Source organism: Peribacillus tepidiphilus (genome assembly GCF_009466385.1).
Classification (GTDB): Bacteria; Bacillota; Bacilli; order Bacillales; family DSM-1321; genus Bacillus_BN; species Bacillus_BN tepidiphilus.
The window spans coordinates 1-57,671 of record NZ_WIAQ01000010.1 but is presented as its reverse complement, the minus strand read 5'-3'; the positions used below and the strand labels follow the sequence as shown (position 1 = coordinate 57,671).

Sequence of the window (57,671 nt, the reverse complement as noted above, 5' to 3'; positions counted from 1 at the left end):
ACAGAATCTGGATTTGTTTTGGAATATTCCCGTAATGCCCATCCAATTGCTTTTTGAATAAAGAATTCTTTGCTGTCCGCGTTTTTTTCAATATAGGTATAAAGACGATTTTCATCCGTTTTGTCCTTATATTTTAGCTGAAACAAAATCGCTGTCCGTCTTAGCCACATATTTTCATCAGTCGCCCATTTATCCAAATATTCCTCCTTTAAAAACTCGTACTTTGCTGCAATCCCACCTACGAGATAAGAAGCAATTAAATCAACCGTATCCCACCAGGATTTATTGATAATCATGAACTGTAGCAATTCAATATCCTGAGGCTCGAGCTTTTTTACAAACTTCATCCCATAATCAATGGCAGCATATTGTAATTCTCTTTCTGGGTAATACCAGAGCTCTTTTACAAAATCACGGTCAAATGATTGTTTTAAGATGCCTGTCTCGTTAAAGAATTGCCTGGTTAGCGCTTTTCGTTCAGGAGCTCTAATCCCGAAAAAAATGAAGTGATTTTTCATGTACTTACTCATAGGCTCAGCATTTTCAGGATTCGCGTGTTCTTTATAGAATGCATATAAAATTTGAGATTTTTCCATTTTTATTACACCTACTTTTTTGGTCTTTTTCTTGAGCCTTCTGTAAAACGATTATTTTTAGAAATAAATGATTAATAAACATTTTTCAAATACGAAAATTCCTAATAGATCTTTCATTAAATAAATCCAGGCTTATAATGATCACATTTTTCAATTTTAAGGAAACATAATGGTGAATATCGCGCTCATTTGTTGCTCTAAATATTATAAGGAAAGACGGCTTTAGCTATTGCTAAGGCCGTCTTAGGTTGTAGACAAAGTATATTTCACGCACAATCAGACCGCTTTTTATTTTGTAAGCTCTGCACCCAAAAATTTTGCAATTTCAAGCATTCCATATTTTCCAGCTTTTTCTTCGGCATCTCGGTTGTAATTCGTGTTTGTGTTCACATCGTACGTATAGATCGTTCCATTTTTGTCGCGTATGAACTCAATACCGGCAATGGCAATCTGGTTTTCCCTTAGAAATTCTTCATATTGTTGAATAATAGGGTCATGAAAATCCTCGATAATCTCAAATTTCGGTCTTGTTTCAGCTTCTTCCCCAACCGGGCAATAAAGGTCCCCGATTTGACAAGCATCAGCAGGACATAACTGAAAGCCTTCTGACGTATCGACACGCACAGCATATAAAAACTTCCCATTCACAAACTCACAGCGGGTAATAAAAGGTTCTGGAGCTTGAATATATTCTTGTATTAATGTTATACCGTCTATCGATTCTTCAAATTCCTCTCCCTCCAAAAATTCCTTAAGAGCCTTGATGGAATAAAATAATTGAACCCCAAGACCTTTACCTGCCCGGTTATGTTTGGTTATAAAGGGCTGCCCATCAAATGCTTCCGCTGCTTTGAGGATGCTGTCTTTTCCAACAGCAGCAACGGTCTTCGGAGTTTTTATTCCTTGTGCTTGCAGGGCCATGTATTGTGCTACTTTGCTGACTTCAAGAGAAATCGCTTTTGTTCCATTGAACACTTTTCGACCATGCCTCTCAAGCCATGCTAGAACAGAAGCTGTTAGTTCTGGGGCATAACGGTGTCCACGGGTATGTGAAGAGGCACTCATCCGGTTGTAGAAAACCCCTTCCGGAGGCTCTTCATCCAACTTGACCATTCCTTGATCTAAATGCCATTCTTCATAAGGCAGGTTAAGCTCGTCCAATCGCTTTGTCAAATGCTGTGTCCACTCACTGTTTTCATGAATGATGTATATTTTTTTATCCACTGCTGCTCTCCTCACATATAAAAACTATTATTCCAACTACTTTACTTAGATTTTACCTTACATACACTTAATTTTCACCTTCCTAAAATCATTCCATACTTGCTAAGCTAATCGTTTCAAGTAGTAACTCTCGTCTTTGGACTATTTCGGAGGAGAATTAGACATAAAAATGGGGCAATTCCCAACTGGGCTGCCCTTTTATAGGTATGAAGCTCTCTGCTAATTTGACTTTATTTCCTCTAACAAAGCGATTTTGTTCATGATTCCAGTCTGAATCTCTTCGATCTTTGTAAAATCTACCGCAGAAATATAGATTTGTTCCAGCTCATCGTGAAGCTCCTTTGCTTGAGCTAAAAAAACAATGGCTTCTTTCATTTTTGCTCCGTATTGTAATGAAATTTCTTTTATTTCTGCGGCATACTTTTCATCGGTCCCCTGTGCAATTGCAATTTCGTACACATCCACGATTTCGTCACCTTCTCGACTTGGAAAATATTCGTGAGGTGCGGTACTGTCGAATATAGCGAAACCGAGTTCTCGGACGATGATCATATCTAGACTGTTTGGATCAAACCCGCAATGATACACCTCGACATCAAATCCTCGTTCTTCTGCTGTGTTTGCTAATTTTTTCAGCATGGTAGACTTACCAGAGCCAGGTCTTCCTTTAATAAAATATCGTTTAGATATTCCTTCTGTGAGATTTGGGACAAAATCAACCGCACCCTTTGGCGTTGCTGCTCCTAAGAACCGATGACGGACCACAGACTCTCTTTCCTTTTTGTGATCGCCAAAAAGCTTTTGAATTAAATCTTCCGTTAAGTTATTAGCTTTTTCGAAATCCATGTTTTCGATATAGATTTTTTCCCAATCGTCATGAATTTTTAATGCATGGGAAAAAGTATTGTAAGCAGAGGCAAATAAAGCAGAAATAGACTTCGTTAAGTCTACGATTTTTTCTTTAGACTCTGTCAGCATCTTAGAGTTCCAAGCTTCCCCAAGGTTAACATACTCTTCTACGGCTCCTGGAGCTTTCGGCTCAATAACATGAGGCGCGGTTCCATCCACAATGCCGGCTTGAAGCTCTACAATAATCACCCCATCAATGGATTCATTGTCAGATGAGCAATGTAAGTACTCTATACTGTAGCCTTTTTCTTCGTAATGTTTTCCAACTTTTTTCATCAATGTGGACTTACCTGTTCCAGGTCCGCCCTTTAGAATAAATAACCGATTTAATCCTGCAAGATTAGATTCGTACAGACTATGAAAGCCCCGAGCTGTGTTGCCTCCAGCGAAATAATGTAATACATTTCCTCTCAAATGAAGCACTCCTTTTCCAACTTGAAGTGTAAATGCTTACCTTTTTCACTGTATGCAATCAGAGTGGGATAGGTGAATGCCTAGTAAAAAAGAGGCTACAAGTGAGCCCCCGAAACTGTACGAATTCATATTTTGTTCCTTTATTGTTTTCCAAATTTTGAAGATTAGTTGACCAACTACTTCGTTAATTCCATTAGTTCGGCCCCAGTCGCTTTCACTAAATCCTCTACTTTCAGCTCAATCTGAACGCCGATTTTTCCTCCGCTGACAATGATGGTATCAAGGCTCCTTGCAGCTTCATCAATAAAGGTTGGAAACTGCTTTTTCATGCCGACAGGGGAGCAGCCGCCACGAATGTATCCCGTTACTTTTTGAATGTCCTTCACCGGAATCATTTCTATCTTTTTTTCTCCAGCTGCTTTGGCGGCTTTCTTTAAATCAAGCTCTGCTTCAACGGGAATGACAAACACATAATACGATTTACTTGCCCCTTGTGCAACAAGCGTTTTATATACGATTCCAGCTTCCCGACCAATTTTCTGTGCTACGGAAACACCGTCAATTTTGCCATCATCGGGACTATATGTCATCATTTCATACGGAATTTTCTCACTGTCTAAAATTCTCATCGCATTTGTTTTCCCTTTTGCCATGATTTACTCCTTTACATGTTGAATGGTTTGCAATATTCCTTCTTTATAAGACGTTCTAGGCAATATGCCGATTTCCCTTTCATATTTACTACTATCTAATATTACCGGTTCTTCTGTTAAGTATAGCATTTCCACTACTTCTTTCATGCCTTTATTAAACAGGCCCAAAAACGATATGGCACGCTTGCCTATGGAGGATACTTTCTGATGATAACCGAGAGTAGTGCGGACCAGTTCTATTATTTCGTTTCCGGAAATCGTACCCGCCCCTGCAATATTCCAGTTTTGGCCATATGCAGCATCTGTTAAAGAAAGCTCAACAAGAGCTTTGGCTCCATCAGGGGTAAAAATATATTCTCTTTGAACGGAAAGATCTCCAACAAACATGGCTTTTTTATTTTTCGCGATATTTTTTAACGTATAATTTAGAATAGAATTCTCAGCATAGGGCCCATAAAAATCAGGGAAATGAGCATAAAGAATCGGGACTCCTGTTTCTTTTGCCCGCTTTTCTATTTCAAGGCGAATCTTTCCTTTTTTGGTGTGAGGATTTTTTGGAGCCGTTTCTGAATGCTTTTCAGCACTCTTTTTCCCGTAAGCATAAATATTATCCACCACTGCAAGCTTTGCACCTACTTGTTTAGCTGCTTCCCAAATGTTCTTGTTTAACTGCAGCAGCTTTTCTTCCCACTGTTCATATGGAATATTTACAGCATGGATTATGATGTCTACATCCTTTGCAGCTTCCAAAAGCTGTTCCAATTGAAAAACGTCACCTTGGAAAATTTCGACCTCAGAACCGAATAATTTCATCAATTTTTCTTTGTTTCTAGCAAAAACTCTTACGTCCTTGCCCCTCGCTAGCAATTCTTTCGTAATAGCGTAGCCCATACCACCTGAAGCCCCTAACACAAGAAACTTTTTCATAAAAATGCCTCCTTATTAATTAACCATCGGTCAATAATGTATAAAATTTTTTAGTCGAGCAAGCCTTTTACGATAAAACGAGCATGGACCATTGCGAGATCCTTTACATCATCGTACGTTTGCCCACTTCGACAATAGTGTGTAACAAATCCGTGAAGCGAGAGAAACACTGTCCATATTTGTCCGATACTCGCTTTGCCTTCACAAAGTCCATACACCGCGGAAGCAAAACGTTCATAGCTGACATTAGGAGACTGGTGCAAATAGCTTCTTACCTCTTCATCCTTGATTAAAAACATGATTTCATATTGACTTTGATGCTGGAGACCAAATTCGATATAGCCTAAGAAAATTTCCATCAGCTTTTCTCGCTTTGGCATTTCTTTGTCTAGGATGGTTTGTAACAGTTCATCGAGGGAGCGAAAATCTTCTTCAACAATCGTGTAAAAAAGCTCAGCTTTATTTTTAAAATGATAATAAATGGCTCCATGGCTGCATTGTAGTTCTTTTGCAATCTGTCTCATGGATACATGCTGATAGCCATTTTTCACAAAAAGCTCCCGAGCTGCATCCATAATCATTCCTCGTGTTAGTTCATTTTCTGCTTTTCTTGGAGACATTTACAAGCTCCTTCCATTGATCCCGTATGAACACAGGACGTTACACTTTAGTCTGCAGTCACGCCCCACTGATGTTTTTTTAAAACCAATCGGGCCTTTACGGGCATTTTCCTAATGAATTTAATTTTATTGACCACTGTTCAAATTAAGTATATGCTAAAACAGCTCTTTTGACTACTGTTTTTTCCATTTTATTAAAATAAAGGATTACAAAAAAAGCTGTCCCACCAAAGTTCATCAAGAACTTACGGGACAGCCTTTTTCATTGGGACACTCTAATTCAGTGCGAAATTTTTATTGATTCAGCTTCAGCTTGGCAAGCGCATCAGCCAGTGCTGTATTGATTGGCTCTTCTTTGTTTTGCTGTTTAAGGTACTTGGCAACATCTCTTTTATTAGCTGCTGCATTGCCGGATTTTTTCTTTCTTTCCTGAAAAGCGCTGAGCTTTTCACGGTGTCCGCAGGAGCAAACGAAAATTTGCCCTTCTCCTTCACCACGGAGCTCCAGCTTTTTATGGCAAACTGGACAGCGTGCGTTTGTTATTCTCGCAATGGTTTTACGGTATCCACACTCGCGATCCTGACATACGTGCATCTTGCCCTTTTTACCATTTACCTCAAGCAATAGTTTTCCGCACTCTGGGCAGTGTTTGCCTGTAACGTTATCGTGCTTGAATTTTTGCGAGCTATTTTTAATTTGGTTGACCACTTGCTTCGCATAAGTTTTCATTTCAGAAACAAAGAGGTCTTTTGACAGCTTGCCTTGGGCGATTTTTTGCAGCTTCAATTCCCATTCAGCAGTCAAGGCTGGTGATTTTAAATCCTCTGGCACGAGATCGAGAAGCTGTTTGCCCTTTGATGTGATATAGATGCTCTTGCCTCTTTTTTCAATGAGGAAGGTGTTAAAGAGCTTTTCTATAATATCAGCACGTGTGGCAACTGTCCCAAGCCCTCCTGTTTCACCAATGGTTTTGATGAGTTCCTTGCTTTCTCCGCTCATGAATTTCACTGGATTTTCCATCGCTGAAAGAAGCGTACCCTCATTAAAAGGCTCTGGTGGCTTAGTTTCTCCTTTGGTTAGCGTAATGGTAGCGATCGGAAGCTTGTCACCTTTTTTTATTGCAGGAAGATTTTGATCCTCCTCATTCTCATCCTCACGTTCTAATTGGAATAAATCCTTCCAGCCAAAGTTCAGGACACGTTTTCCTTTTGCGGTGAAGTGCTCTCCCCCGATATTTGCCGTAAGCGTTGTTTGCTCAAATTCATATGGAGGAAGGAAAACAGCTAAAAAGCGTTTAACAATTAAGTCGTAGATCTTTTGCTCTTTATCCGTTAGCTTTTGCAATAATGGAGTTTGTTCCGTCGGGATAAGCGCATGGTGATCCGATACCTTGCTGTTGTCAACAAAGGATTTATTGGTTTTAATAGGACTTCGTAAAATTTTTGTCGCCCATTGAGCATAAGGCTTGATGCTCACCGCTTCTAAACGCTCTTTTAACGTGTCGACAAGATCCGTTGAGAGATATTTGGAGTCTGTTCTCGGATAGGTGACAACCTTATGCTGTTCATACAGCTTTTGTGTGATGGATAGCGTTTCTTTTGCGGAGAAGCCGAAAATTCGGTTCGCATCGCGCTGTAATTCTGTTAGATCATATAATCCAGGAGCAAAATTCTTTTTCGTATTTTTATGAATTTCTATAATTTCTGCGCTTTTGTTTTGGACTTGCTTTAATAGACTTTCGGCTCTAGCCTGATCAAACATTCTGTTGTCCTTCGTTTTTCCATCTTGCCATGTGAGCTTCAGGCCATTTTCTGCAGTAGCCTTAAGACCAAAATAAGGCTTTGGTTTAAAGCTTTTTATTTCTTCCTCACGCTTTTCAATCATGGCTAATGTAGGGGTTTGAACACGACCGCAAGAGAGCTGTGCATTATATTTCGTTGTGAGCGCTCTTGTTGCATTGATCCCCACTAGCCAGTCTGCCTCAGCTCGCGCCTGGGCTGAAGCATATAGATTGTCATATTCTCTGCCATCCTTCAGGTTTTGGAAGCCTTGCTTGATGGCTTTATCGGTTACAGAGGAAATCCAAAGACGCTTGATTGGTTTTTTTACATGAGCTTTTTCAAGGATCCACCGTGCCACAAGCTCCCCTTCACGACCAGCGTCGGTTGCGATGACAATATCTTTTACATCCGGACGATTGAGTTGAGCTTTCACGGCTTGAAATTGCTTGCTCGTTTTTTTAATCACCACAAGCTTTAGCGATTTCGGAAGCATCGGCAAATCCTCAAGCCGCCATGCCTTGTATTTTTCGTCATAAGCCTCTGGGTCCGCCAGCGTCACAAGGTGACCAAGCGCCCATGTAACAATATATTGCTGGCCTTCAAAAAAGCCATTTCCTTTTTTATGACATCCTAATACGTTTGCTATATCTCTTCCAACAGAAGGCTTTTCTGCCAGTACAACGGTTTTCTTCAAATGTGTACATCCTTTCATACTTGCTATTTTCAGTATCTCACAAAATGAAGGGAGAAAGAAGTCAAGACTCGCATTCTGCGGGTTTAGTAATCGATTTCTACACTTTCTATTAAACTTGGAAACCAGTTAGGACTCATTTTCTGCGGTTTCATACTTGTTTTGAACATTTTAGTTAGAAAATCGGAAAGCACCAGCAATAAAATTCGCGGTCTTCCGAATAGTACAGCCTCAATTCACAATAATCCCGCCGGATTACATGGGAATCCCGCGAGGTTCCAGAATAATCCCCGCGGGTTTTGAGAATAATCCCGCTAGTTTTAATAATAATACCGCCAGTTTTCACATTATTCCCGCCAGATGTTATTTTTTATCATCTTCCAATCAAAAGGAATCCGGTCTTCGACAAGAGAATATGATAGATACATCTACATAAAAGGAGGACACTTTTCTTGAAAAAAATATTAGTCTTTGGCGGTACTCGATTTTTTGGAAAGAAACTCATCGATCGACTGATTGAACATGGCTGCGATGTAACCATCGCCACTAGGGGAAATACTGCAGATGATTTTGGTGATCGTGTAAAACGAGTACAGTTAGATCGCAGTGTTGATGATTTTCGATGGGATCAGTTGAGAGAACAAAAGTGGGATGTCGTATACGATAACATTTGTTATAACCATCGAGACGCAGAAATTGCTGTGAATAAACTTTCAGGAAAGACGGAGAAATACATTTTCACTTCAACATTATCTGTCTATGATTTTACAGAAAAAGCACTTGTAGAAGAGGATTTTTCCCCTTACGATTATGCCTTGCCGTCGAAGGATGCAGAGCTAAACTATGCGGAAGGCAAAAGGGCTGCAGAGGCTTATTTTTTCCAAAAGAGTGATTTGAATGTTACAGCAATGCGTATTCCCATTGTGCTTGGAGTCGATGATTATACGAAACGTCTGCATTGGCACATTGAGAAAATTGCAAAAGGAGAAGAGATTGGGTTTCCAAATATAGAAGCGAAAATGGGGTTCGTTTCATCAGATGAAGCTGCGGATGCTCTATTCTGGTTAAAAGATCAGCCGGCTCAGGGTCCGATCAATATTTGCTCAGAGGGGATCCTGTCGCTTAAGGAACTGATCGGCCAAATTGAAAAAGAGACAGGAAAATCAGTCATCCTAGCGAAGAATGTGACAGAGAAAAATCATTCTCCGTTTGGTGTTCCCAAGTCTTGGTATATGAGTCTCGATCAAGCGAAAGCGGCAGGCTATAAACCAAAAGAACTTCAAACTTGGCTGTTTCCGTTAATTAAAACCTTAGAATGGAGGTAGTTTTAACCAATGAAAGATCAATATTTAGTTGTTTCTGTTATTTCTTTTTTAATGTCATTATTTATGTTCTTTATTATTTTTATTGTCCGCCAAATACCTATAGGGATTAACAGACTATTAGAAAATGGAGAAGAAACTAATGAAATTGTTTTCAATGTTTTTACTTACTTCCCACCAATAGTTGCATTAATACTTTCAATTCTATTTTATTTTTTATTTAAAAAAAATAAATGAAGTTGAGAACCTATTGGGCAATACTAACTAACAAAATGCATTCTTCTGATTGGTAAAAATGGAGAAATCTATGGTATAGATACTATGGATGAATTTAGTATGATGAATTCATATGTAATTTTATAGGCAGCGGAGGAAAAAGAAAGATTATGAGTTTATTAGTGGTTGAAGGTTTGAGTCATAGCTTTGGCGATCGCATGTTGTTCAAGGATGTTTCGTTCCGTTTGAACAATGAGCACGTTGGGCTTGTAGGGGCAAATGGCGTTGGGAAATCAACGCTTATGAATATTATTACGAATCAGCTTGTCCATGATAAAGGAAAGGTCGAATGGACACCGGGTGTATCTTACGGTTATTTAGATCAGCATACCGTACTGACACCTGGGAAAACGATTCGTGACGTATTAAGAGATGCTTTTTTACCTCTTTTCAAGGAAGAAGAAAGACTGAATGAAATAACAAGCAAAATGGCCACGGCTTCACCTGAAGAGCTTGAAGAGCTGCTTGAACAAATGGCGGAGATTCAAGACAAGCTAGATGCCGGCGGCTTCTATACACTCGATATCAAAATTGAAGATGCAGCTCGAGGACTCGGCTTGGATGCTATTGGTCTTGATCGTGATGTGGCGGCCCTTAGCGGTGGACAGCGTACGAAGGTCTTGTTGGCGAAGCTCTTGTTAGAACAGCCTCAGGTTTTACTTTTAGACGAGCCGACCAACTATTTAGATGTTGAGCATATCAAATGGCTGACGAACTATTTGAAAGAATATCCAAATGCTTTCTTGCTCATTTCCCATGATACAGAATTCATGAATGCAGCAGTCGATGTTATTTTCCATTTGGAGTTTTCTAAGCTGACCCGATATACAGCAACGTACGAAAAGTTCTTAGAGCTGGCTGAAATCAATAAAAACCAGCATATTCAAGCGTATGAAAAGCAGCAGGAATTTATTAAAAAACAAGAAGAATTCATTGCGAAAAATAAAGCGCGCTACTCGACTACAGGCCGTGCGAAAAGCCGTCAAAAGCAGCTTGATCGTCTTGAACGAATTGATCGTCCAGAAACAGCTATGAAGCCTACCTTTGAATTTAAAGAAGCCCGTGGAAGCAGCCGCTGGGTGTTTGAAGGAAAAGACCTTGAAATCGGATACGACAGACCGCTGCTCCCAAAATTATCCATGACAATCGAGCGAGGAGAAAAAATCGCGATTGTCGGTTGTAACGGCGTTGGGAAGTCTACTCTGTTAAAAACAATCCTTGGCAAAATCAAGCCGTTAAGTGGAACGGCTATACAAGGAGACTTTTTATATCCTTCCTATTTCGAACAGGAAGTAAAAGCTGGAGACATTACTCCGATTGACGATGTGTGGAATGCTTTCCCGAATCTTGATCAGCACCAGGTCCGTGCTGCACTCGCTCGCTGTGGTCTGAAAAATGAGCACATTTCCCGCCCAATGAACCAACTGAGCGGTGGAGAACAGGCAAAGGTCCGCCTTTGCAAGCTCATGATGGAAGAGAGCAACTGGCTCCTATTTGACGAGCCAACCAACCATTTGGACGTAACAGCGAAAGAAGAGCTGAAACGCGCTATGAAGGCGTACAAAGGCACTATTGTTCTCGTTTGCCACGAACCGGATTTCTACGAAGATTGGGTTACAAAGGTATGGAACGTCGAAGAATGGGCAAATCAAAATAAACAAGGCTAAAAAGTCCATATCATTTATCAAAAAGTAAAGGATCAAATCAATCCCTCTTGGTTTCAATGGTTTATGCCTAATAAAACATTGTGAAACGAGGAGAAATTTGAAATGACCCAACTATAGTCTAACCAAAATATTGACCTTTTTAAACATTCGGTAATGAACTCTACCAAAAACCCTTTTGAATGAAAAAACCACGAAGAAAATATATTTTTCGTGGTTTTTTGCTTTTTTCATGGTTTCTTGCTGGTTGTTCTTATAAGTGTTATTTTTATATATCGATCAAAATCACAAAATATAAAATCGCCCTTGCTGACGTACCCTTCATCAGCCTTGTTTTCTCGCCACCAAAGTAAATGTTTTCGGAAGCCCGATATCATGGATCTTGTGATTCGGCTCTTCTTCCAGCACTTCGACAAACAATCCTGCACCAGCTACAGTCGTAACGAGCTCTCCTAGGGTCCACTTTCTTTGAACCGTTTGAGAAAGAGCTTCTTGAGCACCCTCTGGCATATGCTTCGAGAAAGCGACTGTACTATAATGGAGCGTCGGATCGAAGTAATTTCCTGTAACCTTATGCTTTTTGCCGGTAGACGTAATAAGCTTTGTTGAAATAGGATGAAATTCATGCAAAACGAATTTCCCTCCAGGTGTGAGCAATTGATTCACTAAATCCATCAAAGGCTGAAGGGCAATAAAATAATGAAGTACCCCTAGCTCCATTAATACGTAATCAAACTTGCCATGAAGCTTTTCCATCTCCAAGGACAAAACATCCGATACAATATAGTTGAAGGATACGCCTGCCGCCTCCGCAACTTTATGCGCGAAGCTTGCATTTTCCTTTGAAAAATCAACAACCGTTACCTCGGCACCCAATAAAGAAAGGGATGTCGCTTTCACTCCGTTTGAGCCGAGCAAATGCATAACCTTTTTTCCTTGCAAATCTTTCATGTACTTGTAAAAAGGATGTAAACGCCACTGTGGGTTTTGCCTGATTTTTTCTGCCACCTGCTCCGGCTCTCCATACCGATTAATCAAAGCCGTGTAGTTATTTTGATTCCACGCTTGCTCGTTTTGCCCTGTCAAGACTTGCTGCTCTTTCAATAAATGAGCGAGGATTGCCTCTTTAAAAGGTGAACCTTCTGTAAAATAAAGCTCACTATAAAGAGATCGGCTGAAAAGCTCCTGTCCATCCATTTTTACTGTGATACGGTATGGATCCGTTTTAATGGTCGTATTAAAAAAACAAGCAATTTCCGTTAAGAATCCTTCAAAATACAATTCAAATCTTGCGTTTCCAGGCTCTTTTTCAATTGGCGATGCTCCGTATATGTTAAAAAGCTCATGGACACTATCTAAAAGATCCCATTGAATAAGAAGATGGATCCTTTGAGGTTTAATAGGAACCCCTTGTATAAACAGCGCTGCTTCTTTTGTAAAACTATAAGGCACGTTCGCTTTCTCTAACATGGAAGCAAGCTCAAGCACTGCCTCTTTGTATGCTGTATGTTTCACAAATATCCTCCATCATTTCAAATTGTACATCCATTATAGCCTAGAAATAAACGATGTATATGACTAGCGCCAGTACGATCCGATAGATGGCAAACGGTACCAATTTGATTTTATTTATTAATTTTAAGAAAAAGCGAATAGAAAGTAAGGCAAAAACAAATGCACTGATAAATCCTACAATGAAAAACGGCAGGGCCTCCAGCGTGAAGTATTGCCAGTTTTTAAGCAGTGAAAGGAAGCTGGCACCAGCCATAATTGGAACAGCCATAATAAACGTAAAGTCCGCAGCGGCCCGGTGGCTCATTCCTAACAAGACTCCCCCTGATATCGTTGAACCAGAGCGTGAAAAACCTGGCCAAAGCGATAAGCACTGGATGAGTCCGACACCAAGCGCTTGTTTGTAAGTAATTTGGTCAACTGTTACGGCTGTTGGACGCTTTCCACCAAACAGATCGGCTATGATCATAAAGACAGCACCGAGGACTAGTCCAACCAAAACCGTTTCAGTGGAAAAAAGGTGCTCATCAATATAATCCTCAAACAGCACACCAAAAACACCGGCAGGAATTAATCCAACAATAACTTGCGTCAGCTTCAAACGGCTTTCATGAGTCTCTTTCTTTCCTAGTCCCAGAAAACCAATAAAACGATCCTTAAAAGCAACGACGACGGCTAAAATGGAACCGAGCTGAATGACAACTTTAAAGGTGTTCGCTACATATTTTGTTAAAAATTCCTCTGATTTCAGCCACATGTCATCCACTATAATCATATGACCGGTTGAGGATACAGGGGCAAATTCTGTCAAGCCTTCTACAATTCCAAGTATGATGGCTTTGATAATTGTTACTACATCCATAATTGTTTTGATTCTCCTTAGCTTATTTAATCAATGAGTGCTTAAATGCGTAGATTACAGCCTGCGTACGATCCTGTACACCTAGCTTACTTAGGATATTGCTTACATGCACCTTGACGGTTTTGAGAGCGATAAACAGTTCATCGGCAATTTCTTGATTGCTCTTACCTTCAGCCATCAGCAATAGAATTTCCATTTCACGGTTTGTCAGTTCATCATGTGGCTGACTGTTCTGAGGCTGCCGCATCTTTTTCATCATTTTTCCTGTTACCTCTGGCTCTAAAACCGATTGGCCCTTATAAGTAGAGCGAACTGCATTAGCAATCTCACTCGCCTTTGATGTTTTTAGCATATAGCTCGTTGCTCCAGCCTCCAGTGCAGGGTATACCTTTTCATCATCTAGGAAACTGGTAACGATGATAATTTTTGCCTCTGGCCACTCTGCAATGATTCTGCGGGTCGCTTCGATTCCGTCCATTTCATTCATGACCAGATCCATTAATATAATATCTGGTCTTAGCTTTAGTGCAAGCTCAACGCCTTTTTTCCCATTTTCTGCTTCTCCAACCACTTCTATATCCGGCTGCGCAGATAAATAAGAAGTAACGCCGATCCGAACCATTTCATGATCATCTACAAACAATACTCTAATCATTGCACCCATCCTTTTTTAACAAGGGAACTTTTACCTCCAGGCGAGTCCCTTTATTCATTACACTAACAACTTTTAATGTGCCGCCAATTTCTAAGGCCCGTTCGTGCATATTTTGTAGCCCGTAAGATCCGGTCTTGGAGGTGTCCACTTCAAAGCCTTGACCATCATCCGTCACGCGCATGATAATCATCCCTTCCCTGCAGATCAATAACACTTCAAGGGACGAAGCCTTTGCATGTCTCAACGTGTTAGAGACCGACTCCTGAAGGATCCGGAATAGATGATCCTCAACCCCTTTATCAAGAGAAATGTCCTCCACTTTCCAGGTGATTTTTAAAGGTACCTTCTGGGATAATTCTATCAGTAATTCCTTGATTCCTTCTTGCAATGTTTTGCCTTTTAGAGGGACCGGTCTTAAATGTAACAGCAAGGCTCTCATTTCAAGCTGGGATTGGTGAATCATTTGTTCGACCATTTTCAGCTGCTTTCCTTCAAAATCATCCTCTAGTTTTCTTTCCGTAATCGCAGACATCATCATGGATGCGGCAAACAGCTGCTGGCTCACAGAATCATGCAGCTCTCGTGCTAGCCGGTTACGTTCCTGGGAAACCATTTCCTGAACGCGTTTTTCTTGATCTTCTGCACGTTCATTTGCTAGCTTTTGTGTAAGAGCAATTTGTTCGGATACATGCTGCTTCAGCTTGTTCATTTTTTGATAAATAGATTCTATCTCAGGAATGCTTTTTTTGTCTTGGTTGGGAATTTCTCTTCTGTTTTCTACCTCTGTCAATGAATCTTCTATACTCTTCAATTGCTTCCGCCAATAATAGCCTGTCGTTCCTCCGACAATTAAACCTATAATCGTACTTAAAGTTGGCACAAACAAAAGAAAAGGAATGTCCATTACCTTTCTTTCCCAAAACTCTGCTAGATCCTCAACCGGAAATACAAAAAAATACAGAGCAGAGAATAACACAGCAAGGCAAAACGAATAGAGTATTCCCAACAAAAGCTGCCTTGGCACTATACTCATATTCGTTTCACCTCCAGACTTCCCACGACCATGCTTGTCACAATTTTAATCTTTTGATCTGCTGTTTCATAGCCAGCGGTTTCAAATTGGAGAGCTTGATTAAGGATTTGAGGCTCCTGCATTTGAAAGATAACAGCTGAACCAACCAGGGTAGAATGCACGACTCTGACCTCCAGATCATAAGGAACCAAAACCTGCACACTTCCCAGGATGTTCCGGACACAAATGACCGATTCACCCTTTGGCAGCATCGTATTGCTTAAGTCTACAATCGTATCCCCAACACCAACCTGTATATTCACATCTTGCCATTCGTACACTTCTTCTGGTGTTTTCTGCCGACCAAAAAGCATATTCCGAAATATCAATGGCTTTTTCAAAATTTGCTCACGAACGAAGGTGGTATCCTTCTCAAAGTCAGGCTGAAATAAAATCGGATTTTTTTTGGACTGAGAAAATTGAATGACAATAAAAATGAGGATGGCAATCAGAAAAAATTTGAATGTCATCATGTTCAGTACAGTTACCAATGCACTAATAATACCAATCCAAAAAAGAATCTTCCCAAACGTTTTACTCCATCTTTTTTTACCGAAATAGATGAGTACACCTGAAAAAAGCAAGGAAAAAATGAGGCCCCCATTAAAAAAAGTTACTTCAAGCAAAAGCAAAATAACGCCAATGATCAAGATCCAGCTCATCATATCTGTTTTTGATTTATACAATGGGAACCCCTCCTTCCAGCACGTATTAAAACACGTTTTAGAATCTATTAATCAATGAATGAACGACAATGACTCAAAAGGCGTAGATTGTACACCACGCCTTTTTAGGATACCATGTTTGTGTTACGAATTTGATACCATTTGTTTATTTTTCATTTCTTTTTCTATTTGGGCTATTTTCGCATCAATCGTGCTGCGGTAATAAGCTGAGTTTACTTGATGCTCCAAACGATCCATGTATTGTTCGATTTCATCAAATCTTGAGAATACTTTTTCTGAATAGCTCCCAGAATCTAGAACAGCATTTATTTTTTGATTGGCACGCGCAATATTCTCACGTCCCATAAGCTCCATACGTTTAATGTGCATGTTCTTTAGCTTATGCTTCATTTCTTCGTATTTTTGTTCAAGCTCCTCTAAAGATTTCGCTACTTGATTTAACAAATCCTTTAAACGAACCTCGCGTTCTTCAAATTGTTGCTTCTCCTTCAAAGCGAACTCATACAGGGTTTCTTCACCAGCTTGTAATGCAACCTCCGCTTGTCGAGAACGTTTTTGTGCCATAGCTTGAGCGTATTGGTATTCACGAGAAAATTCGGCTTTCAGACGGTATTGTCTCTCTACTAGCTTGCGGACTTTTTCCGCTTCTGCTTCACATTCGCGAAGGTATTGGTTTAAAAGCGCGATTGGATTTTTTTGTTCCTTTTGATCCAAAATTTCATGCAAATCAGCTGAAATAGTGTTTTTGATACGAGTGAATAAGTTTTTCACGGTTTATACTCTCCTTTGGATTAGTATTTGTTCATCTCTGCCCATTGCTTTTCAAAATTTCTGAATGGGTCGTGATCTTCTGAAACGATTTCCTTTGGTTCGTTCCATTTTTTATAGACTAGGTATAAAACATAAGCAGCAGCAATCCCAATTACGGAAGGGATGTTGGAAAGAGTGGCTGTAAGGGCAATGAATCCAATGATGCCCCACATGATTTTTTTCATGGTTGTTTCAGCTTTTAAAAATTCCCTGATTACGAAATACGTAACGACAAGGCTTATTGCTAACGCCACCATCGGTCCAAGGTTTGCCAAAAAAGCAATCGCTGCAATTCCTCCTAGTAAAAGCAATCCGAATTTTTTCATCTTGCGTTCCTCCTTTCATGTTTCTATCTTATCTAGATTTCCTCTCACTCATAATCGACCTCCGCTATATTTTAAGCTAAGTCTTGGGGCGTAATTTTTGATAGGACTTTCATTTTCTTACTATTGAATATATTTTGGGTGGTAGTTGAAGTCTCGCTTTCTTTATAATTTAGTTTTTGAGTTGGTATTTTATTAACAATGGAGAGGGGACTTTTATGTTTCACATAAAAGGAATGTCTTATTGATAAGATTAGGGGGCGATTCCATTTTGGATTCGCCCCCGTTTTTATGAACTGAACTTTTAGATAGATTACCAGGATATAAACAAACAAGTTAGAAAAAATATAGCCTTGAAACACTAACGGATTGGTATTTTTATATATTTAGCAGATCTTCCAAAGCAAAAGTCTTTTAAAGTGATCCGGACAACGTCGTTTAAGCAAAAAAACTCCGTGCTTCAACCGAAAGACTTACTGATTTAAGCGGAAACTCTTTCGATTTAAGCGAAAGTTCAATTGATTTAAGCAAAACTTCAATTGATTTAAGCGAAAACTCCTTTGATTTAAGCGAAAGTCCAGATACTGCGAAAATCTCTAAGCTGAGCGCATGATCTTAATCGCCTTCAAGAGCCAGCCGGATTGTTTCAGTGGCAATGTCTACAAGAGCATCATCTTTTACATCGGCTCCGAACAGAAGAAGAATAACGGTTGTAAACATGGCTTTAAAGCGTGCGAGCTTTTTCGTTTCTTTATCGATTTCACCGTAGATTTCATAGAAAATTTCTCTTCCTTCAGACGTGAGATAGTCGTATAAAATGGATAAATCGACTGAACGATGCCCCACATGCATATCGCCCCAATCGATGATTCCTGCTAGATGCCCGTCTTCGTCAACGAGCACATTTCGAAAGTGTAAATCTCCATGAGCAAAAACCTTTTCTTCCGGGCATGGGAAAGGTTCAACCTTGTTTAAGTAATCCTTAACAAGCTCATATTCCTCTTGAAATCCTAACGCCGGTAATTTCTCAATCAGCTCGTCAAGCATCGGCTTCCGATACGAGAGATCCATCTTTCTCATTTCATCATATTTCACACCTAGCTCCAGAGCTCTTTCTACCGGAAAGCTGTGCAACGATTTTAAAAAATACGCAAAAGGTTTTGCCGCACGTATTCTCTGTTCACGTGTCAAGTTAGAAGGAAGCTCACCTCTTACCATTACATACCCTAAGAATGGATACGGATACTCATTTGAAGGCTTTCCGAAAAATATAGGCTTGGGATATGGAATGGATATGAATCTAAAGAGCTCAGGTAAAACCCTTCCTTCCGTTTCGATCAGCCCGACAGCTAATGGTCTTCTTGGAAATCGAAACACATATGTATCATTTATTTGAAACACAGTATTATCAAAACCGTTTCCGAGAAGTTTTACATCTGCACCCTTCAATTCAGGAAACTGACTTTCAATCAATTGTTTAGCCAATTCCTCTGTCACAAGATATTCTGCATCCCATGGGTTCCCCATCATGATCACTCCCATCTTCTCTCATTGTAGCACCTTGACTGCAAAAATTAGGAATGAATTTGTTTATTTTGGAAATTTTATCTAAGAGAACGGTTTTTAGGAGGAATCATGATGACAGAACTAAATAAATTGCCTCGTAACCCGGAACCTTATTGGCGTGATTCGGTCACATTCTCGGACTTTCCACAGTTGAAAGAAGACTTAAAAGTAGAGGTACTCGTAGTAGGAGGCGGGATTACCGGGATTACAACAGCCTATTTTCTAGCAAAAGAAGGGGTAAAAACGGCAATTATTGATGCCGGGAAAATTTTACATGCTACAACCGGGCACACGACAGCCAAAATAACTGCCCAGCATGATGTGATTTATGATGAATATATTCAGCATTTCGGAGAGGAAAACGCTCGTCTTTATTACGAAGCCAATATGGAGGCTCTTACATGGATCCATAACACTGTTTCAACAAAACAAATAGAATGCGATTTTTCTTTTCAGGATGCCTATCTCTATTCAACCTCAGAAGTTGACATTCAAAAGCTTGAAAAAGAGGTACAAGCTTATAAACAACTGGGTATAAAAGGCGACCTGGTGACAAAGCCAAATCTTCCCTTTGAAGTGAAGGCTGCCTTAGTGATGGAAAAACAAGCGCAATTCCATCCTCTTCAATATTTAAAGTATCTGGTAGATGAATTCATTCGGCACGGCGGCGTTATTTTTGAAAACACAACGGCTTTAAAAGTAGAGGAAGCAGATCACCCGATCGTTACAACAAACCAAGGATTCCACATAACCTGTGACCATCTTGTCATCGCTTCTCACTTTCCTTTTTATGATGGAATGGGCTTTTATTTTACCCGCTTGTATGCAGAAAGGTCCTATGCTCTTGCCGTTAAAACGAAAAAGCCTTTCATAGGAGGAATGTATTTAAGCATTGATAAGCCAACGCGCTCCCTCCGTTCTGTAAAGGTGCATGGTGAGAATTATCTGCTTGTTGGTGGTGAGAGTCATAAAACCGGGCAAGGCATCCCTACGATCCAACATTATGAAGCGTTAGTGGCTTTTACCGAGGAGCATTATGGGATTGAGAAAATCGCGTACCGCTGGTCAACTCAAGACTTAATTACGCTAGACAAAATGCCTTACATTGGTCCAATCACATCCAAAAAGCAAAAGATTTACGTAGCTACCGGATTCAGAAAGTGGGGAATGACAACCGGGACTGCTGCAGGTATGATTCTACGGGATACGATTTTACAGCGAGAAAATCCTTATATTGATTTGTTTCATCCTGCACGATTCAAATCGGACCCAAGTATTAAGCATTTAATCACCCAAAATGTTGACGTTGCGAAACACCTTGTAAAAGGCAAAGTGGAAATGGTGCTCAGGCGAGCAGATGAACTGCAAAATGACGAAGGATCTGTTGTAGCGTTTCAAGGAAGACGTGCAGGTGCCTATCGTGACGAAAGTGGAACACTTCATATTGTGGATACAACCTGCACCCACTTAGGCTGCGAGGTAGAATGGAATGAAGGAGAACGAACATGGGATTGTCCGTGCCACGCCTCACGCTTTTCAATCGATGGGGATGTAATAGAAGGTCCTGCTGAACAGCCATTAAAAAAGCTAAATGAATAACAATCTGTTTTAAAACCAGGCCCCCTTGTGAAATACGAAGGGCAGCCCGGTTTTTTTATGTGAACGTCACTATTTATCCAGTTTTTTCTTTTGTTTTTAGAATACCTGTTTTATAATTTTATTGTTAACCTATTTAATTATCGGGTTAACATTTTGAAAATGGAGGGTGATTTTTTGAACTGGAAAGCGTTAGCGGACAAAGTCATTCATGAAGGATATTCTCTCAGTAAAAGTGATGCAAAGGAAATTTTGCATAGTGATGATGCAGACATACTTGCTTTATTAGACGCTGCTTACTCCATTCGTCATCATTACTACGGAAAAAAAGTGAAACTGAATATGATCATTAATGCAAAAAGTGGCTTATGTGCAGAGGATTGTGGATACTGTTCACAGTCTAAGGACGCAAACACAGAAATTAATCGTTACAAATTGGTTAGCAAACAAACCATCGTAGAAGGTGCAAAAGAAGCAAAGAAAAAGAAAATCGGTACATATTGTATTGTGATGAGCGGAAGACGGCCAACTGATCGAGAAGTAGATACCGTCATTTCTGCTGTAGAGACGATTAAAAGTGACATACAAGAACTAAAAATTTGTACATGCTTAGGGCTTGTAACAGAAGAGCAGGCCCAAAAATTGAAGGATGCCGGTGTGGACCGCTTCAATCATAATATCAACACAAGTGCTAGACACCATGAAAATATTACAACGACTCATACATATGATGACAGGGTAAAGACAGTAGAGATCTTGAAAAACGTTGGCATCTCTCCTTGTTCTGGGGTAATTTGCGGGATGGGAGAAAGCAATGATGATTTAATTGAAATGGCTTTCGCACTTAAAGATCTAGACGCTGACTCTATTCCAGTCAACTTCTTGCATCCAATTCCAGGTACAAAACTTGAGCACCTAAACGAATTAACACCCATTCGCTGTTTAAAGATCTTAGCCCTTTTTCGCTTTGTTAACCCAACAAAGGAAATTCGAATGTCAGGAGGAAGAGAATACAACCTTAGAAACCTCCAAGGGATGGGGCTGTTTATTGCAAACTCTATCTTCGTAGGCGATTATTTAACAACAAGTGGACAAGAAGCACAAAAAGACTATGAAATCATTAAAGACCTTGGCTTTGAAATCGAAGAAAACCCGTTCGAAACTGAAGCTCAGCAATTTATAAAAGTGCATTCATAAGAAAAGAGGGAAGTTCCCGTTTGCTCTGAAGGGGGAGTTTATTGATCTGAAGAGCTGGTGATTAGGTTAGACGTGTAAAAATGCAGGGAGTGCCTGCAAAGCTCTGACGAAGAAGATGATTTTACCCGAAGAGCTGGACAATAATCTTGCTTCTAGCATTTTTGCTTAAATCAAGGGGTGTTTCGCTTAAATCAAAGGAGTTTTCGCTTAAATCACCTAGATTTTCGCTTAAATGAAGAGACTTGCATTTTGATAAGTGCACTCACAATACTGAAAAAGGGACGAACATGTGCATTTTTATCCATATAGGTTCCTCCCCTCCCTTTATATGATCATCTTAGTTTTTCAAGAAAAGGGAGGAACTATTTATTGGATAGGATTAAAAAACAATCGTTTTGTTGCCGTCAACGATGATTCGATCTTCGAGATGCCATTTAACCGCACGAGCCAAGACGCTCCGTTCGATGCTGCGCCCAATTTTTTTCAAATCCTCCACTCGATCACGGTGATTCACTCGTTCGATGTCTTGTTCAATAATCGGGCCTTCATCCAAATCGTTCGTCACGTAATGAGACGTTGCACCAATCAGTTTTACCCCGCGCTGATAGGCTCTTTCATAAGGTCTCGCCCCAATGAAAGCTGGCAAAAAGGAATGATGAATATTAATAATTTTATTTGGGTAATGAGCAACAAATTCCGGCGTTAAAATTTGCATATATCTTGCGAGTATAATTAACTCCACGTTATGCTCCTTTAAAATTCTGAGCTGTTCTTCCTCTACTTGTTTACGGATATCCTTATTGGCAGGGATATAATAAAAAGGGATATTCAATGCTTCTACTGTTTCTCTTGATTCCTCATGATTGCTAATTACACACACGATGTCCATCATTAAATCGCCACTTTGCCATTCCCATAGCAGCTCTAACAAACAGTGAGGTTCCTTTGATAAAAAAATAGCTGTCTTTTTAATTTGGTGAACGTAGCGGAATTCATATTCCATTTGGAATCGATCTGAAATTGACTCGAATGATTTTTCAAGCTGCGCTCTTTTTTCCTGAAGACCGGGACAATCGAATTCCATCCGGATAAAGAAGTTGCCTCCTTCCGGATTAGCGGAATACTGACTGGACTCTACGATATTTGCACCATTTTCATATAAAAAGCTAGTAACTGCCGCTACGATTCCTGGTTGGTCAGGACATTTAATAAGAAGTCGTGCACGGTCTTTATTTTCTTCCTGAAATGCCTGGATTCTTTGTTTCACTTTATTCTCCATTTTCCTACCTCAACAATTTTTTAATACAATATTATACAGAAAAGAAAACAATTTTCTACAAATTTCTCAACAATTAAATAATTTGTGAATTTTTTATCCTATAAAAATTATTGTTTGAATAATATTTTCTCTCTATACTTTACATTTCGTGTATAATGAAAGGGCTATCAAAAGTATGAAAACCCTTATATTTCCTTTAAAAAAGGCTTAGAGAAAGGGTAAAAAAAATAGTACAATATAGAAGTATGCCAAAATAAAGGTAATGATAGATACGTATTATGATATAAACATAACGAAGAAAAACTTATAAAGGCGGATTAATAGTATTATGACTCAAAAAAGAATTGCTTGGATTACAGATAGTACTGCTTTTTTAAAAGACGAGCTAAAGAATCATGAACACCTGTACGTAGTTCCACTTGGAATTACGATTGATGATAAAGTCTATGAAGATGGAGTAGATTTAACAACGGATACGCTTTACAAGCATATTCGAAATGACAAGGAAGTTCCCAAAACATCTCAACCTCCTGTAGGTAAATTTGTCGAGCTCTTTGAAACGCTCAAAAAAAAATATGATGGTGCCATAGCGGTTCACATTTCAAGTAAATTGAGCGGTACATTAGCAACCTGCAAAACAGGCGCAGAGATGGCCGGTTTTGATGTGGATGTGATCGACAGCAGAGCCATGTCTTATGCCATTACCACATTAATTGAAAAAGGCTTGGCCATGGAAAAAGAAGGCCTTGATCAAAAGACTATAGCTTCTAAGCTTCACGAGGAATCGTTGAAGAACGAAAACTACATCCTGCTAGGTAATCTTGATCAATTTTATAAAGGTGGACGCATGTCAGGTACACAGTTTCTACTTGGGAACCTGTTGAGCATCAAACCTATTATCCGTATATACAACGGTGCATTTGAATTATTTGAAAAGGTACGCTCAGAGAAACGAGCAACAAAAAGACTGTTTGAGCTTTTTGATGAAGCGTATCAAAAACACTATATTTCACAAATTCAAATTATGCATGGAAATGTAATGGAAAAAGCTAAAGAGTATGCTAACGAATTTCGAAAAAAATATCCAAATCTTGATATTGTAATAGGTGAACTCAGTTCAACCATTGCTGTACATGCTGGAGAAGGAACGATTGCTCTTATTTGGCATAAAGAAAGCAAGAAATAAAGAATTCCTTCTTGCTCTAATGGTCAACAAAAAAATCCCAAAAACTTTGGAAATGGTTCTTCTCGTTAAATTAAATGAAAATTCCCTGTCTTTAATAGGCGGGGATTTATTTGTATAAATGTATAAAATCCTTGTCTTTTTTTCATAATGTAAGGATAGTCTTTCTTGTCAGCCAAGATGAATGGTAAAATAGCTATACTTATGTTATATATACAAGTAAAATACTAGGTAACCATAACGAAAGAGGTTGAAAAAAAAGTGAGTCATTCCACTTCAAACGCATCAAACTTTATTCGGAATATTATCATTGAAGACTTAAAAAGCGGAAAGCATGATACCATTGTGACTCGTTTCCCGCCAGAGCCGAACGGATACTTACATATTGGACATGCCAAAAGCATTGTTCTGAATTTCGAGCTTGCTGATGAATTTAACGGTAAAACAAACTTGCGATTTGACGATACAAATCCATTAAAAGAGGATCAAGAATACGTTGATGCCATTAAAGAAGATGTAAAATGGCTTGGCTATGATTGGGACGGATTATTTTTTGCTTCCGATTATTTTGAAATCATGTACGAAAAGGCTGTCCTTCTTATTAAAAAAGGGCTTGCCTATGTTGATGATCTTTCTGCTGATGAAATTCGCGAATATCGTGGAACGTTGACGGAGCCTGGTAAGGAAAGTCCGTACCGCAATCGCTCTGTTGAAGAGAATTTGGATCTGTTTGAACGTATGCGCAACGGGGAATTCAAAAATGGAGAAAAGGTGCTGCGCGCCAAAATTGATATGAGCTCTCCAAACATTAACATGCGTGATCCTGTCATCTACCGAATCGCACATGCCACTCATCATAATACAGGTGACAAATGGTGCATTTATCCGATGTATGCTTTTGCTCACCCGCTTGAGGATGCGATTGAAGGCGTTACCCATTCGATTTGTACGCTGGAGTTTGAGGATCAACGCCCATTTTACAATTGGGTCATTGAAAACTGTGAAACAGAAAGCAAGCCGCAGCAATATGAATTTGCCCGCTTGAACTTAACGAACACAGTAATGAGTAAGCGCAAGCTGAAACTACTTGTAGATGAAGGGTTTGTCGATGGCTGGGACGATCCACGTATGCCAACAATTTCTGGTATTAGAAGAAAAGGCTATACACCGGAAGCAATCCGCGCTTTCTGTCGTGAGACGGGTGTGTCCAAATCAGCAGGTGTGGTAGATACACAAATGCTTGAGCATTTTGTCCGTGAAGACTTAAAGCTGAAAGCACCGCGTACAATGGGGGTTATTAAACCTCTAAAAGTTGTTATTACGAATTATCCAGAAGGACAAGTGGAAATGCTTGATGCAGAAATCAACCCAGAAAACCCGGAAATGGGAATCAGAAAAATTCCTTTCTCCCGTGAAATTTATATCGAGCAGGATGACTTCATGGAAAATCCACCGAAAAAATATTTCCGCCTTTTCCCTGGAAACGAGGTACGTTTAAAGCATGCTTACTTCATCAAGTGTGAAGAAGTCATTAAAGATGAAGAAGGAAATGTGATCGAGCTTCGCTGTACGTATGATCCAGAAACAAAAAGCGGCACCGGCTTCACAGGACGCAAAGTAAAGGGAACCATTCACTGGGTGGAAGCGACAAACGCATTACCTGCTGAATTCCGTTTGTTTGAGCCACTTATTTTAGACGATCAAGAAGAAGCTGCAGAAGGTGAGGAAAAATCCTTCTTAGACCAAGTGAACCCTAATTCTCTTGAAATAGCGCAAGGCTTTGTTGAACCAAATATGAAGGATGCGAAGCCTCATGACAAATTCCAATTTTTCCGTCACGGATACTTTAATGTCGATCCTAAGTTAACAACAAAGGACAAACTTGTCTTCAACCGAATTGTTTCTTTAAAAAGTTCGTTTAAACTATAAGTAAAAAAGCTGATTTGTATGTGGATGCATATACAAATCAGCTTTTTTTATGGATAAGAATCGGGTGCTTTCTAAACTTAAACATGAGCTCTCTTGGATCCCGATCCTTTTTATACTGGCGTATAGCATGACGAACGTTTTGTCCGGTCGGTTGGTTTTTCAGTTCCATCGTAACAACCGGAATTCCGTTAACGCCTAGTACCATATCAAGAGAATTGTTATGATGAACCGAATAAAAAACCTGTCTCGTGACAGTTAGCCGATTTGCTTTATAGCGTTCGATCGCCTGCTTGGATAAAGTGTGCTCCGGTTTGAAATAGGCAAGCTTGATTTGCTGACCAAACAAATCCATTCCTTTCCGCAAAACGTCAAGCGTTCCTCTGAGCTCTAATTCCTTGGAAAGTCTTGCGATGATTTGGCTTCCTGTCTCTGATTTAAAGTGCTTTTCAAGCTTCTTCCATGTAGCAGCTTGCGTTTCTTTTATGAAAGATAGCACCGTTTCATGGTCGAGACATGTTTCCCGGTTGTAACCGAACCCTTTCACATAGCCTAATTCTAGTAAATCTCTTTCAATGGCCGTCTCGAGAGCTTTTTCCGATTGATCGATCGCCAAATCTCTCACCCCTTCATCATTTTTTCTCCGATTTCGATTTTTCCAATTACCGCATCTGTCACCAGAGAAGCACGATATTCGTCAAGCTCTGTAAGCTCCTTTTGAATGGTTTCAGTAAGCTCTTTTATATAATTCAGCTTTTCTTTAAGATAGCTGGCGATTTTCTTTTGCTCATCAAGCGGCGGCAGCGTGATTTTTTGATTTTTGTATTCGAATACGTTCAGAGAAGGGACCGTACCTGGGTTAATGTAAAAATCCGTTTTCAACACCATGGTCCAGAAAAATAAAAACTCACGGTCAATCGTATCTCTTGGGATAATAGCCATCATATTGTTATCAATAATGGAAGGTCTAGCAAGCATCTTGCGCGTATTTTTGCGCATGGCTTCTCCAATTTTCGGCATCACAATACTGCCTGCCGGAACAATCGTGAATCTGTGCTCTGCCGCTTCACTTCTTGTAACATAGTTATTTGCACGTTCTACGGTTAGATCCGGAATATTTAAATCGCTCACCTTTAAAAACGGGAAATCCCCTTCCGTTTTTCCCTGTAAAGCTTCCGGAAAGCCGCTTCCGCTTGCGAATTGAGCAGTAAGCTTAAGAGAAATCAGCTTCCAATGCTTCGGAACTTTTCCAATTAAAGCTTCCCCGGATTCTTTCATATCTGCTGCCGGATTTAAACCCTTCGTCACCGCCTCATATATGAGGGCAAACTGGTATTCGGAGAGTCTCTCCAGTTTTTGCTTCATGGTTCCTTTTAGTCGCTTTATTTTCTCAAGCTTCTTATCCAGGAATTCTACGATTTTCTTTTGTTCATGAAGAGCAGGAGTCGGTACAGGCAAATCTAGTAAATCTGCAGCACCTAGAGAGCTTCTTACACCTTGCCCAATATCTCGGTACACATCTTGATAATAAAGGGATAGATAATAATAATGAGCAAATTCCTCAAGAATGCTTTCACTCGTTTTTTCAAGCCGGATGTAAGCCGGGCTCATGATGCCATCACTTGGTGCTAGCCCAACCCGGCTTGTCTTTTTATTTTCTAAATCGATTAATTTAAAGACCAGATTACCTTTTTCAAAAATTTGATACGTAGAATAGTCGGCTGGCTGGAGCCCATCTGCATCTACTTTTGAGCGCTCGACAACCCCATCAAGGGTTAAAGCTAATCGTTTATATTGTTCGTGAAGTTCACCGGCAATTCTTTTTTGATGTCTAAATAGAAATTTACCTCTCGTAACATTCCAGTCTTTTCTTAAGCCACGGAGCCAAGGATAGTTATTATTCATGTCTGCTAAACAACCCTTTCATCAAACTACGAGATTGTTCTTCTAAGATTTCTAGCTCTCGTTCAACTTCAGCAGCTGTCCTTAAATGAGTGAACTTATAAAAATGACGGGAAAATGGAATTTCGTAGCCTATTACCGTCTTCTCATGATCAATCCACGCATCTTCAACGAACTGCTTGACTTCCCTCTCAAAAAACTCGTTTACATCTTCCTTTAGCGGCACATTTTCAAAATCTCGAAGTTCCGGATTTGGCTCAAAAGCTCCTTTAGAATCCTTTGCCGGCTCCGCCTTTTCATCATACTCACCGAATACCGCAACGATTGCTTTAATTAAACCCGCGCTCAGCTTCACATCTCGTGCTTTTGCTTCATTTTTCAAGTCATGGATAAACTTGTCCCGATTCATATAAACCTGGCCCTCAAAAGACGACAGTACATCTTTAATAAGCTTTTGCTGCTCCTTTCCAGCCTGTACCTCCAAAAGAGCGGCCTCCCCTTTTTTCTTAGATTTGGCTAAATTAGCAAAAGCCGTTTGTTCTTCAAGTGTAGAGAATTTTTCTCTTGTGACAACTACTTTAAGGCGAAGAGGTCTTTCCACTGTAATCCTTCTATAGCCAAAATCCTCATTGTCGAAGATTTTCACGAATTCTCCTTCTTCAAACTTGCCATATAAAGTTGTGATTTCGTGAATTTGAGAATCTGATAGCTCTTTTCGTTTCTGACCGAGTGATTTTCTCATTTTTTGAAAGAAATGAGTGGCCTGAACGAGCTGGACCTTACCTTTACGTCTAGGCTCTTTATTGTTTGTCACGATCCAAATGTATGTCGAAATGCCGGTATTGTAGAACAATTGATCCGGAAGCGCTATAATCCCTTCCAGCCAGTCGTTTTCGATGATCCAGCGGCGGATTTCCGATTCACCACTTCCCGCTCCTCCTGCAAACAGAGGAGAACCGTTAAAGACAATCGCAATACGGGAGCCACCTTCACTAGCAGGCTTCATTTTGGATATCATGTGCTGTAAGAAAAGAAGTGATCCGTCTGATACACGTGGAAGACCCGCTCCAAAGCGTCCTTCATATCCAAGCGTTTCATGCTCTTGTCTAATCGTATCCTGTACCTTTTTCCACTCCACCCCAAAAGGAGGGTTAGAAAGCATATAATCAAATTTTTCATGAGCGAGCTGATCCTCGGAAAAAGAGTTTCCTAGCTTAATATTTTCAGGATCATCGCCCTTCAATAGCATATCTGACTTACAAATCGCGTAAGACTCCGGATTTAACTCCTGCCCGAACGTTAAAAGTTGTGCTTGGGGATTAAGGTCTTGGATATATTCATCCGCCACAGAAAGCATGCCGCCCGTTCCACACGCCGGGTCATATATTGAACGAATGACGCCCGGCTTAGTGAGCTCATCTGTACCATTTATGAATAATAAGTTGACCATGAGCTTAATGACCTCTCGCGGGGTAAAATGCTCCCCTGCCGTTTCATTGGATTGTTCAGAGAATCGGCGGATCAGCTCTTCAAAAATATAGCCCATTTCAATATTAGAAACCGTGTCAGGGTGTAAATCAAATGTCGAGAAATTTTGCACAAGCAAATAAAGCAGATTGGACTTGGCTAAACGGCTGATTTGCTTATCAAAGTCAAAATGCTCGATAATATCCCTTACACTCCTTGAAAAGCTGTATAAATAATCCCTAAAATTATCTTCAATATTCGCCGGATCATCTAACAGCGATTCAAACGTAAAGCGAGATGTGTTGTAAAATTGCTGCTGTGCCGCCTGCTGAAGAAGAAAGTTGCCATCCTCTACGGTTAAGCCCATCTCTTTTAGCTCTTCAAGCTGTTTTAATACAGCATCCTTTGTCGGCTTCAAAACGGCATCAATTCTTCGGATCACCGTTAAAGGGAGAATCACCTTTCCATACTCAGACTGCTTGTAATCACCTCTAAGTAAATCGGCATTCGCCCAAATAAATGAAACTTTATCTTGAAAATGAATCGTATCCATTAGGTACGTTACCCCCATCTATTTGTCTATCACATTATTTTACAGAAATCCTCTGAGCATTGTAATGTTTACAAATTGGAAATGACATACAGGACGAGAATCCCTTAATTCGCTCTATTTCGATATATCGGTCATCGGCACCAATATATCGGTCGTCATTTCGATATATCGGTCATCGGCACCAATATATCGGTCGTCATTTCGATATATCGGTCATCAGCACCAATATATCGGTCGTCATTTCGATATATCGGTCATCAGCACCAATATATCGGTCGTTAGGAACAAAATTCCGGCCTTCAGTAGTAATATATCTGCCATCATGGCTAGGCGCTGTAGCGTTTGCATGCTGCCTGATTCATTCATGAGAGTCCGGCTCAAGCCGGCTCTCATTTATTTTTTAATAGGGTGGGCTTATACCATTTCTAAAAAAAGTACACGGTTTAGCTTCATAAAAGAAACCAAACCGTGTACTACATTTACTGATTGATCCGGGCTAACTCAACTGTCACCTTAAATAAATCGCCATCGACATCTATTTCCATATTGCCCTCATGGAGGTCGACAATGGATTTGGCAATCGCAAGACCCAGTCCCGAGCCGTCGGTATGCCTTGACGTATCTCCTCGTTTAAAGCGCTCAAAGAGTTCATCCACATTATCCCCCAGCTCGAATTTAGTCACGTTCTTAAATGTAATAATGGCTCGATGAGGCTCTGTTTTCAACGAAATATACACTCTAGTATTCTCTAATGCATACTTTAGAATATTGCCAATCAAATTATCGAAAACCCGCCATAGCTTTTGTCCGTCTACGTAGGCATATACAGGCTGATCCAGGTTGCTGACTCGGAAATGTAGCGTGGATTTTTGGATGCTCTCATCGTGTTCAGCCAATGCCTGCTGAAGAAGCTGAACAATATCCACCTTTTCTTTTACCAGCTCAATATTGCCACTTACCATTTTTGAAGCTTCAAATAAATCATCGATCAACACTTTCAGGCGTTTTGATTTACGGTCAATGATCTCCACGTAAGCCTTGCGGTCTTCTTCCGTTAAATCTGGGCTCTTCAATAGCTCACTATACGTGATGATCGACGTTAATGGCGTACGCAAATCATGGCTCACATTCGTGATTAATTCTGTTTTTAATCGCTCGCTTTTCGCCTGCTCTCGCTGTAAAGTCTTTACGCCATGCTTCAATGTATTAATATTTGCCGCAAGTGTTGCAAGAACAGACTTTCCTTTTACCGGAAGATCCGGTTCATAATTCCCACGGGCTAGTTCATTCGTATGCTTCAAAATTCTATTTAAATAAGCCGTGGTTTTTAACAATATTAATAATATTGGAATAAAAAAGATGATAAACAGGGGTAGATATACAATAATCATGCGAGGTTCTACAAACACAATACCTAATCCAAAACCCGCAGCATATACGATTCCTAACAATAGAAGCATCTGCGTCCCAACGCTTCGATATAGAAAGGCTTGTTTGACCAATCTCGCAACTTTTACAATGAAGCTTTTATTCCATTCATCCTTTAGTATTTCTCCATCCCTATATACAGGGGCGAGAAAAAAGAGTTGTATAGCCGTCAGGGCTAAAAAAATGCCTGAAAAACATAATTTCCAGATATAATTCTGAACAAAGTAATATAAATCATTCGTTAAGAAAAACGAATCGATGCTCATGCTGAATTGGTAGGAAAGGAAACTAAATACAAGGATAACAGATCTAACATCCACCGGCACCTTGTTATAGTAATCTTTAACTTTCCATTTTGAAATCCCTTCTCGGAAACGCACTTTTTTATAAGAAAACCAGCAAATCAGCAATGCAATGATTCCAGCAATGGAAAACCCAATAACGACCATTCGCGCTTTTTGATAGTTTTCATAATTTTGTAAAACATAGCTCGTCTTTGGTGCACTTTTTGGTATAGCAATATATCCTTCAAATTCTTTGCTTGAAATTAACTGATTCAAATCAGCATATCCAATGTATGGAAGCTGGACTGTTAAATAAGATGAAGAAGAATCAGGGTAGCTCCTGATAAACAGCATGTCTTGATCATTCATATAGTCCTTCACAGATTCATTTGAAGATATGTTAAGATTTGTGTAAATCTTTCCTGAGTCCCTCTCCTGCAAATAATATTTAAATGTTTGTTTCTTCTCTAAAAATTCCGGACGCTGTCTCTCTATTTCATTGAAATAGTCTTCTATTTGCTGTTCTTTTTCTTTTACAATTTTCGCTTTTACGTGCTCATCGCTTTTAAAGTTTTTGGTAATATCTTGGATTTTCTCGTCTCTTTCCTTCTGATACACCTCTGCAACTTCCTTGCTGTTAGCGGCTAAAGCATCTGCAATTTTTCCCTCATATTGAGCTTTAATGTTTGCAATCTGTTCAGACAAAGTTCCATAACGAAAACGGTGCTCGTCTATCTCTTCCCTTGTCACAGTTATGTTATTTTTCAGCTCAGCTTTCGTCTCGTCTAGCAGTTCAAACATAGTTAATAGCTCTGTAAAAACCCTAAGTTCATCCTCAAATTGCATCGAATGAAAGTAATCTTTTCTCATGTATTCATTGTTAGTCAAAATGAAAAACACACTGCTTAATCCGAATATGAATAATACAAACCAAACAGCAATCATCCTATTATTTTTCCATTTTATATCCAATTCCCCACACCACTTTCAAATATCTTGGATTTTTTGGGTCAATTTCAATTTTTTCACGAATTTTCCGTATATGCACCGCAACTGTGTTTTCAGCGTTATAGCTAGGTTCCTTCCACACCCGCTCATAAATGTCATTAATGGAAAAAACCCGTCCTGCGTTCGTCATCAAAAGTTCGACAATCCGATATTCAATCGGTGTTAACTTCACAGGGTCGCCATGTATTTTGACCTCTTTCGCCTCTTGATCCAACGTCAAGCCATTTAGATCAATTACCTGCTTTTTCCCCTCATATGTACCAAGCTTGACATATCTTCGCAGCTGTGATTTTACCCGGGCAATAAGCTCAAGCGGGTTAAACGGTTTCGTTACATAATCATCAGCCCCAACCTGCAGCCCAAGGATTTTATCGGTGTCTTCACTCTTGGCACTTAAAATGATAATCGGGATATTCTTCTGCTCACGAATTTTAAAAGTCGTCGAGATTCCGTCCATCCGCGGCATCATGACATCTAAAATAATGAGATGAATCGTGTGCTCATTTAGTTTTTCGATTGCTTCAATTCCATCCGCAGCTTTAATGACTTTAATGCCTTCATTTTTCAAATATATTTCAATTCCATCACGGATTTCTTTTTCATCATCAACAACCAGCACATTAAATTCATTCATATTTCTCTCACTCTCCTTTCCAAATTATATCATTTCTGTATTTTCTGATATCATTGTAGTCAGAAAATCTTAATAATCAGTGAGTATAAATCTTAAGACTTTCTTAAGATTGCAGACGTGTTTATTTGGCTTCTAGAGGAAAAAATAGTGAAGGTGGGAGGTATTGAAATGGAGCGCAATCACACCATGATGCAATTTTTTGAGTGGCATGTTGAACCGGACGGTACTCATTGGAACCGCCTGAAGCAGCTTGCACCTATTCTTAAAGAAAAATATATAGACAGCGTATGGATTCCACCTGTTACAAAGGGATTATCAAAAGACGATAACGGATATGGTGCCTATGATTTGTATGATCTTGGTGAATTTGATCAAAAAGGGACTGTAAGAACGAAGTATGGAACAAAAGAAGAGCTCTTGGAGGCCTTACAGGCTTGTCGGGAGCTAGGAATAGGTGTATATGTCGATGTTGTGATGAATCATAAGGCAGGTGCGGATGAAACGGAGCTTTTTTCTGTGATTGAAGTCAATCCGCTTGATCGAACTGAAGAAATTTCAGAACCCTTTACTATTGAAGGATGGACAAAGTTTACGTTCCCAGGAAGAGGCAATCGCTACTCCCATTTCACATGGAGCTTTGAACATTTCAACGGTACGGATTACGATGCAAAAAGTGGACGAACTGGAGTATTTCGCATACTAGGAGATTATAAAGATTGGAACAAAAACGTTGATCATGAGTTTGGAAACTATGATTATTTAATGTTTGCCAATATTGATTACAATCATCCCGATGTCCGAAAAGAAATGATTCGTTGGGGAAAATGGCTGGCTGATACATTACAGTGCAACGGGTTTCGTCTAGATGCCATTAAACACATTCACTATGATTTCATCCATGAGTTTACAAAAGAAATGCTAAAGCATTGCGGAGAGAATTTCTATCTTGTCGGTGAGTTTTGGAAATCGGACCTTACCGTATGCCAGGAATTTCTCAGTCAAACCGACTATCAAATCGATATTTTTGATGTGCAGCTTCATTTTCATTTCTATTCAGCGTCAAAAGCTGGTCGACAATTCGATTTACGAACCATTTTTGATCAAACTATTGTACAAGCTCATCCTCTTCATGCCGTAACGTTCGTAGATAATCATGATTCACAGCCTAACGAAGCCCTTGAATCTTGGGTGGAGGATTGGTTTAAACCGATTGCTTATGCCTTGATATTGCTTCGCAAGGATGGATATCCGTGTGTTTTTTATGGAGATTACTTCGGTATAGGAGGACCCGAACCCATACCTTCCATCCAAAATAAAATCGATCCCCTTTTATATGCTCGCTTTCACAAGGCTTATGGGGATCAAAGGGATTATTTTGACCATCCTAATATCATTGGCTGGGTAAGACACGGCACTGGGGAATTTCCCGATTCCGGGTGTGCAGTCGTTCTATCTAATGGTGATCATGGAGAAAAGCGCATGTTTGTCGGAGAACATCGAAGAGGAGAAGTATGGATCGATTTAACGAATAACCGACCGGAACGTATTCTCATCGAAGAGAATGGATTCGCCACTTTCCCTGTTAATGGAAGAAGCGTTTCTGTTTGGGCGCATAAAGGGGTCTGACCCCAAGGTCAAACCCCTTAATTTTTATAGGTTTGCTCTATACGAATGACATGTACAGCCTTCTCCTCATCAAAGTCTACTTCTACAATGGTCCAGTTGATGGAGAGGGCTGAACGAAGAGTCTCCATGTCAGTACTCGACAGATGAATACCATGCAAAGCACTTTCGGCTTCCTCAAAATCTTTGCCGGCCTCAAGATGATATTTCACTTTCAAAAACGATTTTAAACCGCCTTTGGTTAAAAACTTCACTTGATAGCCTTCAAGAATGGCACGTTTACATGTGCTTGGGTCATTATGATAAAACTCACCTAGCTCTTCCCAGTCTGATAAACCTTCCAAAACCTCTTGGAAACGTGAATAATCACGCTTCTCTAATAGATGAAGCATCTCTTCTTGATCGATGCCATTAGCTCGCACACTCTCAATAAGCAATGCCAAATGAACCGATATCTTTACCATAATAACTCCTTTCTAAGCTGTAAAGGCAACCGCCTAATCGGAACGACCGATAGATCCGCTTGATGACCGATATTTTAATGTTGACGGCCGATATAATCCAGTTGACGGCCGATATTTTGGTGCTGATGACCGATATATTCCTTACGACGACCGATATTTTGCTTCTGATGACCGATATATTCCTTACGACGACCGATATTTTTGTTTAATGGCCAATAAATCCACTTAAACGGTTTTATTTTGATGTGTCTTAGTTTACCTTTTACACTAATCCCTCTATCACCAGATGCTCTCTCAAATCTGTTGCATTTTCAGCCAATCTTGTTTAATCATCGAAAACACAAACGTATCATGAGAGGCATTTCCTTGATGGATATAGCCCCTTAGCAATCCTTCTTTTTGAAATCCCAGCTTCAACAATAAGTTAGAAGAGGCCTCATTGTTCAAAAACGTCACGGCTCCGATCCGATACAGATCCAGCTCTTCAAATCCATACCTTAAAACTTCTTTCACCGCTTCTGAAGCAAACCCTTTACGCCAATAATCCGGGTGAATTTCATAGCCAATCTCAGCTCTCTTATGTCTCGTTTGCAACGCATTTAAACCGATTGTGCCTATGAACAGATCGGATTCTTTTATGACAATGCCCCAACGCATTCCTCGCTTTTCTACAAAGTTAGAGTTAAACAAGTCCACTAACTCATAAGCATCCTCTAAGTTTTTCACAGAGTCCATGCCATACTGTCTTGTGACCTCTTCTAAAGACAGGATTTCATAAATCCTTTTTGCATGCTCTTTTTTTATCTCTACCAATTTTAATCACTTTGTTTCTAAAATTGGGATCGTCATATATGGTTCCTTTCTTGGACTTTACTCATCAGCTTATTAGTCCATGGATCTTAAACAATCTTTTATTAAGGTTGTTTTCGTAAACTTTGTTGCTATTAAATATTGATGTATTTGAAATTTTTGTTAATATAGAAATAAATCAAAAATTTGCCATTAAATGGAGGTCTATAAAAAATGAGCCAAATTTTCTTATTATCTATATTTGCGTTTTTATTTATGTCATACAAATTTATCAAAGTATTTAAGAACAAGGAGGTATCCAAAAATAACAAAATCATTGCGTGGTCGTTGTACAGTATTAGCATCATAGGATTGGTTACAGTGAATTTACTATATTAATAAGGACTCTTTTTAGGGGCTTTTATTATGCAGTTTTTCGTAGAGCTTCAACTGTATTTTTATTCGATTTTCGGCACGCTGAAATAAGCAGTTGTTCTACTCGTTTTTCAAATGCTATATTCTTCCCTAATTCAAGCCAACGGAACCAATAAAGGTAGTTATCAAGATATTTAGTAGCCACACCTTGAAACCTAACCACCCAATCTTCCAAGCGTTTATGAAAGTTATTGACGTGTTGAACGTGGAATATGCCTTTTTTGACATACCCTTCTTTACTAACATTAACCGCTTCGTGTTTTAACCCCTTAATTAAAGCGAACTTCGACTACCTAATGCGTTCAATATTTTATGTCTCCAATAAAATGCAGTGGAGATGTGTAGGGTACGGGGTATCGTATAATAACATAGCCGAAAAACGCAATGTAAGGCGTTCAGCAATTTTAGGCAAAGTATAACCTTCTACCATTAATTCAATGTACTTAACCCATCTTTCAGGATAACGAGAGCCTGAAAATGGCTTGTTTGTCATATCGTTAAAGGTCTTACCACAATCCTTACATAGATAGCGTTGGCGTGTTTTATATTTTGCCGTTCCGCTTAACAGAAGTGCTTCCACAATGAACACAACCCATTCCAGATGCAAAACGAGCTTCACGAATATCTTTCAATAGCTTCGTAATCTTGCTTGGGTCATCTGGAAATAGGTCTTGCTTCATTGCATTGAACAACGCTAATTGCTCGGATTCGGTTAATTCGCTGAAATGTTCATAAACATCTAACCACATACTTGAACGCCTCCTGACCGCATTATGTCAGCCTTTATAAGTATGGTCAAGAAAGCAACAACCTTTACGAAAAGAGCCTTTATTATAAAAACTAGAAACAATTGCAATGGATACATCTAATAGCATAATATCACCTTTTTCTTATTCCTCAACCGAAACACACAATATTCATGAATAAAGAGAGGATCCTACCCTCTCTCAGTTTAAAGTCAAAAATTTGTTTGTCTAATTCCTACTAGCTACCTCAGCTGTGCAACAATCCCGTTGTGCACCTTGATAAAACCATGACGTAAAATATTAAATCCGCCTTCATATACGTAAAGTCCCATCTGCCGAATGTCCATCAACTCGCGATACGTATGATTCATGACATCAGCCATAATCATGTAAAACAGACGAGATTTTACCTGATGTCTTGGCGTCGTCATGATCACATACCCACCAGGCTTCAAAAATTTGCGGTGCCATTCCATGACTTCATGTTTATAGTCATCAGGGAAGTGTTCAAGAAGTCCAACGCTAATGACGATATCGAATTCTTTTCCGAACGGCAGTTTCCGAATATCCTCAACTACATATTCGATGTTCATTTGATTTTTATACCAAACCTTTGGTTGACCGGTTGCAGGGTTGCTTCCTAAGAATGGGTACGTTTCAGGGAAATGCCCGAAGCGATCCGTCTTACAAAATTCATCATAATCGACTAGCACTACCTCTCCACCTGGATACATCGCCTGTAGCTGCATTGCCTCATACCCTTCGGCTGCTCCTAGAAATAAAATGCGTGGCTTTTGCACATCAAGCCCTTCGAATAGAGCTCGTTTTCCACGAGGATCCCAAATCCCGTCTTCTATTCGATGAGCATAATTCCACAAGGATAGCCGCATCGTTTCTCCTAGCGCAAGCTTTACATCACGGAGCTGAAAACGTGACAAATACTTTTTCAAGTCGGCTTTATTTTTCTCCATTTCTGAAGGCACATCCTTCACAAACCATTCATGAAATGAACGATTGAAGAACTCCCAAGAAGTTTTGACGGACATGTTCCCAAATTCCTTCTCATATTCTTTCTTAGATTTGGCAACAGACTTCACCTCATATGGCTTCCCGACGTCCTTCCAAGTAAGCTGCGACCAATCCGAAACAAGGTTTGCATTAATAAATTTGTCCAGATCATCGTTCGTCGGGTTCCGTAAATCAATCCGGTAGTTAGGCCTTAGCTCCGTATGACCGAAATCCTCTTCGCTAAACGGATACTCTTCCTCCTTCAATTGAAATAATCCCATTCATTCAACCCCTTTTTCACTCTATTCATTGGTCTACACCGTAAAACTCTATAGAGTAACCGTTTTCATTATTTATTCAATAATAATCAGAAAATTCCTTTTTTAAAGGGGTCATAGAAAAAATTCCACTCTTTCTTCTTGCCTACATCAGAAACCATCATCTTTAAGAGCGAGTTTTCACTCCGTACTATGAGAATAAAGGATATAAAAACAACTGAACAAATTTTCTCCAGTTTTGCTTGATATTCTTACAGATTTAATTCCATCTCTTGTTACACAAAACAATCCGATTTCCGTCCGGGTCTAAGAAGGTTTTCCCTACCCGATCCCAATATGGATTTTCCGCTTTTACCACTTCAATGCCAGCATCCATCAACCTTTTAACCGCACGATTATAAAATGTCTCTTCTTCATAGTAAAACACCAACAAATCATCTGGATCAGAGACTCGATTTGGCGGTTTAGGAGACGTCGTAAATTCCAGATGCCAGCTATGATTCTCATGTCCAAGCATGACGCCATTATAGTCCTCATGATCTTTAAACGAACCGATTTCCTTTAGCTCCAAAAGCCCTACATAAAATTCTCTTATTCTTTCCAAATCGTTTGAGTGTCTTGCTACCCGAAAGTGTTGGATCAACATGTTCACATCCTTCGATATTATAGTACCTTACTAATACGATGTACTTATAAATAATCCTTTCACTTCCAAAAAAAATCTTTTTGTTAAATTAGAATCTCATCCTAAGAAAATACCAACGTTTGTTTTACAGTCAGCGAGGAACTCAGAACTTTGGTTGACCCTGTTCCTGCTAATACAGATACTGCTTATATGAGCGTCATGGCGTTTAGAAAAATAGAGAGGAAATATCGTTTGTTTCTTTAAAGATGTAGCAAGATTTCCTACACTTTTACGAACCTTTCACATATGAATTTACAGTATAGAAATTATTAATAGACAGTATGTCAATTTGGAATGATTTATAGTGGTAATTCAACTAGTAATTGTACATATTATAGATATTTCCACCAAGACAAATAAGAGGCTATTTGGACAGGACCAGCAGGTAATCGACTATGATAGGCCGAATGTGAAGGTTATTCGGACAGGGCCAGCAGGTAATCGACTATGATAGTCCGAATTAGGGGGGAATATAAACTGTAACCAACCTTGATGAAGCCACCTCTGTTATGCAGGAAATGGTCAATAAATATGTGCAGGATACTATGATACTCCTCTTGCAAAAAGTCATGTAGAAAAATACAGTCTTCACTAGGTAGCAAAACTGTCATTTATAAAATTCCGCCTACTGAACTAACAGTCAAAGAAAATGCACCCGAAGAAACTAAAATCTTTCACCCTCGCGTTCAGTGAAACAATTTATGTAAATCTAAACAGAGGCCGTCTGAATAGGGCAACTTTATTAAAAATTGAAAATCAAGAATGGTAATATATCAATATTCTTGAACATAAAAAGGGGCATCCAAAAGCCGAAAATTCAACTTATTGAACAGCCCCCTTCTCATCAATTATTCAAATTTCTTAGGAAATTGCTTCACAATTCCGGCGGTAAGTGCATCCGCCATTTTAATGATATGGTTTTCACCGACATCAAAAGCACGAATATCTGCATCCCAATCCTTATGAATCCTTGCAACAACTTCATCCGTTGTCAATTTCAAATGCATATATAACAAATCCGTCAACTCTTTTTTTGACCAGTTTGGATTCGCACTTGTTACATCTGTTCTTGCAAGACCACCAAGCGTTTTCCCCTTTTCAATAACCAGTACTTTGAGATTTTGCTCACCAAGATCATTGGCGGCAACAAGCCCACTAAGACCTCCCCCGATAATGACGACATCCCAACACTTATTTACATGTTTATTCATGATCCCACTCCTTTAGATCCTTTTACTAATATGACAAAAGAGGAAGTGGTTTTGTGACGAAGATCCGTACATTTTTTCTTGTAACACCTACATGGATCCAATTCATCATATAAAGGTACACTACATAGGTAATCTACAGCGCCTTGAGCTTAAGATAAATCGATTCAGTCTTCTCCGATTCTCTCATTGATCATCTTGTTAAGGCGATTAAAGGTGAAGAATCTAGTATAATAGATTTTGGATTCGGTCATGATATACAGGCTATGCTAGTGGATATAAGATGATTTCGGCATTATTGAAAAGATCGTCCTCCCTAACTTAGAAATGGAGGAACCAATCGTATAGGAGTGATTATGTTGACAACAAACAAAAAATTTAGGGGCTATGTTGGTACATATACGAAGGAAAACAGTAAAGGGATTTATTCTTTTACGCTCGATACAGAATCTGCAATCATTACTGAAGTCAAGCTAGCGGCTGAACTAGAGAACCCTACATATTTAGCCATAAGTTCTGACAATCAATTTTTATACTCTGTCGTCAAAGAAAACGATTTAGGCGGAGTAGCCAGCTTTTCTATTGATGAAGAAACGGGAGAACTACATGAACTAAACCGAGAATTATTGCCCGGGGCATCTCCTTGCCATGTGAGCATAAGCAAGGATCATAAAAACATCCTCTCTGCCAATTATCATAAAGGAACGGTTGAATTTTATCTTGTAAATACAGAAAATGGTCGTGTTAACCCTGCATCTTCTATCGTTCAGCATGAAGGCACAGGTCCAAACAAAGAGCGACAAGAAAAGCCGCATGCTCATTACGCAGGATTCACACCTGACGAAAAGTATGTTGTGGCAGTTGATTTAGGTATTGATCAGGTCATTACATACACGTTACAGGATGGGATTCTTTCGAAGGCTGCGAGCCTTTCAGTCAAACCTGGAAGCGGACCGCGCCATATTGCGTTTCATCCGAATGGAAAACTTGCCTATATTATTACTGAGCTTAGTTCTGAAATCATTACGGTTGAATATAACCCTGTAAACGGCAGCTTCAAAGAGCTTCAATACGTTTCGACCATTCCAGCAGATTTTACAGAAAATAATCAATGCAGTGCCATTCATGTTTCCTCTGATGGTCGATTTGTATACGCAGCAAACCGTGGCCATAATACGATTGCCCTTTACAGCGTCGACGAAAAAACAGGCACATTAACCTTTGTGGAGCATACTTCAACAGAAGGAAATTGGCCTCGTGATTTTGTATTGGATCCATCTGAAGCATTTCTTGTCGCTTCCAATGAAAAATCCCACAACCTTGTATTATATTCTAGAGATCGCTCTACAGGAAAACTCACACTCCTGCAATCTGATGTCACAATTCCTGAACCGGTGTGTGTGAAGTTCTTGAATGTATAATTCGGTCAATTATTAAAAGAAGGCAGAAAGAATTAGAATAGGCTGTCTCATGACCTACATTGAGACAGCCTTTCTTATAAATTTCCTCGATCTTTATGATCATATGTACTCTACTTTTATCATTCATCTCTTTATATTTTCTCTATGTTTTTACCATCTTTACACTCACTTCACCACAAAGGTTTTTTAAATTTTCATATTTTTTTAATTAATTTTTATATTATAATATACAACATGGTAAATAATACACGTTATTTTCAAATTTAATTAGGATCTTACAAAATTCTAATTAATATCCAATCATTCAATACATATCACTAATCAAAAAAAGGGGAGAATGGGAGAGAAATGACTACTTTACAGACAGTAAAAAAAGATGCCATGCAAGTCGCAAGAGATTACGTAAATGAGGTGTATGAAGCGGTAATAAAACGTAATCCTAACGAAAGTGAGTTTCACCAGGCCGTTAAAGAAATTTTTGATTCTCTTATTCCAGTATTTGCAAAGTATCCTAAATACATGGAAAGCAACATCCTGGAAAGAATTTCAGAGCCGGAAAGAATGATCACCTTTCGTGTTCCTTGGGTCGATGATCAAGGAAAAGTAAGAGTAAACCGAGGATTTCGTGTACAGTTTAACAGTGCGATTGGACCTTATAAAGGCGGCTTAAGATTCCACCCTTCGGTTAACGCCAGCATTATTAAGTTTTTAGGCTTTGAGCAAATCTTTAAAAATTCCCTAACCGGTCAACCAATAGGAGGAGGCAAAGGCGGATCCGATTTTGATCCGAAAGGAAAATCTGACGGGGAAATCATGAGATTCACGCAAAGCTTTATGACAGAACTCTACAAATACATAGGCCCTGATATGGACGTTCCAGCTGGTGATATTGGAGTTGGTGCAAGAGAAATCGGCTTCTTGTTCGGACAATATAAAAGAATTCGTGGAGGCTATGAAGCAGGAGTATTAACAGGAAAAGGCCTTGATTATGGCGGAAGTTTGGCCAGAACAGAGGCCACAGGATATGGTACAGTCTACTTTGTTGAGGAAATGTTGAAAGACCATGGACTAAGCTTTGAAGGAAGCACGGTTGTTGTGTCCGGCTCTGGTAATGTTTCCATCTACGCTATAGAAAAAGCCACCCAATTAGGTGCAACGGTTGTCGCTTGCAGCGATTCGAATGGCTATGTTTATGACAAAAATGGCATTAACCTTGAAACAGTTAAGAGACTAAAAGAAGTTGAAAGAAAAAGAATACAAGAATATGTAAAGGAACATCCACACGCAGAATACCATGAAGGTTGTACAGGAATCTGGTCCATCCCTTGTGATATCGCTCTGCCATGCGCCACCCAGAATGAAATCAATGAGGCATCCGCAAGGCTATTAGTTGCTAACGGAGTAAAAGCAATCGGTGAAGGTGCAAACATGCCATCCACATTGGAAGCAATTGATGTATTTCTAAACAACAACATTCTCTTCGGTCCAGCAAAAGCAGCCAATGCAGGTGGTGTAGCAGTGTCTGCCTTAGAAATGGCACAAAACAGTATGAGACTATCCTGGACATTTGAAGAAGTGGATGCTAAATTACACGAAATCATGACAAACATTTATCGAAACAGTGTTAAAGCTGCTGAGGAATACGGCTATCCAGGAAACCTGGTAGTAGGTGCCAATATCGCAGGATTTATTAAAGTGGCTGATGCAATGATCACACACGGAGTCATTTAATAAAATACCAACAAATTAAGCTTAAGGTATTTAATATCCATACCTATTATGAACTGCACCCCAATTGTTAGTTGTGTGTCTAACAATTGGGGTGCAGTTCATTTTTGCATCGTTTTTCTTTATCTATTTACTAAACAAAATGCAATCATTGCTTAAACAAAAAAATAGGACTGACATTCATGCCAGTCCCTACTAGGTTGTGGAGAAAGTATATTTATTTCGTTAAAGAATCTACAATTTTATCCATTGTTAATGAATTAGCCATTACACCGTTAATTGTCCAATGGCTTGGATCTTCCATATGATATACGTTGTCTTTTTGCACAGCTGGAATACCTTTCCAAACAGAACTATTTTTTAATGTTTCTAAACCAGTTTCACCAGGTTTGCTAACAAGAAAAATGTGATCCGCATCAAGTTTAGATAATGCTTCAAGTGACATTGGCTTCCATGTTGCTTCAGCTGCAGGTAATGTTTGAATCATTTGAGGCTGAGCAACACCTAAATCACCATAAAGAACATTTGCTGCAAAGCGTGTGTTTTCAAATACGTAGAATTGATCACCAGCTACCCATATAATGGCTGCTGTTTCATCACCAATTGCTTCTTTAATCTTCTTAGATGCTTGTTTAGCTTTTTCGTTATAATCAGCTAATGCATTTTTCGCTTCTTTCTCTTTACCTAACAATTGACCCATTACTTGTAATTGTTTACGCCAGTCGGATCCCTCTTCATCTTTAAAAACATAAGTTGGGGCTACTTTTTTGTACTGTTCATAGTTACCGTTTTGAATAGCACCTGCTGAACTAAAAATAATGAAGTCAGGCTTTGCTTTAATCGTTTGCTCTAATGGTAAATCCCAACCAATTGTTGGCACGTCTTTTAAATCAGATTGCAAATAATCTAATACAGTTGTTCCAATGGACCACTGAGCCACTGGCTTTACTCCAAGTGCTACGAGCGAATCCTCCATGTATGGAGCAAGAATGCGTTTCGGGTTTGCAGGAATTGTTACTTTTCCCATTGCATCTGTCACTGTTACTTCTTTTGGCTGTTCTTTTGTTTCCTTATCCGTGTTGTTCTTTCCACAGCCTGCTAACAACAAAATAGCACAAATAAAAACAGTGATAATCGTTTTATAAGTATTTTGAATTCTCATGTGAACCCTCCCAATTTTTTATTCCGTTAACAATGATAATCATTATCATTACATTCGTCAACAATTACTTGTCATTTATTTGATAATTGGCTGAAATATATTGAAAGAAATACAGAATCATCTTATACTTAATTGATATTGAGAACTATTTTCACTATTTTTAAATAACTAAAGAAGGGTAGTTTTAGCTAGTGACACAATTAGTAAGGCGAGCTTCGGGAGTAAAAGGACGTAGTGTAAAAACAGGGTTCATTTTGTTTTTTGGATTGATTGGTATCTTGTTAGCGATGGGTCTTTCTCTCGTATATGGAACGACAACGATCAAACTGACGACAGTTTGGCAAGCAATATTTGATTATCATTCTGATCAACAAGCACACCAAATTCTCCAAGAAATCCGTCTACCACGAGCATTGGCAGCTGCATTAATCGGCTCTTATTTAGCAGTATCTGGAGCCATTATGCAGGCGATCACTAAAAATTCACTCGCTGAACCGTCTCTCTTAGGGGTATCTTATGGAGCGGCATTTTCGCTTGTTATGACATTAGCCTTGTTTCCGAGTGTTTCGACTTTTGGAGCAACTGCCGCTTCTATGATTGGTGCTGGATTATCTGTGCTTTTCGTATTTACCTTAGCTGCTACTTCAAAAGGTGGAGCGACACCTGTTAAATTAGCACTGGCTGGTGTAGCGATCGGAATGTTTTTAAGTTCATTGACTTCAGCTATAGCACTGCATTTTGATGTGTCAAAAGAGATGAGCTTTTGGTATGCGGGCGGGTTAGCGAATACAAACTGGGGCGATGTTAAAGTTCTTAGTTTTGTTGGCTGTATTGGGCTCCCCATTGTATTTTTCATTGCTCGTACTTTAACGTTGCTCAATCTTGGAGAGGAAGTCACGCAAGGACTGGGGATTCATTTAAATCTAGTCAAAGCACTTAGCGTTACCGCCGTTTTACTATTAACCGGAAGTTCCGTTTCTGTAGCTGGGTCCATTGGTTTTGTTGGACTCGTTGTACCTCATATTAGCCGAATGTTAGTTGGACCCGATTATCGCTTTATGCTCCCAGTTTCAGCAGTATTGGGTAGTTTACTGCTAGTTTTAGCAGATGTTGGAGCTAGAATGATGAATGCTCCTTTTGAAACGCCTATTGGTGTAGTCACAGCAGCAATTGGAGTGCCCTTTTTCTTATATTTAGTTCGAAGTAAAGGAAGTAGATTAGTATGAACAGCATTTCAAGAAAGTTTAAATGGACGATGTTGGGATTACTAGTGCTTCTTTTTTCAGCTTGTTTAGTCAGTTTGAATCTCGGTGTCGTAACCATTTCACCAAACGAAGTGTTCTACACGATTATGGGGCATGGGACGGAGCAACAACAGTTAATCTTATTTGAGATTCGTCTACCGGCCATTGTATTAGCTATTCTCGTTGGTGCAGGTATGGCGGTTTCGGGTACCATTTTACAAAGCGTAACACGTAATGAATTAGCTGACCCTGGTATTTTGGGCATTAATGCTGGTGCAGGATTAGCTGTCGTCATTTATATTTCTTTTTTCAAAACTGCAACAGGAAGCCTTGGTACGCTTAGTACCTTTGCTTTACCGCTCTTTTCTTTTTTAGGAGCTTTATTAACAGCAGGTTTAATAATGATTCTTGCTTGGAAACGCGGATTTCATTCCATTCGCCTTATTTTAGTTGGAATCGGAATCAATGCAGGTTTAAGTGCTATGTTGATTGCGCTTCAATTAAGAATGACACCTCATGATTTTATGCAAGCAATGGTGTGGTTGTCGGGAGATTTATGGGCAACGCAGTGGAAATTTGTATGGGCTTTATTGCCCTGGTTTCTAATCCTCGTTCCATACTCCTTGTACAAAGCGCATACACTTAATATTTTGAATTTAGGAAGTTCAGTCGCAACGGGTCTTGGAATACGTGCAGATCGTGAACGTCTATTTTTACTTGTATTAGCGGTATGTTTAGCTGGTCTTGGAGTGGCTGCAGGTGGTGGAATTGCTTTCTTAGGTCTGATAGCCCCACATATTTCAAGGCGTTTAATAGGACCTAATCATTATTTCTTACTTCCAATCGCCGCCATTCTAGGATCCATCATTTTACTAGTAGCTGATACGATAGGAACAAATATATTGTCACCGACAGAGATTCCGGCTGGACTTGTCGTATCCATTGTTAGTGTTCCATATTTTGTTTATTTATTAATGAAAAAGTGATAAGAAGGGATCGCTATGACAACTCTATCAGCAGAACAGTTAACCATTGGTTACGAGGATCGAATTATTGTGGATCAATTAAATTTAGACATTCCATCGAATCAAATTACTGCTATTATTGGTCCAAACGGTTGTGGTAAGTCGACTATTTTAAAAACCGTGGCACGGCTGCATCCTGCTTTATCTGGAGCTATTTATTTAGATGGGAAAATGATTCACAAGACACCAACTAAGGAAGTGGCTAAAAAGCTGGCCATTCTCCCTCAGTCACCAGAGGCACCAAGTGGTCTGACAGTATATGAATTAATTTCATATGGACGAACACCGTATCAATCAGGATTTTCCCGACTCAGTAAGCATGATTGCGATATGATTGATTGGGCGCTTGACGTTACTGGATTAACCAATCTTCGGGACCAGGCTGTTGATACTTTATCAGGTGGACAAAGACAACGAGCTTGGATTGCGATGGCAATTGCTCAGGAAACCGATTTATTGCTTTTAGACGAACCTACTACGTATTTAGATTTAGCTCATCAATTAGAGGTTTTACAACTCCTAGAAAAATTAAATCAAGAAGATGGACGGACCATTGTTATGGTCATTCATGATTTAAATCATGCTGCCCGTTTTGCTCATCACATGGTTGCACTCAGGAATGGAAAGATTGTTAAACAGGGAGCTCCAGAAAAAGTAATGACTACTGATGTTCTTAAACAAGTATTTAATATCGATACAGCGATTGTTACAGACCCTAGAACAAACAAACCAGCCATGATTTCTTATGATTTAGTAAAGTAGAGGTAGTAGTGGATCATGCTACAACAAAACGAACTTTGGAAGGAGCTTGAACAGTTCCATATTGTTCATGATGATGTACCTATAGGAGCTTTTTTAGAAAAAGATTTATCAAAGCTACTCCTGCTTGTGAAAGAACGGACAAAAGCCGAACAGCTTTATGTTATGGGTTCCATTTTGATGAGGCATGTCGCCTTTTTGTTTATAGCTCAATTATTTATCCTTAGCAAGTATCGCGTTAAATGGACAGGCGATGTGTCTCAAGTTAGAGTCATCGATCGGTTTTTGAACGATCGCTGGGCCCCACAGTGGTCGCTTTCTAACGAAAAATGGATACGTGTAAAAACAGAACAAGATGTGAAGGAAACCATCCAACGTTTGATTTGTCAGGATTGTCGAAGGATTGTTCAAGCGGTTGCTGCTGAAACCAATAGCTCGCCGCTCGTGCTGTGGGAAAATATTTGGGGCTATGTCCTGTGGATGTACGTACAGCTGCTGCAGCAAGGGGAGGATATTTCTTCAAGAGCACGTCATGATCTAGACTATCTGCTAGACCCTGTGACGTGGAAAGATATTGAAAGAACTTCGCCGTTCCAGCGATTTTTAAACGGACAAACACCGGAGGACGCTATGGCTAACTATGCTCGAGTTACCTGTTGCTCCTACTATCAAATTCCAGGAAATGAGAAGTGTTCCTATTGTCCTAAGAACAATCATACATGCCTATCATGATATGACTTCTATCCTAGAAAAGGGGATCAATAGGGTTCGATTCCCTTTTTTATTTTGTGGTAAAATTCACCATACTGTATATAAATTAGATCGTTAATCTTTTTTCGTCTAAGATTTTCTAAGTTCAAAAGAGAGAATGATATTTAATTTGACTAGAATTAATTTACTATTCTAATAAAATTTGTAATTTCGTTTAATATTGAAAATATTTACACACAAAAAAATTTTGACAATATAGAAATAATAAATTATTATATTGAAATATCAAAGGGAGGTTTATGCTATGTCAGCAATGAATAAACAGAAAATTGTGTCAAGCGTCCCTCAAAAAGGATTTTTCGGACATCCTAAGGGATTACTTACTCTTTTCTTCACTGAGTTTTGGGAGCGTTTCTCGTACTATGGTATGAGAGCGATTCTCGTATTCTATATGTATTATGAAGTATCAAAAGGTGGATTGGGGATTGATGAAACGACTGCCCTTGCCATTATGTCCATCTACGGATCATTAGTGTATATGTCCGGTATTATTGGTGGCTGGCTGGCAGACAGGATATTTGGTACTTCAAAAGCCGTATTTTACGGTGGAATATTGATTATGCTTGGTCATATTGTATTGGCATTTCCAGGAAATATTTCCATGTTCTTCATTTCCATGGCCTTGATTATAATCGGTACAGGTATGCTGAAGCCTAATATTTCTAGCATTATAGGTGATATGTACAGCGAAGAAGATAATCGCCGTGATGCTGGATTCAGTATTTTCTATATGGGGATTAACCTTGGAGGATTCCTCTCTCCATTAGTTGTAGGTACAGTTGGAATGAATTATAGCTTCCACTTAGGTTTTGGTATTGCAGCCATTGGTATGTTTTTAGGACTAATCGTTTTTGTTTTTACAAAGAAAAAAAATCTTGGTCTTGCAGGTACCTATGTGCCAAATCCTCTTTCACCAGCTGAGAAGAAAAAAGTCTTCACAAGAATTGGTTTGGGTGCTGCTCTTATTGGTGCCTTAATTGCTGTTGGTATTCCAACAGGTCTACTTACATTTGACACGTTTATTGCTCTTGTAGGAGTTTTGGGAATTCTACTTCCAACTGCTTATTTTGTTACTATGTACCGTAGCCCTAAAACAACAGAAACAGAGCGTTCACGAATACTCGCTTATATTCCGCTATTTATTGCATCTGTTATGTTTTGGGCTATTCAAGAGCAAGGATCAACCATTCTTGCCAATTATGCGGATAAACGTACACAATTAGACTTTGCAGGCATTCACATTTCACCTGCTTGGTTCCAATCATTAAACCCATTATTTATTATCACGTTAGCGCCTGTGTTTGCGTGGTTATGGGTGAAGCTAGGGAATCGTCAGCCATCGGTTCCTACGAAATTTGCTTTAAGCTTATTGTTCGCAGGTTTATCATTCCTTGTCATTCTTTTACCAGCTTATTTTGGCGGCACAGATTCATTGGTAAACCCATTATGGCTTGTTCTTAGTTATTTAATTGTGGTATTTGGGGAATTATGCTTGTCACCAGTAGGTCTTTCAGCCACAACAAAATTAGCGCCAGCTGCCTTCTCAGCACAAATGATGAGTTTATGGTTCTTATCAAGTGCAGCTGCTCAAGCGATTAATGCACAGATTGTTAAATTCTATACACCTGAAACTGAAATGCAATATTTTGGTGTAATTGGAGGAGCATCCATCGTCCTAAGTATCATCCTCTTCGCACTATCACCAAAAATTCAGAGCTATATGAAGGGTGTACGTTAATTTTAAATATAAAGGTAAAACACTTATATCCTAGCTAATATACTTGGATATTAACCATATAGCTAAAAATCCTCTGACATAATGTGATTCAAATCATACACATTATGCCGGAGGATTTTTTCATGACTCTTGTCTTTCTTATAAGGTGTATGCCGGGATCATCCACGGGAACACATATGCTTGCAACATGACTAATACTCCCATTAAAGCAGCTAGAACAATACTATGGAAAAAGACAGCTCGGAATATTGGCCCTACGGCATTGGCACCTTCGTTACGATTCTCATAACATGCTGCAGTTGCTACGACGATACTTTGGGCATCAATCATTTTCCCCATGACTCCCCCTGTTGAGTTAGATGCGGCAATAAGCACTGGATCTAGTCCCAGCTGATCCGCCGTAATTCTCTGCATACTCCCGAAGAGAGCGTTCGAAGAGGTGTCGCTTCCTGTTAGAAAGACCCCCAGCCAACCTAACATTGCTGCGAAAAACGGATATAATACGCCGGTTTTAGTAAAAGCAAGACCAAGAATAGCGTCCAAACCAGAATAACGCGTTGTAAATCCTAATCCCAAAACCAAAGCAATCGTAATTAAGGGCGTCTTCATCCTTTGGGCTGTTCGTATAATAGAAAGTTTCCATTGTTCTCTGTCCATTCGAAGGAACAACCCGCTTAGCAGTGCGGCCAGGAACACTCCTGTACCTGCTGCTGAGAGCCAATTAAAGGAATATATAGCTGCTTCCGCTATTTGTTCCTTTGCAAGAGGCGGACTTCGGAAAACAAGTTGGTCCAAAAAAGGAACAGGAATGCTATACAATGATTTAATACCAAACACATTTATGGAGTTTAGGAAGTTCTTCCATTGTGGCAGCCCCCACATGAACACAAAGAGTGTCAGGATGGCCCATGGCGCCCAGGCCTTGGCTACTTCTCCTGCTCTATATTTCGTTTCCTTCTGCTCAAGTGCCTTCATATCCTCCTCTTCTCCTGGCAGATAAAATTTATTCTTAGGCTGCCATACTTTGAGGAGTACGATTAATGAAAGAATCGAAATGATACCACCTAATATATCAACAAGCATAGGGCCAACATAGTTAGAAACAACAAACTGAGTGACCGCAAAAGAAACACCGGAAACTAAAATTGCAGGCCAAATCTCCATGACCTGTTTCCATTTTCCTTTATGCATGAATACCATGGTTGCAATAAGCCAGAAAGGTATAATGACGGAGAAAAAAGGAAGCTGGCGTCCTGCCATTGCGGACAAAGCCATTTCTGGAAGTCCAGTAACCTTTGCCAATGTAATGATTGGAGTCCCTACAGCTCCATAGGCTACAGGAGCCGTATTAGCAATCAAACAGAGTACAGCTGCCGCCATAGGTCGAAATCCAAGTCCGACCATCAGTGCTCCAGCTATAGCCACTGGAGTACCAAAGCCCGCAGCACCTTCGATAAAAGCCCCAAAAGAAAAAGCGATGAGGAGTGTTTGGATGCGCCTGTCAGAAGATAAATGAACAACGGATGACTTCACAATATCAAATTGACCCGTAACCAATGTAATCGTATACAAAAACATGGCCGCAACGACAATCCAACCAATAGGCATCATGCCGAAAAAAGAACCGTAACCAAATGCAGCTAAGGTAGACGAAACCGGCATCCCTACTAGCAATATCGCCGTAAGAATGGTAACCACCCCGGCAATAAGCGCAGCCTTAGGTGCTGCAATTCCATAATGAGTTCTTCCCATCTGATCTTTATGAGGATGAAAAGCTAGCAAATACAACAATGTCAAAATTGGAATGGCAGCCAACACCGTTGATAAAAATGCATTCCCCATCGGATCATACACTTGATGAAACTCCATATAAACCCTCCTTTGAAAATGTTTATACGATGTATATGGGGAAAAATAGTAGGTTAGTACAAGTATTTTTAATATTTTGAATACTACACGGTGACTATCGTTATCTACATGAAAATTGGGTTCAATCAAAAATGATGATTGTATGGTTAACGATTGATTGTTCATATTTAGGTTCATTCGATCTATGATACCCTGATGTAGAGCTATATCGATTCATTTTTCCATTTTATTCAAAGAGTAAAGGATTGGAGCATTATCAATCTGACGGTAAGGAGCGTGTTAAAGGACTTTATCATATACAAAATGTCAATAACTATCACAGTCGATTAAAAGGCTGGATGCAACGATTTAATGGTGTGGCGACAAAATACCTCGACCATTATTTGAGTTGGTTTCGATTCTTAGATACAGTAAAACATCGAAGCGATAATGAAACGAATAAAAGAATGATTTTGGATAGTTGTTTATTTAAAACTTCACATACAAATAAAAGCATAAGTCAAATAAAATTCTCATAACAAATAATTAATTTTGTACCTACCCTTTTGATTAGGTGGTAAAATTTAGTTGAAATATTTTTGTGAATGGAGTTATACATTGGAAGTAATTTTAACAAGTGTTTTTTCTGCTATTATAATATTTATTACTGTCTTTTTTATGATGAAGGCTTTCATTATCGCTTATAAAAGGAATGAAATATCACTTCGGAAATTTATTGTTTTTTCAACTTCTTCAATCGTCATAGGTACTTTAGTTGCTTCTGTTTTACCTTTTGGTTATCAAAGAATATTTGATTACATTAATTAACTAACCCTTGAATCGGCTACACTTAACTGGACAAAAAAATTAAGGTCAAGTAGACTAACTACCTAATCTGGGTATACTGCTAACAAGCGTTGGCCGAATCATGAAAGAAAATGGGCTAGTATCAAAATATACAGTTGCCCAGTTTAAGCCACATGTGGATAAATATAATGAATCTAAAGTTGAAAATGTGTTGAATAGGGAATTTGATCAACAAAAGGAATTAACGGTTGTAATCAGTGATTTAACATACGTAAGGGTCCAAAAAAATTGGCATTACATATGTCTATTTGTTGATCTTTACAATAGAGAAATTGTTGGACATAGTGCCGGTCCTAATAAAGATGCTGGACTAGTCTACCAAGCCTTATCAACGATTAAAGCTGATTTAAGACAAATTCAACTATTTCACACAGACCGAGGAAACGAGTTTAAAAACAAGACAATCGATGAAGCTTTAGATACATTCGAGATTAAACGGTCGTTAAGCATGAAAGGTTGCCCATATGATAACGCAGTAGACGAAGCCACATTAAAAATTATCAAGACAGAATTTGTAAAAGGTAAATATTTTGAAAGTTTAGAACAATTAAAGTTGGAATTAGAAGATTATGTTCATTGGTTTAATCATATAAGAATTCACGGATCACTGGGGTATTTAAGCCCAATTGAATACAAAATAGAACACCTTAAAAAAATTGTCTAGTCTAGTGTTGACATACCAAGAATTCCTCTTAAACTCCATTTCTATAAAAACTTTTCCCATCCCTAATTATGAAATGACATTTAATGTTCAATAAATCATGATAGTTTTTTCAGATGTCCATATAAGATGATTCCTTACATTTGTACATTTAATAAAGGAAAATTATGCTTTAATATAGGAAAGACTATTCTTATATATAAAACCGCTAATTTTAGCCTAGTATAAGAGGTGATTTGATGATAGATCTTGAATGGTATAGGAGTTTCATTTATATATATAAGTACAATTCAGTATCCGAAGCGGCCAAAGCCCGAATTATGACACAACCTGCATTGAGTCAACACTTAGCCTCATTAGAATCAGAAGTTGGCGAACCTTTATTTACTAGAACTTCTAGAAAAATGGTGCCCACGGAAAGAGGAAAGGAGTTATATTCTCAAGTAGCCCCGCTTATTGAGTCATTAGAAGCAACTAGTTTAAGTTTTCACTCTACCTCTTCTCCTGCACTGTCCATTATAAGAATCGGATCCGCAATCGAATACTATTATGAAAATATCCTTTCAAAACTTAACGAATTTAATACAAGTACTGTTTCACATTTTGGAACTGCCGACCAGTTACTTGAACTATTAAAGGAAGATAAAGTAGATATCATTATTACTTCACAAAAGTATCAATCACCCGAAATTGAATACTTGTTTCTATGTGAAGAGGAGTTCGTAATTGTTGCACCTTATCACTTAGAAATACCAGAGAATATAGATTTGAAGTCTAAGGAAGAATGGCTTTTATCTCAAAAATGGATTAGTTACGGATTAGATTTACCGATTATTAGAAGGCTATGGAGAGAACACTTTAAAAAACGGCCAATTATTAAACCAGTTCATATTATTCCTAACTTACACCTTATTTTAAAAGCTATAGAAAACGGAATGGGAATCAGTCTAATTCCGACTTTTATTCTAGTAAATTCAATGCAAGAAGCAAAATCAAAAGTATTATTTAAGGAGTTAAAAGTAAGCAACAAATTATATATTGCATATAAAACAAAAAATAAACATTTGCCAGAAATCAATAAAATAGTAGATATACTTTCAATGGAAAAATAACTAATTATTCAATGCTATGTATAGTCATTCAGTATATACTGGATGGCTTCTTTTATTTTCTTAACATGCATTCATTTATCAAAATGATGCAAAGTGTACCCTTACCGTTTGATATAAATATATTTATATATAACCCATAAAAACATAATTTGTTTTATAGTAAATCTGGACTTAAAATAACCAGTGTAACAAAAAACATTTTAAGGAGGTAAAACCTTATGACAAAAAAGATTTTAATGGTTGTTACTAGTCATAAAGAACTTAGTAATGGTAAACAAACAGGTGTTTGGTTATCGGAATTTGCAGAACCTTATATAGAATTTACGAAAAAAGGGTACCAAATTACAGTTGCAAGTCCCCTAGGAGGAAAAAGTACAATTGATCCAGCTAGTGCAAATGAAGATACTCCTCAAGAGATTTTAGATACTGAAAAGTATTTACAGAACACTATCAAGTTAGATGCACTATCTTCTCAAGAATTTGATGCAATTTTTTTACCAGGGGGGCATGGTACAATGTTTGACCTTCCTAATAATAAAAAACTTCAGGAATTATTACGGGACTTTTTTGAGGAAGGTAAGATTGTTGCTGCTGTTTGCCATGGTCCTGCTGGTTTAGTAGGAGCAACATTATCTAACGGTCAACCTCTTGTTGCTGGTAAACGCGTTAATGCTTTTACAGATAGAGAAGAGGCTGATACGGGACTTAGGGATCAACTTCCATTCCTTTTGGAAAGCAAAATTCGCGAATTAGGGGCTATTTTTGTGGCCGCTCCAAACTGGTCTACTCACTTCGAAGTGGATGGCAATTTAATTACAGGGCAAAACCCTCAATCTACATTGGCTGTTACAAAAGCAGTAATTGAAAAATTAGGTTAACTTTAGGGAGACTGATAATAGACATAATCAGTCTCCTACTTACATGTTAGATTTTTATTAGATAAGGAATGTCTCAAATTAAAGATATGAATGGAGGGATTATGCTTGAAAAATATTCTATTTTATATAATCGCATTATTATCCGGTGTCACATTAAGTATAGAAGGAACTATATATGCGGAATTGGGGGAATCCATTGGGAAATTAGAAAGTAGTTTATATAACTTTGCAGTCGGATCGATTATTCTAGGAATTGCTCTTCTTTTTTTGGGGAAAGGTTCTCTGTCTTATACATTTAAAGCACCAAAGTGGCAATTATCAGGGGGACTGCTCGGCGTTATTTATCTAACTATTCTCGTTATTGGTATTCCAATTGTAGGGGTTGGATTAGCAATGAGTAGTGTTGTAGTTGGACAAATGGTAATGAGTATGATTATTGAACATAAAGGCTGGTTAGGTAGTCCAAAAATTAAAGTGAAAAAGGAAAAAATCATTGCTGTTGCATTAATGATTGTTTCCTTAGTTTTAATTTATTAAGGAGGTATTATTATGTCAATTATTATATTACTTTCTTCCCTCATTGGTGGGATTGTGCTAAGTGCTCAATCTTCTATTAACGGTTCATTCAGTAGCAAAGCCGGTTCGTTAGAAAGTGCATTTTTAACTTTTATTACAGGAGCAATGATACTTTTTATCGTCGTTTTATTTTTTGGAAGTGGTAACCTATTAACTATTTTCGAGGCACCAAAGTGGCAATTAAGTGCGGTTTGGTTTGGAGTAGGATACTTATTTCTAACCATACTTGCAGTACCTAAAATTGGAGTCATTGCAACGAATCTCTCAGCCATTATTGGCCAACTTTCAATGGGATTGTTGACTGACCACTTTGGCTGGTTTGGTAGCATTCAAATTTCATTTGACTACCATCGGATAATTGCAATTGTATTAATGTTTATATCCCTACGTTTGATTTATAACGCTAATAAGAAAGATCGTAATGAAAAAGGGTATTTATTTGAATAACCTAAATAAGTATATATCAAAAAAGACAGGGCTGTACCTGTCTTATCTGTTTCGATATTAATATTTTATAGTTTGTGTGAAAGGTGGTAAGAGTGGAATTTTCATCATTGAATCTTCTTAAACCTCTCTTTATCAAGTACCACTTCAACATCTGCTTTTCCACTACTTGTGATACGGTTCCCCCCGATTTATTCGAAAAGCCCGATAAATTTGCTCCACTAAAATTAACCTCATGAGCTGATGGGGAAAGGTCATTTTAGAAAATGACAGACTTTCATCTGCTCGTTTCATGACTGCATCACTTAACCCAAGCGATCCTCCAATAACGAATGTGATTTTGCTTTTTCCATACGTAGCAAGCTTATCTAATCCTTCTGCGAGCTCCTCAGAGGATTTCATTTTGCCTTGAATGGCAAGGGCTATAACATGTGCATCCGGACTGATTTTGGCCAGGATGCGCTCACCTTCCTTATCTTTAATTTGCTGCATTTCGGTTTCGCTTAAGGTTTCTGGAGCTTTTTCGTCGGGCAGCTCGATAATTTCTACTTTTGCATAGCTGGAGAGACGCTTTAAATATTCGTCGATGCCTTGCTTTAAATATTTTTCTTTCAGTTTGCCAACCGTTACAATGGAGATATTCACAACTTGTCCTCACTTTACAAACAATTTACAAACAATATATCCACAATAGTTATCCACATGTCCACAATAACTATCCACATATTGTATGGGAATATTAGTTCGCCACAATATATACAGCCTTCTTTTCGCAATATTCACAGGTTGTTGATAACTGTTGATCCTCCGATAATTTTATTAGCTCGGGGGCAACTTCATACTCGTCAACCACTGTATCTAAAGCCAATTCTACGTGCTCTAGGCAGCAATAAATCATGTTACCTTTCTCCTTCCTCTTACTTTTTTTATTATTTTTTCCGCTTCTTTAAAAGAAAAACTACGTTATCCACAACTCCCAATAAATTTTTCTTTAAGTAAAATTATCCACAGACCATCTTAACATATGAGCCCCTCCATTTCATCAATCGAGTAGGAGGGGGTGACTAACCCCCGACCTCTCACACCACCGTACGTACCGTTCGGTATACGGCGGTTCAATTAAGTATGACGTAGAGTCTGATACCTTTCAGTTAGACTTCTTAACCCTCGGTGACTCCAAT

General features: G+C 38.9%; 51 protein-coding genes and 3 pseudogenes (1 of these 54 running past the window's edge). 22 read left to right on the top strand and 32 right to left on the bottom strand.

What is annotated here, in order from left to right:
- From GD441_RS08055 to GD441_RS08025, 7 genes are all read right to left on the bottom strand, one after another.
- On the bottom strand, positions 1-596 hold the 5' portion of the coding sequence (locus tag GD441_RS08055) for a DNA alkylation repair protein (RefSeq protein WP_153125533.1). Its footprint begins 67 nt before the window's first position; the window shows 596 of its 663 coding nt (coding positions 1-596); the start codon lies at positions 594-596; its stop codon lies off the left edge, out of view.
- Positions 597-884: 288 nt separating this feature from the next.
- Entirely contained in the window at positions 885-1,820 is a 936-nt protein-coding gene (locus GD441_RS08050; RefSeq protein WP_153125531.1) for an ATP-grasp domain-containing protein, read from the bottom strand.
- Between the two features lie 219 nt (positions 1,821-2,039).
- Complete coding sequence (locus GD441_RS08045) at positions 2,040-3,143, bottom strand: PRK06851 family protein (protein ID WP_153125529.1); 1,104 nt, start codon at positions 3,141-3,143, stop codon at positions 2,040-2,042.
- 176 nt (positions 3,144-3,319) lie between these two features.
- On the bottom strand, positions 3,320-3,796 hold the full coding sequence (ybaK, locus tag GD441_RS08040; RefSeq protein WP_153125527.1) for a Cys-tRNA(Pro) deacylase: 477 nt from the start codon (positions 3,794-3,796) through the stop codon (positions 3,320-3,322).
- Positions 3,797-3,799: 3 nt separating this feature from the next.
- Entirely contained in the window at positions 3,800-4,723 is a 924-nt protein-coding gene (locus tag GD441_RS08035; protein ID WP_153125525.1) for an SDR family NAD(P)-dependent oxidoreductase, read from the bottom strand.
- A gap of 50 nt (positions 4,724-4,773) precedes the next feature.
- A complete protein-coding gene (locus GD441_RS08030; RefSeq protein WP_153125523.1) occupies positions 4,774-5,343 on the bottom strand; it encodes a TetR/AcrR family transcriptional regulator in 570 nt (189 codons plus the stop codon).
- Positions 5,344-5,637: 294 nt separating this feature from the next.
- Positions 5,638-7,836 carry a DNA topoisomerase III gene (locus GD441_RS08025; protein WP_276567785.1) on the bottom strand — a complete coding sequence of 733 codons (2,199 nt, stop codon included), beginning with the start codon at positions 7,834-7,836 and terminating at the stop codon, positions 5,638-5,640.
- A gap of 431 nt (positions 7,837-8,267) precedes the next feature.
- Here GD441_RS08025 and GD441_RS08020 point away from each other — a divergent pair, with 431 nt between their 5' ends.
- From GD441_RS08020 to GD441_RS08010, 3 genes are all read left to right on the top strand, one after another.
- On the top strand, positions 8,268-9,140 hold the full coding sequence (locus GD441_RS08020; RefSeq protein ID WP_153125519.1) for an NAD-dependent epimerase/dehydratase family protein: 873 nt from the start codon (positions 8,268-8,270) through the stop codon (positions 9,138-9,140).
- Positions 9,141-9,149: 9 nt separating this feature from the next.
- Positions 9,150-9,374 (top strand): hypothetical protein, encoded by a 225-nt coding sequence (locus tag GD441_RS08015; protein ID WP_153125517.1) that lies wholly within the window; start codon positions 9,150-9,152, stop codon positions 9,372-9,374.
- A 149-nt stretch (positions 9,375-9,523) separates the two neighbouring features.
- Positions 9,524-11,080, top strand: a complete 1,557-nt coding sequence (locus GD441_RS08010) for an ABC-F family ATP-binding cassette domain-containing protein (RefSeq protein WP_153125515.1) — start codon at positions 9,524-9,526, stop codon at positions 11,078-11,080.
- Positions 11,081-11,401: 321 nt separating this feature from the next.
- Here GD441_RS08010 and GD441_RS08005 read toward each other — a convergent pair whose 3' ends face one another.
- The 8 genes from GD441_RS08005 to GD441_RS07970 form a co-directional block, all read right to left on the bottom strand.
- Complete coding sequence (locus tag GD441_RS08005; RefSeq protein ID WP_225434172.1) at positions 11,402-12,592, bottom strand: class I SAM-dependent methyltransferase; 1,191 nt, start codon at positions 12,590-12,592, stop codon at positions 11,402-11,404.
- Positions 12,593-12,632: 40 nt separating this feature from the next.
- On the bottom strand, positions 12,633-13,451 hold the full coding sequence (locus tag GD441_RS08000; protein ID WP_153125513.1) for an undecaprenyl-diphosphate phosphatase: 819 nt from the start codon (positions 13,449-13,451) through the stop codon (positions 12,633-12,635).
- A 22-nt stretch (positions 13,452-13,473) separates the two neighbouring features.
- On the bottom strand, positions 13,474-14,106 hold the full coding sequence (locus GD441_RS07995) for a response regulator (protein ID WP_153125512.1): 633 nt from the start codon (positions 14,104-14,106) through the stop codon (positions 13,474-13,476).
- Complete coding sequence (locus GD441_RS07990; protein WP_153125510.1) at positions 14,099-15,139, bottom strand: sensor histidine kinase; 1,041 nt, start codon at positions 15,137-15,139, stop codon at positions 14,099-14,101. The genes GD441_RS07995 and GD441_RS07990 overlap by 8 nt, the downstream gene beginning before the upstream one ends.
- The gene (gene liaF, locus GD441_RS07985; RefSeq protein ID WP_225434171.1) at positions 15,136-15,864 is read right to left on the bottom strand and encodes a cell wall-active antibiotics response protein LiaF; all 729 of its coding nucleotides are present in this window, start codon (positions 15,862-15,864) and stop codon (positions 15,136-15,138) included. The genes GD441_RS07990 and liaF overlap by 4 nt, the downstream gene beginning before the upstream one ends.
- Before the next feature lie 123 nt (positions 15,865-15,987).
- A complete protein-coding gene (locus tag GD441_RS07980; protein WP_153125508.1) occupies positions 15,988-16,635 on the bottom strand; it encodes a PspA/IM30 family protein in 648 nt (215 codons plus the stop codon).
- Positions 16,636-16,655: 20 nt separating this feature from the next.
- Positions 16,656-17,000 (bottom strand): lmo0954 family membrane protein, encoded by a 345-nt coding sequence (locus tag GD441_RS07975; protein ID WP_153125506.1) that lies wholly within the window; start codon positions 16,998-17,000, stop codon positions 16,656-16,658.
- A gap of 612 nt (positions 17,001-17,612) precedes the next feature.
- Positions 17,613-18,524 (bottom strand): phosphotransferase, encoded by a 912-nt coding sequence (locus GD441_RS07970; RefSeq protein ID WP_191992127.1) that lies wholly within the window; start codon positions 18,522-18,524, stop codon positions 17,613-17,615.
- A 111-nt stretch (positions 18,525-18,635) separates the two neighbouring features.
- On the opposite strand from GD441_RS07970, the gene GD441_RS07965 reads away from it, so the two are divergent.
- Together GD441_RS07965 and bioB are read left to right on the top strand one after the other, a co-directional pair.
- Positions 18,636-20,162: an FAD-dependent oxidoreductase gene (locus GD441_RS07965; RefSeq protein ID WP_153125502.1), complete on the top strand. Its 1,527-nt coding sequence runs from the start codon at positions 18,636-18,638 to the stop codon at positions 20,160-20,162.
- 174 nt (positions 20,163-20,336) lie between these two features.
- Positions 20,337-21,356 carry a biotin synthase BioB gene (bioB, locus tag GD441_RS07960; RefSeq protein ID WP_276567784.1) on the top strand — a complete coding sequence of 340 codons (1,020 nt, stop codon included), beginning with the start codon at positions 20,337-20,339 and terminating at the stop codon, positions 21,354-21,356.
- Between the two features lie 379 nt (positions 21,357-21,735).
- On the opposite strand, the gene purU is transcribed toward bioB, so the two are convergent.
- On the bottom strand, positions 21,736-22,635 hold the full coding sequence (gene purU / locus GD441_RS07955) for a formyltetrahydrofolate deformylase (protein ID WP_153125500.1): 900 nt from the start codon (positions 22,633-22,635) through the stop codon (positions 21,736-21,738).
- Between the two features lie 328 nt (positions 22,636-22,963).
- On the opposite strand from purU, the gene GD441_RS07950 reads away from it, so the two are divergent.
- Together GD441_RS07950 and GD441_RS07945 are read left to right on the top strand one after the other, a co-directional pair.
- Positions 22,964-23,821, top strand: a complete 858-nt coding sequence (locus tag GD441_RS07950; protein WP_153125498.1) for a DegV family protein — start codon at positions 22,964-22,966, stop codon at positions 23,819-23,821.
- Positions 23,822-24,079: 258 nt separating this feature from the next.
- Complete coding sequence (locus GD441_RS07945; protein WP_153125496.1) at positions 24,080-25,747, top strand: glutamine--tRNA ligase/YqeY domain fusion protein; 1,668 nt, start codon at positions 24,080-24,082, stop codon at positions 25,745-25,747.
- A gap of 37 nt (positions 25,748-25,784) precedes the next feature.
- Here the strand turns inward: GD441_RS07945 and GD441_RS07940 are convergent, their stop codons facing one another.
- The 6 genes from GD441_RS07940 to GD441_RS07915 all read right to left on the bottom strand — a co-directional run bounded on the left by GD441_RS07940 (position 25,785) and on the right by GD441_RS07915 (position 33,020).
- Positions 25,785-26,360: a type I restriction endonuclease gene (locus GD441_RS07940; protein ID WP_153125494.1), complete on the bottom strand. Its 576-nt coding sequence runs from the start codon at positions 26,358-26,360 to the stop codon at positions 25,785-25,787.
- 5 nt (positions 26,361-26,365) lie between these two features.
- Entirely contained in the window at positions 26,366-27,649 is a 1,284-nt protein-coding gene (locus GD441_RS07935) for a restriction endonuclease subunit S (RefSeq protein WP_153125492.1), read from the bottom strand.
- A complete protein-coding gene (locus GD441_RS07930) occupies positions 27,642-29,666 on the bottom strand; it encodes a type I restriction-modification system subunit M (RefSeq protein WP_153125490.1) in 2,025 nt (674 codons plus the stop codon). Before GD441_RS07930 ends, GD441_RS07935 begins: the two co-directional genes overlap by 8 nt.
- Positions 29,667-29,903: 237 nt before the next feature.
- Positions 29,904-30,047 carry a hypothetical protein gene (locus GD441_RS07925; protein WP_153125488.1) on the bottom strand — a complete coding sequence of 48 codons (144 nt, stop codon included), beginning with the start codon at positions 30,045-30,047 and terminating at the stop codon, positions 29,904-29,906.
- A gap of 98 nt (positions 30,048-30,145) precedes the next feature.
- Complete coding sequence (locus GD441_RS07920; protein ID WP_153125486.1) at positions 30,146-32,350, bottom strand: MFS domain-containing histidine kinase; 2,205 nt, start codon at positions 32,348-32,350, stop codon at positions 30,146-30,148.
- Positions 32,328-33,020, bottom strand: coding sequence for a response regulator transcription factor (locus tag GD441_RS07915; RefSeq protein ID WP_153125484.1), 693 nt, complete (start codon positions 33,018-33,020; stop codon positions 32,328-32,330). Before GD441_RS07915 ends, GD441_RS07920 begins: the two co-directional genes overlap by 23 nt.
- Before the next feature lie 168 nt (positions 33,021-33,188).
- On the opposite strand from GD441_RS07915, the gene GD441_RS07910 reads away from it, so the two are divergent.
- Positions 33,189-34,646, top strand: a complete 1,458-nt coding sequence (locus GD441_RS07910) for an alpha-amylase (RefSeq protein WP_153125481.1) — start codon at positions 33,189-33,191, stop codon at positions 34,644-34,646.
- 17 nt (positions 34,647-34,663) lie between these two features.
- Here GD441_RS07910 and GD441_RS07905 read toward each other — a convergent pair whose 3' ends face one another.
- From GD441_RS07905 to GD441_RS07875, 6 genes and pseudogenes are all read right to left on the bottom strand, one after another.
- Positions 34,664-35,107 (bottom strand): hypothetical protein, encoded by a 444-nt coding sequence (locus GD441_RS07905; RefSeq protein WP_153125479.1) that lies wholly within the window; start codon positions 35,105-35,107, stop codon positions 34,664-34,666.
- 294 nt (positions 35,108-35,401) lie between these two features.
- Positions 35,402-35,920 carry a GNAT family N-acetyltransferase gene (locus GD441_RS07900; protein ID WP_225434170.1) on the bottom strand — a complete coding sequence of 173 codons (519 nt, stop codon included), beginning with the start codon at positions 35,918-35,920 and terminating at the stop codon, positions 35,402-35,404.
- Positions 35,921-36,320: 400 nt separating this feature from the next.
- Positions 36,321-37,080, bottom strand: a pseudogene (locus GD441_RS07895) (transposase).
- Positions 37,081-37,319: 239 nt separating this feature from the next.
- Positions 37,320-38,366: a class I SAM-dependent methyltransferase gene (locus GD441_RS07890; protein ID WP_153125478.1), complete on the bottom strand. Its 1,047-nt coding sequence runs from the start codon at positions 38,364-38,366 to the stop codon at positions 37,320-37,322.
- A 256-nt stretch (positions 38,367-38,622) separates the two neighbouring features.
- Positions 38,623-39,009, bottom strand: a complete 387-nt coding sequence (locus GD441_RS07885; RefSeq protein WP_153125476.1) for a VOC family protein — start codon at positions 39,007-39,009, stop codon at positions 38,623-38,625.
- Between the two features lie 887 nt (positions 39,010-39,896).
- On the bottom strand, positions 39,897-40,259 hold the full coding sequence (locus GD441_RS07875) for an FAD-dependent oxidoreductase (protein WP_153125474.1): 363 nt from the start codon (positions 40,257-40,259) through the stop codon (positions 39,897-39,899).
- 356 nt (positions 40,260-40,615) lie between these two features.
- Here GD441_RS07875 and GD441_RS07870 point away from each other — a divergent pair, with 356 nt between their 5' ends.
- Positions 40,616-41,677, top strand: coding sequence for a lactonase family protein (locus GD441_RS07870; RefSeq protein WP_153125472.1), 1,062 nt, complete (start codon positions 40,616-40,618; stop codon positions 41,675-41,677).
- A gap of 348 nt (positions 41,678-42,025) precedes the next feature.
- Complete coding sequence (gene gdhA, locus GD441_RS07865) at positions 42,026-43,408, top strand: NADP-specific glutamate dehydrogenase (RefSeq protein WP_153125470.1); 1,383 nt, start codon at positions 42,026-42,028, stop codon at positions 43,406-43,408.
- Between the two features lie 214 nt (positions 43,409-43,622).
- Here the strand turns inward: gdhA and GD441_RS07860 are convergent, their stop codons facing one another.
- Positions 43,623-44,567: an iron-hydroxamate ABC transporter substrate-binding protein gene (locus GD441_RS07860; protein ID WP_153125468.1), complete on the bottom strand. Its 945-nt coding sequence runs from the start codon at positions 44,565-44,567 to the stop codon at positions 43,623-43,625.
- 275 nt (positions 44,568-44,842) lie between these two features.
- Here GD441_RS07860 and GD441_RS07855 point away from each other — a divergent pair, with 275 nt between their 5' ends.
- The 5 genes from GD441_RS07855 (at position 44,843) to GD441_RS07835 (ending at position 50,104) form a co-directional block, all read left to right on the top strand.
- Entirely contained in the window at positions 44,843-45,793 is a 951-nt protein-coding gene (locus GD441_RS07855; RefSeq protein ID WP_420849670.1) for a FecCD family ABC transporter permease, read from the top strand.
- Positions 45,790-46,797 carry a FecCD family ABC transporter permease gene (locus GD441_RS07850; protein WP_153125466.1) on the top strand — a complete coding sequence of 336 codons (1,008 nt, stop codon included), beginning with the start codon at positions 45,790-45,792 and terminating at the stop codon, positions 46,795-46,797. Before GD441_RS07855 ends, GD441_RS07850 begins: the two co-directional genes overlap by 4 nt.
- 15 nt (positions 46,798-46,812) lie before the next feature.
- Positions 46,813-47,598, top strand: coding sequence for an ABC transporter ATP-binding protein (locus tag GD441_RS07845; RefSeq protein WP_153125464.1), 786 nt, complete (start codon positions 46,813-46,815; stop codon positions 47,596-47,598).
- A 15-nt stretch (positions 47,599-47,613) separates the two neighbouring features.
- Positions 47,614-48,327: a (2Fe-2S)-binding protein gene (locus GD441_RS07840; RefSeq protein ID WP_153125462.1), complete on the top strand. Its 714-nt coding sequence runs from the start codon at positions 47,614-47,616 to the stop codon at positions 48,325-48,327.
- A gap of 283 nt (positions 48,328-48,610) precedes the next feature.
- Positions 48,611-50,104, top strand: a complete 1,494-nt coding sequence (locus GD441_RS07835; RefSeq protein ID WP_153125460.1) for a peptide MFS transporter — start codon at positions 48,611-48,613, stop codon at positions 50,102-50,104.
- Between the two features lie 138 nt (positions 50,105-50,242).
- Here the strand turns inward: GD441_RS07835 and GD441_RS07830 are convergent, their stop codons facing one another.
- A complete protein-coding gene (locus tag GD441_RS07830) occupies positions 50,243-51,973 on the bottom strand; it encodes an L-lactate permease (protein ID WP_153125458.1) in 1,731 nt (576 codons plus the stop codon).
- 245 nt (positions 51,974-52,218) lie between these two features.
- Here GD441_RS07830 and GD441_RS07825 point away from each other — a divergent pair.
- From GD441_RS07825 to GD441_RS07795, 7 genes and pseudogenes are all read left to right on the top strand, one after another.
- A pseudogene (locus GD441_RS07825) lies at positions 52,219-52,491 on the top strand (IS1595 family transposase); the annotation flags it as partial.
- Between the two features lie 79 nt (positions 52,492-52,570).
- A complete protein-coding gene (locus tag GD441_RS07820; RefSeq protein ID WP_153125456.1) occupies positions 52,571-52,780 on the top strand; it encodes a hypothetical protein in 210 nt (69 codons plus the stop codon).
- Between the two features lie 91 nt (positions 52,781-52,871).
- A pseudogene (locus GD441_RS07815) lies at positions 52,872-53,483 on the top strand (IS3 family transposase); the annotation flags it as partial.
- 236 nt (positions 53,484-53,719) lie between these two features.
- Positions 53,720-54,592 (top strand): LysR family transcriptional regulator, encoded by an 873-nt coding sequence (locus GD441_RS07810; protein ID WP_153125452.1) that lies wholly within the window; start codon positions 53,720-53,722, stop codon positions 54,590-54,592.
- A 218-nt stretch (positions 54,593-54,810) separates the two neighbouring features.
- Positions 54,811-55,470, top strand: a complete 660-nt coding sequence (locus GD441_RS07805; RefSeq protein ID WP_153125450.1) for a type 1 glutamine amidotransferase domain-containing protein — start codon at positions 54,811-54,813, stop codon at positions 55,468-55,470.
- A 105-nt stretch (positions 55,471-55,575) separates the two neighbouring features.
- Positions 55,576-56,007, top strand: coding sequence for a DMT family transporter (locus GD441_RS07800; protein ID WP_225434169.1), 432 nt, complete (start codon positions 55,576-55,578; stop codon positions 56,005-56,007).
- Positions 56,008-56,019: 12 nt separating this feature from the next.
- The gene (locus GD441_RS07795) at positions 56,020-56,493 is read left to right on the top strand and encodes a DMT family transporter (RefSeq protein ID WP_153125446.1); all 474 of its coding nucleotides are present in this window, start codon (positions 56,020-56,022) and stop codon (positions 56,491-56,493) included.
- Positions 56,494-56,655: 162 nt separating this feature from the next.
- On the opposite strand, the gene rlmH is transcribed toward GD441_RS07795, so the two are convergent.
- Both rlmH and GD441_RS07785 read right to left on the bottom strand, forming a co-directional pair.
- Positions 56,656-57,135, bottom strand: coding sequence for a 23S rRNA (pseudouridine(1915)-N(3))-methyltransferase RlmH (rlmH, locus tag GD441_RS07790; RefSeq protein ID WP_153125444.1), 480 nt, complete (start codon positions 57,133-57,135; stop codon positions 56,656-56,658).
- Between the two features lie 94 nt (positions 57,136-57,229).
- A complete protein-coding gene (locus tag GD441_RS07785) occupies positions 57,230-57,388 on the bottom strand; it encodes a CxxH/CxxC protein (protein ID WP_153125442.1) in 159 nt (52 codons plus the stop codon).
- Between the last annotated feature and the right edge of the window lie 283 nt (positions 57,389-57,671).

Excerpts from the sequence above, each read along its gene's own strand:
- GD441_RS07810 (WP_153125452.1), top strand. The coding sequence starts at position 53,720 with ATGATAGATCTTGAATGGTATAGGAGTTTCATTTATATATATAAGTAC.
- ybaK (WP_153125527.1), bottom strand. The coding sequence starts at position 3,796 with ATGGCAAAAGGGAAAACAAATGCGATGAGAATTTTAGACAGTGAGAAA.
- GD441_RS07910 (WP_153125481.1), top strand. The coding sequence starts at position 33,189 with ATGGAGCGCAATCACACCATGATGCAATTTTTTGAGTGGCATGTTGAA.
- GD441_RS07795 (WP_153125446.1), top strand. The coding sequence starts at position 56,020 with ATGTCAATTATTATATTACTTTCTTCCCTCATTGGTGGGATTGTGCTA.
- GD441_RS07905 (WP_153125479.1), bottom strand. The coding sequence starts at position 35,107 with ATGGTAAAGATATCGGTTCATTTGGCATTGCTTATTGAGAGTGTGCGA.
- GD441_RS07835 (WP_153125460.1), top strand. The coding sequence starts at position 48,611 with ATGTCAGCAATGAATAAACAGAAAATTGTGTCAAGCGTCCCTCAAAAA.
- GD441_RS08000 (WP_153125513.1), bottom strand. The coding sequence starts at position 13,451 with ATGGATGTAGTAACAATTATCAAAGCCATCATACTTGGAATTGTAGAA.
- GD441_RS07805 (WP_153125450.1), top strand. The coding sequence starts at position 54,811 with ATGACAAAAAAGATTTTAATGGTTGTTACTAGTCATAAAGAACTTAGT.
- GD441_RS08030 (WP_153125523.1), bottom strand. The coding sequence starts at position 5,343 with ATGTCTCCAAGAAAAGCAGAAAATGAACTAACACGAGGAATGATTATG.
- GD441_RS07965 (WP_153125502.1), top strand. The coding sequence starts at position 18,636 with ATGACAGAACTAAATAAATTGCCTCGTAACCCGGAACCTTATTGGCGT.
- GD441_RS07930 (WP_153125490.1), bottom strand. The coding sequence starts at position 29,666 with ATGGATACGATTCATTTTCAAGATAAAGTTTCATTTATTTGGGCGAAT.
- GD441_RS07840 (WP_153125462.1), top strand. The coding sequence starts at position 47,614 with ATGCTACAACAAAACGAACTTTGGAAGGAGCTTGAACAGTTCCATATT.
- purU (WP_153125500.1), bottom strand. The coding sequence starts at position 22,635 with ATGGAGAATAAAGTGAAACAAAGAATCCAGGCATTTCAGGAAGAAAAT.
- GD441_RS07830 (WP_153125458.1), bottom strand. The coding sequence starts at position 51,973 with ATGGAGTTTCATCAAGTGTATGATCCGATGGGGAATGCATTTTTATCA.
- GD441_RS07890 (WP_153125478.1), bottom strand. The coding sequence starts at position 38,366 with ATGGGATTATTTCAATTGAAGGAGGAAGAGTATCCGTTTAGCGAAGAG.
- GD441_RS07935 (WP_153125492.1), bottom strand. The coding sequence starts at position 27,649 with ATGAATAATAACTATCCTTGGCTCCGTGGCTTAAGAAAAGACTGGAAT.
- GD441_RS07850 (WP_153125466.1), top strand. The coding sequence starts at position 45,790 with ATGAACAGCATTTCAAGAAAGTTTAAATGGACGATGTTGGGATTACTA.
- GD441_RS07860 (WP_153125468.1), bottom strand. The coding sequence starts at position 44,567 with ATGAGAATTCAAAATACTTATAAAACGATTATCACTGTTTTTATTTGT.
- GD441_RS07990 (WP_153125510.1), bottom strand. The coding sequence starts at position 15,139 with ATGAGTATAGTGCCAAGGCAGCTTTTGTTGGGAATACTCTATTCGTTT.
- GD441_RS07845 (WP_153125464.1), top strand. The coding sequence starts at position 46,813 with ATGACAACTCTATCAGCAGAACAGTTAACCATTGGTTACGAGGATCGA.
- gdhA (WP_153125470.1), top strand. The coding sequence starts at position 42,026 with ATGACTACTTTACAGACAGTAAAAAAAGATGCCATGCAAGTCGCAAGA.
- GD441_RS07970 (WP_191992127.1), bottom strand. The coding sequence starts at position 18,524 with ATGGGGAACCCATGGGATGCAGAATATCTTGTGACAGAGGAATTGGCT.
- GD441_RS08025 (WP_276567785.1), bottom strand. The coding sequence starts at position 7,836 with ATGAAAGGATGTACACATTTGAAGAAAACCGTTGTACTGGCAGAAAAG.
- GD441_RS07975 (WP_153125506.1), bottom strand. The coding sequence starts at position 17,000 with ATGAAAAAATTCGGATTGCTTTTACTAGGAGGAATTGCAGCGATTGCT.
- GD441_RS07885 (WP_153125476.1), bottom strand. The coding sequence starts at position 39,009 with ATGTTGATCCAACACTTTCGGGTAGCAAGACACTCAAACGATTTGGAA.
- GD441_RS08015 (WP_153125517.1), top strand. The coding sequence starts at position 9,150 with ATGAAAGATCAATATTTAGTTGTTTCTGTTATTTCTTTTTTAATGTCA.
- GD441_RS08035 (WP_153125525.1), bottom strand. The coding sequence starts at position 4,723 with ATGAAAAAGTTTCTTGTGTTAGGGGCTTCAGGTGGTATGGGCTACGCT.
- GD441_RS07995 (WP_153125512.1), bottom strand. The coding sequence starts at position 14,106 with ATGATTAGAGTATTGTTTGTAGATGATCATGAAATGGTTCGGATCGGC.
- GD441_RS07950 (WP_153125498.1), top strand. The coding sequence starts at position 22,964 with ATGACTCAAAAAAGAATTGCTTGGATTACAGATAGTACTGCTTTTTTA.
- GD441_RS07875 (WP_153125474.1), bottom strand. The coding sequence starts at position 40,259 with ATGAATAAACATGTAAATAAGTGTTGGGATGTCGTCATTATCGGGGGA.
- GD441_RS07785 (WP_153125442.1), bottom strand. The coding sequence starts at position 57,388 with ATGATTTATTGCTGCCTAGAGCACGTAGAATTGGCTTTAGATACAGTG.
- GD441_RS08010 (WP_153125515.1), top strand. The coding sequence starts at position 9,524 with ATGAGTTTATTAGTGGTTGAAGGTTTGAGTCATAGCTTTGGCGATCGC.
- GD441_RS07915 (WP_153125484.1), bottom strand. The coding sequence starts at position 33,020 with ATGAATGAATTTAATGTGCTGGTTGTTGATGATGAAAAAGAAATCCGT.